The sequence below is a fragment of the Paraclostridium sp. genome, assembly GCF_051656405.1.
Lineage (GTDB): Bacteria > Bacillota > Clostridia > Peptostreptococcales > Peptostreptococcaceae > Paraclostridium.
Genome location: NZ_JBOGBV010000071.1, coordinates 1 through 45,767 on the forward strand (window position 1 = coordinate 1; position 45,767 = coordinate 45,767).

The following is a 45,767-nucleotide window of genomic DNA, read 5'->3' on the forward strand; positions in this document are numbered from 1 at the left end:
CGCGTAATCTTTTTTATTTTACGTGGATTTAAGTGGTGGTTGATATTTAGTTTGTGCTTGGGTCATAAAGCTGAGAAAATGCTTTGAATGACCGCTGCGCTACAAACTAAGTATCAACCACTTTTTGTTGTGCAAAATAAAAAAGGATTACGCTTGTGCGGTATGAGATAAAGAGATAAGGGAAGATGCTTTAAATGACCACTTCGCTGAAAACTAAATATCAACCACTTTTTGTTGTGTAAAATAAAAAGAATTACGCTTTTACAATATAAAATAAAAAAGAAGTGCTTTTGCACTTCTTTTTTATACTTCTCTTCTTGGAATTTCCATTTCGATAGCTTCTTCTATTTCTTTTAGTGTATTGTGATCTTTAGGATCAACGAACATACAAGTGTAACCTTCTTCACCAGCTCTTCCTGTTCTTCCTATTCTGTGAATGTAAGTTTCAGCATTTTCAGGAATATCATAGTTATATACATGAGATACACCACTTATGTCCAACCCTCTTGAAGCAACATCTGTCGCTATTAGATATTGTATGTCTGCATTTCTAAATGATTTCATTATTCGTTCTCTATGAGATTGTTTTATATCACTATGAAGTTTAGCACAGTTGTATTTTCTTCTGTGTAGCACTTCTTCAAGTTTATCAGCTCTAGCTTTAGTTCTACAGAAAATTATTCCCATGAATGGATTGTCTGAATCAAGCACAGAACATAGTGCATCTTGTTTTCCTCTATCTGTAGTTTCAACTACATTTTGCTTTATATTAGTTAGAGTTATTTCTTCCTTCTCAATACTAACTACAGAAGGATTATTCATATATTTATATGCTAATTTTTTTACTGCAGAATCCATTGTTGCAGAGAAACATAGCATTTGACGGTTTTTAGGAGTTTGTCTAAGTATTGTTTCAACTTCAATTCTAAATCCCATAAATAACATTTGATCTGCTTCATCTAAAACTATTACTTTTAATTTACTAAGGTCTATAGTTTCTCTCTCAATATGATCTAATAATCTGCCTGGAGTAGCTATAACTAGATGAATATTCTTTTTTAATTTTTTTAATTGTGCACCTATATCTTTTCCACCATACATTGCTAATAAATTTATATCAGTATTCTCACAAAGTTTTTCTGCTTCTTTTGTTATTTGTATAGCAAGTTCTCTAGTTGGAGAAACGATTAAAGCTTGTACATGTCCAAGTTCAGGTGAAATATTTTCTAGTATAGGAAGTAAAAATGCTAAAGTTTTACCAGTACCTGTTTGAGCTTCAGCGATTATATCATTACCAGATTTTATAAGTCCAACACTTTCCTCTTGGATAGGAGTAGGGCTAGTTATTCCCATTATTTTTAATTTTTCTATCGTATTATCATTAATTCCTAATTCTTTAAAATTCATATTATTTACCTCTCAAAATATTGCTAATTTAATTTAAGACAACCTATTAATAATATCATAATAAGGTTATTAATTCTAACTATATTATAAATTATGGTCATAATTTTATGAATATATATGCAAAAGTTTAATATTTGAGTAAAACTGTAATAAAAAAGTCCTAAAATAAGAACTTTTTTAATAAAATGTTTTTTATTTGAAAACTTTTTTCTAAACACTTAAAAAATATTTAAAAAAATTAAAAAAAATATTAATATTATTTTAATACAAAATTAATCAATATTGCTTATTATACACTCAAATAACAATAAAACTTCAGAGAAGAATGTATTAGGTGGATTTTTTAAATTTGGGAATTTTTCAAAACCTTTTAAAATTATAGGAAAATCAGAAAGTTTAGCAAGCGTAGAATTTTCATTACCAACAAAACTAATTATTTTAATATCATTATTTTTAGCTGTTTGAACTACGTCTAATATACTAGAGCTTTCACCTGAATTTGATATAGCTATTAGTAAAACATCTTTAGAGTTAGCTTTATCTAAAAGTTGTAGATGAGTATTAGCTATACATTTAAATCCATTTATGACAAAACGCTCGCTCATATAATTTGCAATCATTTGAGAATACCCGACTCCTAGTAACATTATTAATTTATTTTTAGATTCTTTTAGTATTTGAGATAAAGGAACTAAATTTAAGTTTAGTTGGTTATATGCATTTGAAAATATATCTACATTAGTATCTGTATCATTAGATTTGCTAGAGTAAGATATATTGTAAATCATATCTGAGTAACCTTCAAAACCTAGTTTTTTACAAAGTTTATATATAATAGTTGTTGAAGTAAAGTTGTCCTGAGCAACTTTTCGTATACCTATTTTTTTCAAGTTATCAATATTATCATATAGATATTTTAAAATATTTTGTTCTATTTTAGATAGTTGGTACTTATCACGAAGATATTCAAAATTCATATTTAACCACCTCAAAGGCTATTATATATGAATTTTAAAAAAATATAAATAAAAATATATGGAGGTAGACATCATGGCTGAAAAATTTATAAAAGATCCATGGGCAAGAATAAAAACTCGTAATGGATTAAATGGAGATGAGGTTATATCATCACTTCAAAAGTCAATAAGAAGAGGTTTAGAGGAGCAAGCTTGTGAGTTTGCATATGAAATGTACATAACATCACCTCAGATGGAAGAGAAACTGTGGAGAAGATTATTAACTATAACTGTAGAGGATATAGGTATGGGAGACCCTATGGCATGTACTATAGTAAATAATTTATATGAAATGAGAAAACAATTTTCTTATGCAGATGGGGATAGACCAATATACTTTATACATGCAATAAGATATTTATGTAAATGTCAAAAAGATCGTTCGAGTGATTTATTAAAAAATATAGTTATAAAGGGATTTGCAATGGGAAAAATACCTGAAATTCCAGATTATGCACTTGATAAGCATACTGTAAGAGGGGCAGAAATGGGAAGAGATTCATTCCACTTTTTAAATGAGGCTAGCAAAGTTATACCTCAAATGGAAGTAGATAATGACTACAAAGAGAGATATGGAAAGATATTAGAGATATATAAACCAGAAGATGCAGTAGAAAGTGCATTCCAATATAATCCTTGGCAAGAATAAAATCTAGAATTTATAAAAAGGGAGATTGTTTAAATGGGACAAAGTAAGCTTTTAGATAAATTAGATAAAGTATTATCTCCTATTGGAGCTAAAATTGGGAGTCAAAGACATTTAAATGCTATTTCAACAGGTATGATGATGACATTACCATTGATAGTAGTTGGATCGTTATTTTTAATAATAGCAAATCCACCTATAAATCCTGAGCTAGTTGATCCTAATAATAGTAATGTATTTATACAATTCTTACTATCGTGGAAAGAATTTGCAGTTGATAATTACTCGACTATAACAGCTCCATTTGATATGACTATGGGTCTTCTTGGATTAATGTCTGCATTTGCAATAGCTTATACATTAGCTAGTAACTACAAGATGAATGCAGCTATGTCTGCGCTCATATCAACATCACTATTTTTTATGATTTGTGCACCTAGCAATGATGGAAATATACCAATGTCATTTTTAGGGGCAGATGGACTGTTTGTAGCTATTATAATAGGAATTACATCAGTTGAAATAAGTAGGTTAGTAGATAAAATGAATTGGAAGTTTAACTTGCCTAGTTCGGTTCCTTCTGCTGTTTCATCTTTTATAAACACATTAATACCTCTTTTATTAAACATAGTTGTGTTATATGGGCTAAATGTAATTATAATAGCAAATACAGGGATGAGTTTACCTCAGTCTATAATGAGTATACTTACTCCAGCTCTTAGTGTAGCTGATAATATATGGGGATACTTGATGCTTATTACATTTGGAAATCTTTTATGGTTATTTGGAGTAAATGGTACATCTATAATATTTCCAATAGCATTTGCATTAGGGCTTAGTAATACAGGTCTAAATTCAGATTTAGTTGCAGCTGGACAAGATCCTAATATTTTAATGAATTTACAAATGTTTAGAATAGCAATTTTAGGTGGAGCAGGAAATACATTGGGACTATCTATTTTAATGGCTAAAAGTAAATCTACACACTTAAAATCATTAGGTAGATTATCTATTGTGCCTGGTATATGTGGAATAAATGAACCTATAATATTTGGAGGACCTATAGTTTTTAATCCTATACTTGCAATACCATTTATAATAACTCCGATTATATCACTATCACTTACATATTTTGCACAAAAGATAGGCTTTATAACTTGTGGTTATATAGTAGATCCATCATTTACACCATTCTTTGCACAAGCATACTTATCATCTATGGATATTAGAAATATTATATTTGTATGTGCATTAGTATTAATAAGTGTAGTTACATATTATCCGTTCTTTAAAGTATATGAAGGAAATATGATAAAGAAAGAATTAGAAGAAACTAATGAAGATGAAGATTTTAGTTTTGATGAAATAGATTTTGCATAAAAATAAAAAGAGAAGCACTATGCTTCTCTTTTTATATAAAACGAATGAATGCTAAAACAATAAGCATTAATCCAGAAAGCCAAGAAAGATTTAAATCTACTTTCTCTATAAATTTTTTACCTATACGAACGCCTATAAAAAGGCAGCAAGTTCCTATAACAAAAGATAGTATAACAACCTGTAAATGATTTATTGATACCAAACTACTACCAAATCCAACAGCTAAACTATCTAATGAAAGAGCAACTGCTAAATATACAGCTTCTTTAAGTGTAAGAGTTTTGGACTTGTCATAATCAGCCTTAGTTTCATTAGCATAAATCTCTAAAACAAATTTAAAGTCAAATACTTTAAAAGTCAAAGGTGCGCCTACACTAGAAAATTTTCTAACGTATGTTTTGAAAAAAGATTCAAATAATCTAAAAAAACCAAGCGATAACAATAATGCAAAACTTAAAACACTTGCAGTATTTGGAGATAAAAAATCTTTTAAAAATCCACCGAGAGCTAAAGATATGGCAAGAAATAAAGAACAAACAAAATTTATTACTAAATTAGAATAAAAAGGGATTTTTATTCTATCGGTCCCATAAGCTATACTAGCTACAAAAGTATCTATGCATAAAGAAGAAACTAAAATTAACGATTCTATCAACTGAATTCACCCCTAATATATAAAATGATTAATAATATATTATTAAATTAGGGACAAATTAGTGACTACACAAATATTAAAGGCACCTATGAGAGGTGCCCTTAATTAATATTCATAATTACTGTTAAAATATCTTTTTATAAATGTTTCACAAGTATTATTTAAAGAGTTGATTTGAACATCTGAAGATTTACAAGCACCATTAAAGTTGTATGTACAGTTAGAAGCACTGCAAATTATATTTTTAGAAGAAGTTTCACTTTCACATACAGAACTTGTCATTTTAGCAGAACTATCTGCTTCAACAAATGTTTTACAGTAAGTTTCAGGTGTAATGTCAGCATCGAATCCTTCTATATGAATTACAGACGCAGAGCATACTCCGCTATTATTAAAAGTACAGTTTGTAGATAAACACTTAATCAAAAAAACACCTCCCACTACAATATAAATATATTATTGAGTCAAGCTGGAAAAAATATACTGAAAATTTAAATAGAAATTAAAAAAATATATTGCAAATAGTTCTTAAATGATTTAGAATAGTAAGTCCTAAGATAAATAGATTAAACATTTAGTAGATATTTTGATTAAACTAGCTCATTTGGAGTTAGTTTTTTTTTATTGATTTTAGAAAATACACTAGAAAAATATAAAAATTTATGATATTATTTTACTTTAAATTGGGTTATAGTTATATATGATATGAAATGGATACGTGAAAACTTAAGACTATAATCTATTTATATTATTTTTTTATTTATTTAATTTAATTTTAATTTATTTTTTGAAAAATATCTACTAAATTTACAATTTATCTAGGAGGAATAACAATGAAAATAGGATTTGATCACAAAAAGTATTTAGAAGAGCAGTCTAAATATATCTTAGAGAGAGTTAATAACTATGATAAGTTATACTTAGAATTCGGTGGGAAGTTAATGTTTGACCTTCACGCTAAAAGAGTTTTACCAGGATTTGATGAAAATGCAAAAATAAAAGTATTACAAAACTTAAAAGATAAACTAGAAGTTGTAATATGTGTTTATGCAGGTGACATAGAAAGAAATAAAATAAGAGGAGACTTTGGTATCACTTATGATATGGAAGTTTTAAGATTAATAGATGATTTAAGAGTATATGAACTAGATGTTAACAGTGTTGTTATAACAAGATTTGAAGGACAACCTGCAACAACAGTTTTTATAAATAAATTAGAGCGTAGAGGTATAAAAGTATATAAACACGCTCCAACAAAAGGATACCCAAGTGATGTAGATACTATAGTTAGTGATGAAGGATATGGAGCAAATCCATATATAGAAACAACTAAACCTATAGTAGTAGTAACAGCACCAGGTCCAAATAGCGGAAAATTAGGAACTTGTTTAAGTCAGTTATACCATGAAAATAAAAGAGGAAATGAAGTTGGATACTCTAAATTTGAGACATTCCCAGTTTGGAATGTACCATTAAAACATCCTTTAAATATAGCATATGAAGCTGCAACAGTAGATTTAAAAGATGTTAACATGATAGATTCATTCCACCTTGAAAAATATGGGCAAATGTCAGTTAATTATAATAGAGATTTAGAATTATTCCCTGTTTTAAAGAAAATAATAGAAAAAATAACAGGAAAAGAATCTGTTTACCAATCTCCAACAGATATGGGTGTTAACAGAGTAGGATATGGAATAGTTGATGATGAAGTAGTTCAAGAAGCTTCAAGACAAGAGATAATAAGAAGATACTTCAAAACAGCTTGTGAATATAAAAAAGGACAAGTTGATAAAGGTGCTTACGATAGAATTAAACTTATAATGGAAGAATTAAATTTAAAGCCAGAAGATAGAAAAGTTGTAATACCAGCTAGAGAATATAGTGCTAAATTAAAGGAAGTTTCTAATACTCCTAACGATATATGTCCAGTAGTTGCATTAGAACTTAATGATGGAACTATACTTACAGGAAAAGCTTCAGAAACTATGAATGCAACAGCTGCAGCAGTTTTAAATGCTATAAAACACTTTGCAAATATAAATGATGATATGCACTTAATATCACCTGTAGTTTTAGAGCCAATCATAAACTTAAAAGCAAATACTTTAGGAAATAGAAATGTTGCTTTAAGTTGTGAAGAAATTTTAACAGCATTAAGTATATGTGCAGTTACAAACCCAACAGCTCAAGCAGCTATGGAAAAATTAAGTATGTTAAAAGGTGCTCAAGCACATTCAACTACTATGTTAAGTTTAAATGATGAACAAACATTTAGAAAATTAGGGGTAGACACAACTTCTGATCCAGAATATCCATCAGCTAACTTATATCAAAATTAATTACAGATATATAACCGTATTGTAAAATTACAATGCGGTTTTTTTATGAATATTTCATTAAGGAGGTGCTTTAATGGACAGTGAAAGAAAAATAATTCATATAGACATGGATGCATTTTATGCATCTGTAGAGCAAAGAGATAATCCTAAGTTAAAGGGAAGACCTGTTATAGTAGGAGGAAGTCCAGAAGGAAGAGGAGTAGTTGCTACATGCTCATATGAAGCAAGGATATTTGGAATACATTCAGCTATGCCATCTAGTGTAGCCTATATACGCTGTCCTCATGCAATTTTTGTACCTCCAAGATTTGAAGTATATCAAAAAATATCGTATCAAATAAGGGAAATATTTAAAAGATATACTGATATAATAGAGCCTTTATCTTTAGATGAGGCGTATTTAGATGTAACTACAAATAAAAAAGGAATAAAGTATGCTACAACAATTGCAAAACAAATAAAAGAAGATATAAAAAATGAAATAGGAATAACAGCATCTGCAGGTGTATCTTATAATAAATTTTTAGCTAAAATTGCATCAGATTATAAAAAACCTAATGGTCTCACAGTTATAACTCCAGATAAAGCTCAGAAATTTATAGATGATTTGCCTATTAATAAATTTTTTGGAATTGGGAAGGTAACTTCTAAGACTTTAAAAATGATGGGTATAAAAAAAGGATATGATTTAAGGAACATGAGTTTACTTCAATTAGAGCAGATATTTAAGAAAAAAGGATATGATATGTATAATTTTGCTAGAGCAATAGATAATAGACCAGTTCAAATTAGTAGAGAAAGAAAATCTGTAGGAGCAGAAAGTACTTTTATTTCCAATGTATACTTTGATTCCGATGAATTAAATGAACATATAAAAGATGTTGTAAAAGACGTCTGTAATAGACTAGATTATATTAATAAATGTGGAAAGACTATAACAGTTAAAATAAAATATGCAGATTTTAAACAAATTACAAAAAGAAAGACATTAGAATCTCCAATATATACATATGACGATATATTCAAAAATACAAATATTTTAATAGAGAAAGTAAAGAATAAAGAAAAGCAAATTAGATTAATTGGAGTAACTATCTCTAATTTATTAGAATGTGAAAAAGAAGAATATCATAATATATCATTGTTTGATAAACTATAAAATAGGTATATATATACTTGGAAAATATTAACATATAGTAAATATGTTAACAAACTTAAATATTTTAAAGTTAAATATTTAAGTTTGTTAATGAATATGATATTATATAAAATAATAAATTTAAAAATGGAGGTCGATTATGGGGAAACAAGCTACAGATTTAGGCAAAGGTAGTGTTGGAAAATTATTATTTCAATTAGCCTTACCCGCTATAATAGCTCAGCTAGTTAATGTTTTATACAATATAGTTGATAGAATTTTCATAGGAAGAATGCCCAATGGTGAGTTAGCAATGGCTGGTGTTGGAGTAGCATTTCCAATAATAATGATTGTTTCAGCCTTTAGTGCATTAGTAGGTATGGGGGGCGCTCCGCTAGCTGCTATAAAAATGGGGGAAAAAGATAATGATGGTGCAGAAAAAATAATGACTAATAGTTTTTCTATACTAGTAATAATAGCAATTATATTAACTGTATCTCTTTTAATTTTTAAAGAAAATATACTTTGGGCTTTTGGAGCAAGTAAAGATACAATAGGATATGCAAATGATTATATTGGTATATATCTTATAGGAACTTTATTTGTGCAAATTGGTTTAGGTCTTAATCCTTTTATAAATACTCAAGGTTTTGCTAAAACAGGTATGATAACAGTATTAATTGGAGCGATAATAAATATAGTACTAGATCCGATTTTAATATTTGGATTTAATATGGGAGTTAAAGGAGCAGCTTTAGCGACAATAAGTGCACAGTTTGTTTCTGCAGTATGGGTTTTATTATTCTTAGTTGGAAAGAAAAGTGTTCTTAAAATTAGAAAACAATATATTATTCCAAGTTTAAAAGTTATTGGACCTATTTTACTTTTAGGTGTATCACCATTTATAATGCAAGCAACTGAAAGTTTAGTAATTATATCTATGAATAACAATCTTGCTAAATATGGTGGAGATTTAGCTATAGGTGCAATGACTATAATGAGTAGTGTTATGCAAATAATATTACTACCTATGATGGGATTAACCCAAGGTGCACAACCTATAATAAGTTTTAACTATGGAGCGGATAAGTTAGATAGAGTTAGAAAAACATTTAAACTATTATTAGTAAGTTGTTTAGTTTACACAACTATAATGTGGGGAGCTATAATGATATTCCCACAAGTATTTGTATCTATATTTAATAGTAATCCTCAACTTGTAGAAATAACTGTATGGAGTATGAGAATTTATTTTGCGGGAATATTACTATTTGGAGCACAAATTGCTTGTCAGCAAACATTCCTTGCTTTAGGCCAAGCAAAAATATCTATGATATTAGCTTTACTTAGAAAGATAATATTATTGATACCATTAATATTTATATTACCAATGTTCTTTGAAAATAAATTACAAGGTGTATTAACAGCAGAGCCAGTTGCAGATATAACTGCAGCAATTGTAACGATAATATGCTTTAGTGTATTTTACAAAAAAACTTTATCTATAGGTCATGCGATACAACCAACAGTAGAAATTGCAAAAACTAAAGATGAGTAATTTAAAAAGCTATGGTAAATAAAATTTACCATAGCTTTTAATTTATATAAATTTATTATATACATATAAATAAAGGGTATATAATAAGAAGAGATAGTTAAAAGATAGGAGGATTAAATATGAATGCAATTATAGATTTACACTGCCATACTATTGCAAGCGGACATGCATATAGCACGATTAAAGAAAATATAGATGAAGCAAAATCAAAAGGATTAAAGTATGTAGGTGTATCAGACCATGCTCCTAATATGCCTGGAAGTACACATCCTTTTTATTTTGGGAATTTAGGCGTTATAAAAGAAGAAATAAATGGAGTTAAAGTATTAAAAGGAATAGAAGCTAATATAATGGATTTTGATGGTAATATAGATATTCCAAGTGACGTAGTTGGAAAATTAGATTATGTTATTGCTAGCTTCCATCCACCATGCATAACCCCTGGAAACATACATGAAAATACAAAAGCAATATTAAATGTAATGGAAAATGAAGAGGTGAAAATAATAGGACATTTAGATGATAGTAGATATCCTGTTGATTATGAAAAAGTTGTAGTGAAGGCCAAGGAAACTAATACTTTATTAGAGATAAATAACTCTTCATTAAGACCTAATAGTTTTAGAGTTGGAGCAATAGAAAATGCTAAAGTTTTATTAAACCTTTGTAAAAAACATGAAGTAAATGTGATTTTAGGTAGTGATGCACATATATACTATCAAGTTGGTAGTTTTGAAAATTGTACAAAAATACTAGAAGAAGTAAATTTCCCGGGAAATTTAGTGGTGAATTTTAACGAAGAATATATAAAAGAATATTTTTTTGGTAAGTAAAAACAATTAATAATATCAAATAATATATCGTTAGTGATATAATAGTATATGATTAAATACAAAAATTATATAAACGTTTACATAGGAAGGGATGAAGTTTAATGGAGAACAATCAAACTATGCAAGAACTTTTAGAGCAACAAGAAAAAGAAATGAGCAGTATAAAAATAGGTCAAACAGTAAGCGGAAAAATAACTAAAGTATTATATGATGAATTACATTTAGAATTAAATTATGGATTTGAAGGAATTATATCTATATCTGAACTTATATTAGCTAAAGATGAAACAATAGAAGAGAAGTATAGTGTTGGACAAGAAATAAGTGGAGAAATAACTAAGATAAATCGTAAAGATGGAACAATGTATTTATCAGCTAAAAAAGCTGTTATTGAAGCTACTAGAAAAGAGTTAAAAGAGGCTTTAGATAACCATACTATATTAACTGTCCATGTAGAAAGAAGCATTGAAAAAGGACTATTTGCAAGTTATAAAACAGAAACTATATTTATACCGTTATCTCAAATAGATGTTACATTTGTAAACAATACAGCTGCATATGTAGGGCGTGATTTAGAAGTTTACATGATAGAAATGGATTTAAGAAGAAATAGAATAGTTGCATCTCATAGAGAAGTTGCTCATGAAAGAGTAGAAGTTGAAAAGGCAGCTAAAAGAGCAAAAATGAAAGCTGATAGAGAAGCTGAGAGAGATAGAGTTAAGCAAGCTAAAGAGGATTTATTTAACTCTCTTGAAGTAGGACAAAAAAGAAGTGGTAAAGTAAGCAAAATAATGAACTATGGAGCATTCATAGATTTAGGTGGAATAGAAGGATTAGCACATATAAATGAATTAGCTTGGCATAGAGTAGAATCAGTTGAAGATGTAGTAAAAGAAGGACAAGAAGTAGATGTATATGTTATAAAAATAGACAAAGAAAATAAAAAAGTAGGACTAGCTATAAAAGATATAAACAATGATCCATGGAATTCTGTAAAAGAAGAAATGCAAGTTGGAGATATTGTTAATGTTAAAGTTTTAAAACTTATAGAAAGAGGAGCTTTTGTAGAGGTTAAACTTGGAGTGGAAGCATTCTTACCAATATCTCAATTAAGCGAAGATAGAGTTATGAAAGTATCTAATGTTGTTAATGTTGGAGATATAATAGACGTTATGATAATAGATATAAAAAATAAAGATAAAAGAATGGTTGTATCATTAAAAGAGGCTACAAAAGAACCTGAAGAAGACTATTCTGAATTTTTAGAGGTAGAAGAGTCATTAGGATCTTTAGGAGATTTATTTAAAGACAAATTCAAAGATTTAAAATAAAATAAATTATAAAAATAGTATCTAGTATTAACTAGATACTATTTTTTACGCCAAAAATAAAAGCATGCATAAAAATACATGTATTAACTTTTTATTGAATATAAAAAAATACTATGATATACTCAACTTGTAAAAATGAATAGAAGGCTAGGGGAGCTATAATTGGATAGTTGAGAAGTAAAGCCATAACTTTCATACCCTAAAAACCTGATCAAGGTAATTCTTGCGTAGGGAAGCTTAATATAGTAAATAAGCATTATTTTTGATGCAGATGAAAGCGTTCTCTAAAAAGAGGACGCTTTTTTGCGCTCAAGCAAAGCGAATTTTGAGCTTAAGGAGGAATATATGAAGGTAAATGGGAAAGAGATTTATTTAAAACAGGGTACTACGATTTTAAACTTACTAGAAGAATTAAAACTTAAAGTTGATAATGTTGTTGTAGAGGTTAATCTAGATATCATTGAAAATCATCAATATAGCTCATATATATTAAAGTCAGATGATATTGTGGAAGTTATAAGGTTTGTGGGAGGGGGTTAAAGTGAAACTATTTATAAATGAAACTTTAGAAATTTTAAATGAGAATAAAGTAAGTATTAATTTTATAAAAGATCGATTTAAAAAAAATGCAGATGTAGTTATTTTAAATGGATACCCTATTTCAGAAAATAAACTTTTAAAAGATGGAGATAGAGTTACATTAATAAAAAAAGGAGAAATTCCTACATTTGAGGAGTTAGAAAGTTTAATGGTAGCAAGGCATACTCCAAATATACATTCTAGTTTAAAAAATGGTAAAGTCATTGTTTTAGGACTTGGAGGTCTTGGTTCTAATATTGCTATATCACTTGCAAGAATAGGGGTTGGACATTTAATATTAGCAGATTTTGATGTAGTTGAACCATCTAATTTAAATAGACAACAATACTTTATAAGTGATATAGGTAAGTATAAAACCGATGCAATTAAAAGTCATATAAAAAATATAAATCCATTTATAAAAATAGATACTGTAAATAAAATTATAGATTCCTCAAATATAAATGAATTTGAGGATGTAGATATTATAATGGAGGCATTTGATAACCCTAGATACAAAGTTGAAATTGCAAGTTTTGTATTAAAGAATATGAAAAATAAATACCTTATTTCATCATCTGGAATGGCAGGTTTTTATGATTCTAACATAATAAAAACAAGAAGGATAAAAGATAAATTTTTTATATGTGGAGATGAAGTCAGTGAAGCAAAAGAAGGGGATGGGCTTATGGCACCTAGAGTATCTATTTGTGCAAACCATATGGCTAATCTAGCTACAAAGATATTGATAGAATACATAAAATAGAAGGGGGATAAAAATGGATAAATTAGTATTAGGGGGACATGAGTTTAATAGCAGACTGTTAATAGGAACGGGGAAGTATGGCTCAAATGAGATTTTGCCAAAAGTTATAGAATCAAGTGAAAGTGAGATTATAACTGTTGCATTAAGAAGAGTTGATTTAGATAATAAAGATGAAAATATTATAAGTCATATTCCAAAAAAAATGACTATACTACCAAATACTTCAGGTGCAACAAATCATGTTGAAGCAGTTAGAATTGCTAGGATAGCTAGAAAAATGGGGTGTGGAAATTTCATAAAAATAGAAGTAATAAGTGATTCTAAGTATTTATTACCAGACAACGAAGAAACTATAAAAGCTACTAAAATTTTGGCAGATGAAGGATTTATAGTATTGCCGTATATTACACCAGATTTATATGCAGGAAAAAAACTTGTAGAAGCTGGAGCAGTAGCAGTTATGCCATTAGGAGCACCAATTGGATCTAATAGAGGACTTAAGATGAAAGAAATGATAAAAATTATGATTGATGAAATAGATATACCAATAATAGTTGATGCAGGAATAGGAAAGCCTTCACAAGCTATGGAAGCTATGGAAATGGGAGCAGCAGCAGTATTAGTAAATACTGCAATATCTAGTGCTCAAGATTCAGTGAAAATGGCAAATGCATTTAAATTAGCTGTCGAAGGTGGAAGAGAAGCATATCTAGCTAAGGCTGGTAGAGTTACAAATTATGCAAATGCATCGTCACCTTTAACAGGATTTTTAAGCGAGGTAGGTGTTTAGGATTGAGTTTTTATAAAGTTATAGATTCATATAAAGATTTTAATATAAATTGTTATTTGGAAAATGTAAGAGATGAAGATGTTTTAAGAAGTCTACAAAAGGATAGTTTAGATGAATATGACTTATTAAACTTACTATCAAAAACAGCAACTAAGTACCTTGAACTAATGGCCCAAAAGGCAAATGAAATAACAAATAGATATTTTGGAAAAACTATACTTTTATATACACCTATGTATATTTCAAATTTTTGTGTAAACAAATGTGTATACTGTGGTTACAATATAGATTCTGATATAAAGAGAAAAAAACTAAATGCAGATGAGATATACAATGAAGGGCTAGCTATATCTAAAGATGGATTTAAACATTTATTACTTTTAACAGGAGAAAGCAAAATTCATTCAGATGTAAAATATATAGGAGATGCTGTTTCTGTTTTAAATGATATATTCCCATCTATAACAATAGAAGTTTATCTAATGGATGAGGATGAATATAGATATTTGTATGAAAAAGGAGTTGAAGGTATCACTATATATCAAGAAACATACAATGAAAAAATATATAAAAATGTTCACTTAAAAGGACCTAAATCTAATTATAAATATAGATTAGATGCTCCAGAGAGAGCTGCAAAATCTGGAATGAGAAGTATATCTATAGGTGCTTTATTAGGTCTTAATGATTTTAGAGAAGAAACATTTTTTACCTTGATGCATGGAAGGTATATAAGAAGCAAATACCCTCAAGTTGATGTATCATACTCAGTACCGAGAATAAGACCTTTTAAAGGGTGTTATGAAAATCTGATAGAAGTTAGTGATAAGGATTTGGTACAAGTTATGATAGTCATGAGGTTGTTTGATAATCAAGGTGGAATAAATTTATCTACCAGAGAAAGATTGGCTCTAAGAAAAAATTTAATTCCTCTTGGAGTTACAAAATTAAGTGCGGGAGTATCTACTAATGTAGGAGGACATTCATCAGATGGAGAAGGAACAGAACAATTCAAAATAAGTGATGAAAGTAGCGTATTACAAATAAAAAAAATGCTTAATGATATAGGGTACCAACAAATATTTAAAGATTGGGAAAGATTTCAATGTACCTTATAACTAACAGACATTTATGCAGTTATAAAAGATATTTAGAAGTATTAGAGGAAGCATCATTTAGTGGTGTTGAAAATATTATATTAAGAGAAAAAGATTTAAAAAATGATGAGTTAAAAAACTTGTATTTTAAAATTAGAGAACGTGTAAATAAAGAAACGAAAATTATAATAAATAGTAATTATGAAGTTTTCAACTTAGTAGATGCTGATGGAATACATATGCCGTTTGATATGTTTAAAAATTTAAAAGATAAACTTGAATATAAAGAAAAAATTATTGGAGTATCTACGCATAATATAGAAGAGATTATTGAGGTGAAAAAATATTCAGTTTCGTATTTAATATTTTCTCATATATATGAAACTAAGTGTAAATTTAATTTAAAGCCAAAAGGAATAAGGTTACTAAAAAAAGTTCAAAGTGAATTAAATGGATGTGATATAAAGTTAATAGCACTAGGAGGAATTCTACCAAATAATGCGAAAGAAACTTTAAATTACTGTGATGATATCGCAGTTATGTCTAGTATTATGGAATCAGATAATGTAAAAGATACAATTAAAAGTTTTTTATAAATAGAGGCTATCCTAAAACCATTGAATAAATGGGTATAGGATAGTCTTTTTACGTTTGAAATTTACATGTAAATAGATAGAATAAAAGCACATTATGAACTAATTTTGAATACTATTAATGAAGAGTTAATATAAATATTTTTAAATTTGTTTTTTAGGGGGAAAATAAATGTATAGAAAAGAAGTCAATTATAGACCTATGTTTGATGGAGTGGATTTAACCATAAAACTAGGAGATGGAGCATATGCAACACCTATATGCTTTGACAATGGAGCGACAACACCTCCTTTTAAATGTGTAGACAGAGAAATTTTTAAACATATGCAAATGTATGGATCTATAGGTAGAGGTAAGGGGCCAAAATCAGAGTATTCAAATAGAGTTTATGAAAAATGTAGAGATTATGTTAAGGAATATTTTAACTTAAAAGATGATGATCGATATACTGTAATATTTACTAAAAATACAACTGAAGGAATAAATTTATTAGCAAATGCATTGATAAACAGCAAGTATGATAAAGTTATTACTACAAGAATGGAGCATCACGCTAATGATCTCCCATGGAGATACTATGCAAATGTTATTTATATAGATGTAGATAATCAAGGAAAATTAAAAGTAGATGATATAGAAGAACAATTAATTAAAAATAGAGGCGAAGTTAAGTTTGTAAGTGTAACTGGAGCATCTAATGTAACAGGATATGTAAATCCAATACATCATATAGCTAAGTTAGCGCATAAGTATGGTGCTAAAATTATTGTAGATGCAGCTCAATTAGCTCCTCATAGAGAAATTAATATGAAAGGAACTGGAAATGATGACGCTATAGATTTTTTAGCATTATCTGCTCATAAAATGTATGCACCATATGGAACTGGAGTAGTTGTTGGACTTAAAGAGGATTTAGAAGATAAAGAACCATTTTTAAAAGGTGGTGGAGCTGTAGATTTAGTTTTTGACTATGATATTTACTGGAGCGAATTACCGTCAAGATTTGAAGCTGGAACTCCTAACTATTTAGGCGTTGTAGCTATGTATACAGCTATGAATAAACTAAAAGAAATCGGATTTGATAAAATTCAAGAACATGAAGAATTACTTAAAAATAGACTTATAAAAGGTCTTGAAGATATTGATAGGGTAGTACTTTATGGAGACTCAAATGACAAAGATAGATTAGGCGTTATTACTTTTAATGTAGACGGTATAAATTTTGATTCAGTAGCTGATAGATTATCATATATTAGAGGGATTGCAGTAAGACAAGGAGCGTTTTGTGCACACACTTATGTAAGAAGATTACTTGGAATAGATGACGCAGAAGCTCAAAAACTATTAAATAGAGATTGTAAAGTAGCTGGTATGGTTAGAGCTAGTTTAGGACTTTACAACACAACCGAAGAAGTAGATGAATTTTTAAATACTATGGAATTTATGATAAATAGATGCAGACACTTTGAAAATAATATATTTTAATTTATGTGAATAATATAAATCTTTGGTAGAAAACTAAGGATGAGGTGATAATTATGGATAAACATGATGAACTTATAAAAGAGCTAAATAAGTTTTTAAGAGGCGTTCATATGGGAGCAGACACATTTAGAGTTTATCAAGATAAAGCTGAAAATAAAGAATTAAGAAGTGAACTTACAAAAAGTATGGTAATATTTAGAGAACAAGACGAAAAAGTAAGTTCATATATAAAACAACTTGGTGGAGAACCAACTACTTCATTAGGTGTAGCTGGAGAAATGGCAAGTATGTTTGAAAAATTAAAGGATATGTTTATAGATGATGACAAAGAATTAATTAAACATACTATAAATGCTATTGATATGGGAATAGAAGGTGGAAACAATTTATTACATTCATATAAAGATGAACACCTAGATAAAAGTATATTCCAGCATTTAAATGAAATGGTTAGTCAATATAAGGTTATGAAAAATAAATTTGAAATAATGTACAAATCACTTTAATAAAAAGCTTGATTATATTTTATATAATCAAGCTTTTGTTATTTAAAATAAAAAATAATATAGCAAAAAAATTGATTAATAGATATTATTATTAGGTATAGCTAAATGTCAGAAAATTATTTAAGAAAAGAGGTGTACAGATGAAAGAAAGGATAGATTTAACAGAGGGGAAAATTACAGAAAAGCTAATAAAGTTAGCACTTCCTATAATGGGTACTTCTTTTATACAAATGGCGTACAATATGATAGATATGATCTGGGTAGGAAAGGCTGGAAGCAGTGCTGTTGCAGCAGTAGGTACGGCAGGATTTTTTCCATGGTTAGGAATGGCACTTATAGCTATATCTAGAGTTGGAGGCGAAGTTCAAGTAGCTCAAAGTATGGGAAAAAATGATATTGAAAGCACTAAATTGTATATAAAAGCAGCTATAGAAGTTAATATAATATTGGCTATTTTATATACTTTAATATTGCTTGTATTTAAGGATGGTCTAATCGGATTTTTTAATCTTGGAGATTCAGACGTTATAAGGATGTCTAAAGAGTATCTTGTTATAGTAGCTATAGGAATGATATTTTATTTTATAAACCCAATATTTACAGCTATATTTAATGGAATGGGTAATAGTAAAACTCCATTTAGAATAAATACCATAGGACTTATAACGAATATTATATTAGACCCACTACTTATAATAGGTTTTGGACCAATACCTAAATTAGGAGTAGCAGGAGCTGCTATAGCTACAGTTTTCGCTCAAATTGTAGTTACAGTATGTTTTATAGCAATGATTATAAAGCGAAACGACCAGTATTTTAAAATTATGTTTTTTAAGAATATAAACTTTGAATATTATAAGGCGTTGGTTAAATTAGGTATGCCAGTAGCAATACAAAGTGGTATGTTTACCATATTTTCAATGCTACTTGGAGTAATTGTAGCATCGTGGGGACCAGTAGCTATTGCAGCTCAAAAGGTTGGGGCTCAGATAGAAGCTATTTCTTGGATGACTGCAGATGGGATAGCTGTGGCGTTTAGTAGCTTTTCGGGTCAAAACTATGGAGCCAACAAAAATGACAGAATAAATAAAGGGTTCAAGATAACTCTCATAATTGCTAGTTTACTAGGTATATTAAATACATTAATTTTAATATTTGGAGGGAAATCTATATTTACTATATTTATAAATGAAACTGAAACTATAACTGAAGGAACCAAATATTTAAAAATATTAGGTTATTCTCAGTTATTTATGTGTGTAGAGATAATAACATCAGGAGCATTTAAGGGTATAGGAAGAACGTATATACCATCTATTGTAGTAACTGTATTAACGGGGGCAAGGGTTCCTATAGCATATTTTTTATCAAGTCCAGAAATTTTAGGTTTGAGTGGAGTTTGGTGGAGCATAACCATAACTAGCATAATAAAAGGAATACTTATGATAAGTGTATACTTATATTTATTGAAATCTAATAAACTGTACAGAGACAATAAACATGATATAAAAACTAAAACAATATTAAGATGATAAAGTTAAAAGTGCTAGTTAATATAATTAGCACTTTTTGTATACCTTATTAACTTGTAGAAAACTAAGTTAATATAATTTTTGATGGAAATAAAAAATCATATAAATACTAGCTAAGTTAATGGTATAATAGAAACTTAGGAAGAAAAATTGATTTGAGTTAATAAAAGTAGTTAATAATAAATATAAATGACATATAAGTAGGTGATTAAATGACAAATAAGTTTTTACCAATATGCAAACAAGATATGGTAGATAGAGGATGGGAACAGGTAGACTTCGTATTAGTAACAGGAGATGCTTACGTAGACCATCATAGTTTTGGTACAGCTATAATATCTAGAGTTTTAGAAAACGCAGGATTTAAAGTTGGAATAATAGCACAACCAGATTGGAAAACAACAGAAGACTTTATGAAATTAGGAGAGCCTAGACTAGGATTTTTAGTTAACTCTGGAAATATGGACTCTATGGTAAATCATTACTCAGTAAGTAAAAAACATAGAGATAAAGATATGTATTCTCCAGGGGCTAAAATGGGGCTTAGACCGGATAGAGCTGTTATAGTTTACTGTAATAAAATAAGAGAAGCATATAAAGATGCGAAAATAATAATAGGTGGAATTGAAGCTAGTTTAAGAAGATTTGCGCATTATGATTATTGGAGTGATAGAGTAAGAAAATCTATGCTTATAGATAGTCAAGCTGACTTGTTAGTTTACGGTATGAGTGAAAAACAAATCGTAGAGGTAGCAAATGCATTAAATGATGGTTTTGAACCAAAGTATATAAGACATGTAAATGGGACTTGTTATATAGCAGATAGCAAAGATGAAATATATGATGATTATGTAGAGATCCCATCATTTAAAGATGTTTCTTCAAGTAAAGAAGAATATGCTAAAGCATTTAAAGTTCAGTATGATGAACAAGATCCATATAGAGGTAAGGTTATAATACAAAGACATGGGGATAAATATTTAGTTCAAAACAAACCTGAAAAACCATTAAATAGAGAAGAACTAGATGAGGTTTATGCACTTCCTTATGCTAAGGATTATCATCCTGTATATAAAGCTATGGGCGGAATACCAGCAATAGAAGAAGTTAAATTTGGAATCGTAAGTTCTAGAGGATGCTTTGGGAGTTGTTCTTTCTGTGCTATAACATTCCATCAAGGAAGAGCTGTACAAAGTAGAAGTCATGAATCTATATTAGATGAAGCTAAATATATAACTGAACTAGATGATTTTAAAGGATATATACACGATGTTGGTGGACCAACAGCAAACTTTAGAGATGCAGCTTGTAAAAAGCAAATAACTAAAGGTGCTTGTAAAAATAAACAATGTCTACACCCAGAACCATGCAAAAACTTAAAGGTTGATCACACAGATTTCTTAGAACTTTTAAGAAAAGTAAGAAGTTTACCTAAAGTTAAAAAGGTGTTTGTACGTTCAGGAATAAGATATGATTATGTGATGGCAGATAAAAATGATAAGTTCTTTAAAGAACTTGTTGAACATCATGTAAGTGGACAATTAAAAGTTGCACCAGAACATATAGCTGAAGAAGTTTTAGATCATATGCAAAAGCCAGCAGGTAACACTTATGATAAATTTAGAGATAAATTCTTTAGGTTAAGTGAAAGAGTTGGAAAAAAACAATATATTATACCTTATTTAATGTCTTCGCATCCAGGTTCTACTCTAAATTCAGCGATAGAATTAGCTGAATATTTAAGAGACACTAAATATCAACCAGAACAAGTTCAAGATTTTTATCCAACACCAGGAACTTTATCAACTACAATGTTCTACACAGGGATAGATCCATTAACTATGAAACCTGTATATGTTCCAAAGTCTAAGCATGAAAAAGCTATGCAAAGAGCATTACTTCAATACAGAGCTCCAAGAAACTATGAATTAGTTCATGCAGCATTAGTTGAAGCTGGAAGAGAAGATTTAATAGGATTTGGGCAAAGATGTTTAATAAAACCTAGAGGTGAACACCCTAGAAATTATAACAATAACAACAAAAGCAAAAACAAAAACTCTTCATCTAAATCTTCAGGAAGAGGAAATAAAAAAGACGATAGCCGAGGAAAACGCGGTAATAAAGAGTCTAGAGATAATAACTCTAGAAACAATAAAAATGATAGAGATAGTAGAACTAATAAAGTAAAAAGAAAGAAAAGATAAACATAAAAAAGCCCATTTTTTAAATGGGCTTTTTATTATAATTTAAATTGATGCAAATTGACATTTTTCGATAAAATATTTATAATAAAAGTTATGACAAAATTTAAAATATAAAGGTTTAGCAAGTCTTGTGCTTATTAAAATTTAGAATAATACTTGCTTTAAATATTTATAAATTATCCAAAATAAAGTAGAAAAGGAGGAGAGATGTATGGGAAATAAGCTTACTATAAAAACTATAGTTGCTATAGGGATAGGGTCTGCAGTATTTATGATATTAGGACGTTTTGGATCTATACCAACAGGAATCCCAAATACTAATATAGAAACGGCATATGCATTTTTAGCATTAATGGCTCTTATGTATGGTCCTCTTGCAGGATTTTTAATAGGTTTTATAGGGCACTGTTTAAAGGATTCTATATTTTATGGTTCACCGTGGTTTAGTTGGGTTATAGCATCAGCTGTAGTTGGTTTAGTAATCGGTCTTATATCTAAAAAAATTAATATAAGTAGCGGAGAGTTTAATAAGAAAGAAATAATAATTTTTAATATTACTCAGATAATAGCAAATGCCCTTGCATGGTTTGTAGTTGCTCCAACTCTAGATATATTTATTTATGCAGAACCTGCATCTAAAGTATATTTACAAGGTATTTTAGGCGGAATAGGAAATATAATTACAGTAGCTATTTTAGGAACTGCTATAATAAAAAGTTATGCTAAGACTAAGATACCAACGGGAAGTTTAGATAAAGAACTATAAAAGGAGATTCGTATGAAAAAGAAAATAATAGAATTTAAAGATTTTACTTTTAAATATAGAGTTCAAGCTAAACCTACTTTAAAAAATATCAATCTTACAATTTATGAAGGAGAGAAGGTATTAGTAGTAGGTCCGTCGGGTTCTGGAAAAAGTACTTTAGCTCATTGTATAAATGGTCTTACACCTTTTTATTATCAAGGAAATAGTACGGGTAGCTTGAAAATAATGGGGAAAGAAACTAAAGATATGGGGATATTTGAAATATCTAAAACAGTAGGAACTGTACTTCAAGATCCCGATAGCCAATTTATAGGATTAACAGTTGCTGAGGATATAGCATTTAAGTTAGAAAATGACTGTACTTCTCAAAGTAAAATGAAATCTATGGTGCAAAAAGTTTCGAAATTAGTAGGAATAGATAAACAACTTGATTCAGCTCCTTATAGTTTATCAGGAGGACAAAAGCAGAGAGTTACATTAGCAGGAGTTACTGTTGATGATGTAGATATATTGTTATTTGATGAACCTTTAGCTAGTTTAGACCCAGCTACAGGGAAAAGTGCAATAGAACTTATAGATAGAATAAAAAGTGAAACAAATAAAACAATTCTTATAATAGAGCACAGATTAGAAGATGTTCTTCATTGTGATGTTGATAGAATTATAGTTATGAGTGAAGGTGAAATAGTTGCAGATATGAATGCTGATGAGCTGATATCTTCAGATATTTTAATTAAAAGCGGAATAAGAGAACCATTATATGTTACAGCTCTTAAATATGCAGGGGTAGATATAAATCCTGATATGAAACCTGGACATATAAATACTATAGATATAAACAAATGTAGTGATTGTTTAAAGAAATGGGATAGTAATAGTAATATACATGAAGAACAAATCAATGATGATGTATTACTTGAATTAAAAAATGTATCATTTAAATATGAAAAAAATAAGCCTATATTAAAAGATGTATCATTTAAAATAAATAAAGGTGAAATGGTTAGTATAGTAGGAAAAAATGGGGCAGGAAAATCTACTATATCTAAGTTAGTATGTGGATTTTATAAACCAACAAGTGGACAAATACTTTTAAATAATAGAGATATAATAGATGATTCTATAAAAGAGCGTGCGGAAAAAATAGGAATTGTAATGCAAAATCCTAATCAAATGATTTCTAAGACTATGATCTTTGATGAAGTTGCATTAGGGCTTAGATTTAGAGGTATTGATGAAGAAACAATAAAGGAAAAAGTATATGAAACATTAAAAATTTGTGGATTATATGAGTATAGAAATTGGCCTATATCAGCACTTAGTTATGGACAGAAAAAACGTGTAACTATAGCTTCTATATTAGTTTTAAATCCAGAAATAATAATTTTAGATGAGCCTACAGCAGGACAAGATTTTAAACATTATAATGAGATAATGGAATTTTTAGCAGATTTAAATAGAAAAGGTGTAACTATAATAATGATAACTCATGATATGCATTTAATGCTTGAATATACAAATAGAGCGATAGTTATAGCAGATGGTATTAAACTAGATGACGATACAGCGGCTAATGTTTTAACTAATAGTGAAGTTATAAATCATGCGAACCTAAAAGAAACATCTGTTTATGAGTTAGCTATAAAATGTGGGGTAAGTGACCCAAGAAAATTTGTTAATAAATTCATTGATTATGATAGGAGGATTAGAAGAGTATGAAAACAACAATGCTATCATATATAAAAGAAGATTCGCCTATCCATAATTTAACAGGTGCTACAAAATTAATATTTTTCATGGCTTGGTCAATAGCTTCTATGATAACTTATGATACTAGAGTTCTTGTAGGAATGTTAGTACTAAGTTTAATAATATTTAAAATATCAAAAGTCAAATTTAAAGATGTAGCTTTTGTTATATATTTTATTTTATTCTTTATGGTGTTAAATAATATTGCCATATTTATATTAGGACCATATCAAGGTGTTGAAATATATGGAACTAGAACGGATTTAATTAAACTAATAGGACCATATACAGTAACAGCTGAGCAGTTATTTTATCAGTTAAACTTTAATTTGAAAATATTTGCAACTATACCTATGGCATTACTATTTATAGTTACGACTGACCCAAGTGAATTTGCAGCATCATTAAATAAGCTTGGTATAAATTATAAAATTGCATATTCTGTTGCTATAGCTTTAAGATATATACCAGATATACAAAGAGATTATCATGATATATCATATGCACAACAAGCTAGAGGAATAGATATGTCTAAAAAAGAAAAGCTAGGAAAGCGTATAAAAAATATTTCATCTATACTAATGCCATTAATATTTTCAAGTTTAGAGAGAATAGAAGTTATAAGTTGCGCTATGGAACTTAGAGGATTCGGAAATAAAAGAAAACGTACTTGGTATAATGCACGAAAGTTTAGAGTTAGTGATTATATAGCAATATTATTAGCTATAGTAATATTATTTGGATCTTTATATATTACGTTTAAAAATGGAAATAGATTCTATAATCCATTTGTGTAATAAGATAAGTTAATAAAATTACAATAAAATGTAAATACCCATAATAATTCTATATAGAATTATTATGGGTATTTTTAATAGAATAATAATATATGCTTATAAAGCTAGATTATATATAGCTAGAACATCTTCCCAGTTAAGTTTTTTTAGTCCACCAATAAGAATTTCTTTTCCATCATTAAAATTAGTAGATTTTTTTGCCATTAAATCCAAATTAGAGTCATCAATATTAAGCTCTTTTAAACTAGTAGGTAATTCTAGTTTTTTATAGAATGATTTTAATTTTTCAATTCCCTCATTTATAATTTCTTCTTGAGACTTGCATTCTTTTTCAACACCCATAACATTTACAGCAAATTGTTCAAACATAGGCATATTTTCTTTATATACATACTTCATCCATGCAGGAGTTACAACAGAAAGTCCTGCTCCATGTGCAACATCATATATAGCGCTAAGCTCATGTTCTATTTTATGAGAAGCCCAATCTTGTTCTCTTCCTAAACCAAGTAATCCGTTATGAGCAATATTTCCAGATAAAGCTATTTCAGCCCAAGCATCATAGTTTTTATTATCATTTGTAATGATTGAACCATTTCTCATTATAGTTTTTAATGTGCTTTCACATAAACCATCAATTAAATCTGTATTAGGCGTATTAGTAAAGTAACGTTCCATTATATGACTCATCATATCACTAATTCCATTAGCAATTTGATTTTTTGGTAATGTGAAATAAAGTTCTGGATTAATGATGCTAAATAACGGTCTAAGCAATTCGCAGCCACAAGATAATTTTAGTTGTTTTTCTTCATTTGTAATAACTGTTCCAGTACTAGATTCACTACCAGCTGCAGGTATAGTTAGAATGGTTGAAACTGGAATAGCTTCTTTAATTTCTATATCTTTGCAGTAGAAATCCCAAACATCTCCGTTGTAAGGGACTCCGATTGCTATAGCTTTAGCAGAATCTATTACACTTCCTCCACCTACAGCTAAAATAAAATCTACTTTTTCTTTTTTGCATAATTCAATTCCCTCGTTAACAAGAGATAAACGAGGATTTGGTTTTACTCCTCCGAGTTCAACAAAATCTATTTGGTTTTCTAAAAGTGAATTTATTATATCTTCATATACTCCACTTTTTTTTATGCTTTGGCCACCAAAGTGGAATAAAACTTTATTTGCATAAGGTTTTATTAACTTTCCTATATTTCTATGTTCATTTTTCCCAAAAATTATTCTAGTCTTATTTTGATAATCAAAGTTTAACAAACTCAATTCCTCCTAATTTTTTATACTTATTTAAATCGTGTAGTTATTTAAATAGAATTTTCTTAAGCTAATATTAATACTTAGAGTTAACTCTAAGTCAATAGCTTTTATTTTAAATATTGACAATTGTTTTTATAAGAAGTAATGTATAGCTAAATAAATCATAGGAGGATGAAGAATGAATTATACAATTTCAGAGGTAGCTAAAAAATTTAATTTAACTCAGCATACAATTCGCTACTATGAAAAAGAAAATATAATTTCACCTCATAGAAATAAAAATGGTATACGTTATTTTACAGATGAAGATTTAGACCAAATTGAAATGGTGTGTTGCCTTAAAGCTACGGGAATGTCCATAAAAGATATAAAATCTTATTTTAAACTTTGTTCACAAGGAGATGAGACTTTAGAAGAGAGGTTGGAAATTTTTAATTCGCATAGGGAACACATATTAAAAGAGTTTGAGCTATTACAAAAACATCTAGATAAAATTGATGATAAGATAAGTTGGTATAAAGGTTTTATGAAATCTAAGAGGTATGATTGATAAGAAAAATATGTTAAATTTAATATATAAGTTATTTTAGGGAGTGTGATTTTTTATGGCTAAAACAAAAGTAAAAACTAATGCAATGAGAATTTTAGATTCTAAAAAAGTAAAATATAATATGCTTTCATATGATGTTTCAGATGATCATGTGGATGGAGTATCTGTAGCAAATAAGATTGGAAGAGATGTAAGTGAAGTATATAAAACTTTGGTTACACAAGGAACTAGTAAAGAGTTATATGTATATGTGATACCTGTTAATGAAAATTTAGACTTGAAAAAGGCTGCAAAAGTAGCAGGAGAAAAAAAGGTAGAGATGATACATGTAAGTGACATAAACAAACTTACTGGATATATAAGAGGGGGATGTTCTCCTGTAGGAATGAAAAAACTATATAAAACTTTTATAAATGAAACAGGAAAAGATTTAGAAAATATTATAGTGAGTGCTGGGAAAATAGGTTATCAAATAGAACTAAACCCCTCTGACTTACAAAAAGTTATAAATAGTAAATTTGAAGATATAATATAAGTAAGTTGAAAAAGAAAGTTGGGATTAAATGAATGTAGATTTTTTTAGAAAAGATGCAATTACTTTATCAAAAAACTTAATTGGAAAGTATTTAGTGAGAAAATATGATGATAAAGAAATTATAGTTAAAATAGTTGAAACTGAGGCTTATATGGGGATAACCGACAAGGCTGCTCATGTATATGGGGATAGAAGGACAGATAGAACAGCTCCATTATATGAAAACGGAGGAACAATATATGTTTACCTAATATACGGAATGTATTACTGTTTAAACATTTCTGCAAATATTAAAGATACACCTCAGTGTGTACTTATAAGAGCAGTAGAGCCTATTAAAGGAATTGATGATATATCAATAAATAGATATGATAAAGTATATGAAGAATTAACTACATATCAAAAGAAAAATATTACTAATGGGCCAGGAAAATTATGCAAAGCTCTTAAAATTGAAAAAGACTTGAATTTTAAAAACGTATTAGGGAATGAGCTGTTTGTAAAAGATTCTATTGAGAATGGCAACGAAGAAAATTTTGAAATTGTTGAAAGTAAACGTGTAAATATCGATTATGCTCAAGAAGCTAAAGATTATTTATGGAGATATTATATAAAAGATAATAAATATATATCTAAAAAATAGTTGTCTAAAACAGTAGACAACTATTTTTTTGCTTAAGTAAATTGAGCTTAATAACTAAAGCGAAGGAAATTTTTTAACTAAGTAAAACTATGCTTATAATAGGAATTGTAACTATTGATATTAGCGTAGTTAAAAATACAGCTTGAGATGCAAGTTGATCATTTGCATCATAGCTTTTTGCCATGATTGCTGTATTTGATGCTGCCGGCATTGCAGATATAACTACAGGTACACCTAATAATAACGGATTTTTAATATATAAGCTTAATAGAAAATAAACAACAGATGGAACAACTAAAAGCCTTATAAAGGATACTATATATAATTTTTTATTTATAAAAGTTTCTTTAATAGGAGAATTAGCTAATAAGCTTCCTATAACAATCATTGATAAAGGGGTTGTTATACTTCCAAGCATATCTAAAGTATTAAATATTGGAAGTGGAAGTTTAATTCTTAAAAGGAATAATGAAAGTCCAGTTAAGACCCCTATAATTGGAGGACTTATAATAGATTTAATTGAAAATTTATATTCACTATTATGTTTGTTTAACAAATAAGTTCCAACTGTAAATACGAAAAAATTAAAAGGAAGATTAAAAATTGCTGTAAAAAATATAGCTTCTTTACCTAAAACAGCTTCGATAACTGGATACCCCATGAACCCAACGTTAGAGAAAATAATTATATATTGATAAAGACCGCAATCTTTATCGCCTTTTATAAAAAATTTAAATAAAAAAGCTATCAATATAGTTGTAGAGTACATTAGTATTGAAATTATTATTAAAGATACAATATCGCCTAATAAACTAGGGTTAAATTCCATTTGCATAGCGCTAATTATCATAGATGGTAAAAACAACCCCATTATCAGTTTTGTAAGTCCAGATGTGGTATGTTTATCTATTAACCCTTTAAAGCTAGATATGTATCCAACTAAAATAAGCAAAAATAAAACGGTTATTTGAATAAATATATTATTAAAGTTCAATATATCACCCCCTATAATTATTATATAGAGGATAATGAGAGAATGAATAAAGTTATTAAAAATAAATTGAAAATATTTAAATAAAATGTATATAATTCAAAAAATGGTAAATAATTAAAATATAAGAGATAATTAATCTCCCCCCAAACTTTAAGATATCTCTTACAACCATAAAACTCATATATCCCCCATTAAAGCATATACTTTCGGACAGTATGTGCTTTTGTTTTTTTGAGTGAAATATAATGCAAAGAAAGAATTAAACGAATTTTGTTATTGTTAAAATAATTAAAAAATGATAAAGTTTTATATATAGTCGAATATTAAACTTGAAAATGGGGGATAAGTTCGTGAGAATTATAAAATCATCACAAATTACAGAAATTGTAAGAGATATGTGTATAAAAGCAAATATATACCTAGGGGAAGATGTTGTAGAATCTTTAAAAGAAAATAAAGAAAAAGAAAATAGCGAACTAGGAAAAAATATATTAAATATATTAATAAAAAATTGTGAAATTGCAAAAGAAAAACAAATGCCTATATGCCAAGATACTGGAATGGCTGTATTTTTTGTAAGTATCGGTCAAGATGTACACATAGAAGGTAAAAATATAAGCGATGCAATAAATGAAGGTGTAAAGCAAGGTTACGAAGATGGCTTCTTAAGAAAATCAGTTGTAACTCCAATAGATAGAAAAAACACACAAGATAATACACCTGCAATAATTCATTACGATATAGTTGAGGGAGATAAAATAACTATAGAGTTTGCGCCAAAGGGATTTGGTAGTGAAAATATGAGCAAGATGAAAATGTTAAAGCCATCAGACGGCATAAAAGGAATACAAAAATTTATTATAGATACAGTTAAAGAAGCTGGTCCAAATCCATGTCCACCTATAGTTGTTGGTGTTGGAATCGGAGGAACTATTGAAAAGTGTGCGCAGATAGCAAAAAAATCTTTATTAAGGGATATAGGTGATCACAATAAAGATGAGAATATAAAAAATTTAGAAATACAAATATTAAAAGAAATAAATAACTTAGGAATAGGGCCTCAAGGATTAGGTGGAAACACAACTGCGCTTGCGGTTAATATAGAGACATTTCCAACTCATATAGCTGGGCTTCCGGTAGTTGTAAATATAAATTGTCATGCGGCAAGACATAAAAAGGCTATAATATAAAGGGGGGATAAATATGAAAAAGATAACTCTTCCAATAGATAATGAAACAATAAAAGAACTAAAGTGTGGAGAAATGGTAAGCATAAGTGGTGTAATTTATACAGCTAGAGACGCAGCTCATCAAAGAATGGTTAATGCTATAAAAGAAGGTAAAAAATTACCTTTTAAAGTAGAAGGGCAAGCTATATATTATGTAGGTCCAACACCTCATAAAGATGGAGAAGTAATAGGAGCTGCTGGACCTACTACAAGTTATAGAATGGATGATTTAACAGCACCTTTATTAGATAGAGGATTAAAGCTGATGATAGGCAAAGGAAAGAGAAATGAGCTAGTTATCGACTCGATGAAAAAAAATGTATGCGCATATTTAGCTGCAATAGGAGGCGCAGGTGCTTATATATCAAATTCTATTAAAAAGGCTGAAGTTATAGCTTATGATGATTTAGGAGCAGAAGCTGTAAGAAAATTAGAGGTTGAGGATTTATTTGCGGTAGTTGCGATTGACTGTTATGGTAATAACATTTATGAAATGGACAAATAACTATAAATCAAAATATGAAAGAGGTTAGGTTATGACTAAAAATTACTCAGAGTTAGCATTAGAAATGCATGAAAAGAATAAAGGGAAAATAACTGTTTGTAGTAAAGTTAAAGTTGAAGATAAAGATGATTTATCTATTGCATATACGCCAGGAGTTGCAGCTCCATGTATGGAAATATCTAAAGATGAAGATTTAGCATATAAATATACATCAAAAGGAAATATGGTAGGTGTAGTTAGTGATGGAAGTGCTGTATTAGGTTTAGGTGATATAGGAGCTAGTGCATCAATACCAGTAATGGAAGGAAAAGCAATACTATTTAAGGAATTTGCAAATGTAGATGCATTTCCAATATGTTTAAAAACGAACGATGTAGATGAAATAGTAAATACTGTAAAATTAATGGAACCTGTCTTTGGAGGAATAAACTTAGAAGATATAAGTGCTCCAAGATGTTTTGAAATAGAAGAAAAGTTAAAAAAAGAGTTAAATATACCAGTTTTTCATGATGATCAACATGGAACAGCTATAGTTTTATCTGCAGCTATAATAAACTCATTAAAATTAATAAATAAAAAAATAGAAGATTTAGAAATAGTTATAAATGGACCTGGAGCAGCTGGATTAGCAATAGCTAAAATGTTAATTAGTATGGGTGTTAAAAATATTGTATTATGTGGATTAAATGGAGCTTTAGAAGAAGGTATGGAAGATTTAAACTGGGCTCAAGCAGAAATGTTAAAGGTTACTAATATTCACAATGAAAAAGGATTATTAGCTAATGTAATAAAAAACAAAGACGTATTTATAGGAGTTTCAGGACCTAACTGTTTAACAAAAGAAATGGTAGCTACTATGAATGAGAAGTCTATAATATTAGCAATGGCAAATCCAACTCCAGAGATAATGCCAGACCAAGCAAAAGAAGGTGGAGCTTACATAGTTGGAACAGGAAGAAGTGATTTTCCAAATCAAGTAAATAATGTGCTTGCATTCCCAGGTATATTCAGAGGTGCATTAGATGTAAGGGCTACTGAAATCAATGAAGAAATGAAAATAGCAGCAGCTAACGCAATTGCAAATTCTATAAAAATAGAAGACTTAAATCCTGATAATATATTACCTAAATCTTTTGATAGAGATGTAGCTAAAAATGTAGCAGAAGCTATAAAAGAAGCGGCGATAAAAACTGGTGTAGCTAGAATATAAAACTATTATATCGAAATAGATGAGACAAAAGGATGAATGTATAAGTTAAAGCTTACATATTCATCCTTTTATAATTAAATAGAGGCATAGATGGAAAAAAAAATTAATATAGTCTATAATTGAATGTATAAATATTAAAAATAAATATATATACAATTTAACTTCAAAGGGGAAAGAAATATGAATGAACCTATTTATAAACAAATAGAAAGTCACATTAAAAATTTAATACAATCAAAGACTTTAAAGCAAGGAGAATTAATACCTTCTGAAAAACAATTAAGTGAAGAGTTTAAGGTAACTAGAATGACTGTAAGGTCAGCATTAAATAATTTAGTTAAAGATGGATATATAACTAGGCAAAGAGGTGTAGGGAGTATTGTTTTAGCAAACAAAGTATATGATAATATTTCTGCGGTAAGCGGTTTCACGAAAGAAATGGAAAATAAGGGGTACAAAGTTTCTAATATATTAGAGGAACTTAATGTTATTGAGGCTGATGAAGAGCTTATGAATAAATTAAATCTTACTGAAAAAGAAAATGTATGGGAAATTAAAAGAATACGTTTAGCTAACGATAAGAAAATATCATATATGGAAACTTATATGCCGGTAAAATTATTTCCAAACTTAAAAAAATCTCATTGTGAAGGATCTTTATATAACTATGTTGAAGAAATTTGTGGATATAAGATAGCTATATCTGAACGAGAAGTAAGTTCAGTTTTAGCAAATGATGAGTTAGCTAATTTATTAGACTTAACAAAACCAGAAGCTTTATTATATATAAGTCAGGTTTGTAAATTACACAATAGTGATGTTTTTGAATACTCACATACATACCATTATGGGTATACACTAACTTTAAGCGCTGTATCTGAATAATCAGATACAGTTTTTTTGTGCTTAATGAAAATCAGTTATTTACTCAAGTAAAGTGAATTTTAAAAAAAAAGGAAAATGTTTTTTCATGAAATACTTGAAATGTATATACATTTAAAATATAATATATATAACAATGAAAAGAATATATAAACTTTATAAATCATAAGTTTATATAAACTATGTATTTATAAACATTTTTATTTAGCTAATAAGGGTTAATTTAAGTTTTGAGAAAACGATTTCTAAAAATTAAGGGAGGATTATTATGGGAGCGATAATGAAGTTTATGGATAAGTATATTATCCCAGTAGCTGGAAAGCTAGGAGCACAAAGGCATTTAGTAGCTGTAAGAGATGGATTCGTAGCAATGATACCGATAACTATGATAGGAGCATTAGCAACACTAGTAAATAACTTACCTATACCAGCTTATCAAAATTTTATGAAAAATACTTTTGGGGAGACTTGGACTACATTAGGTGGAGATTTATGGTGGGGATCAATTGCAACTATGGCTTTATTCTTAGTTGTAGGAGTAGCTTATAATCTCGCAAAATCATATGATGAAGATGGTTTACAAGCAGGACTTATAGCTCTTAGTATATTCTTTGTAATGTCACCTCAAGTAGCTAACATAGTTACTGAAGCAGGAGATAAAGTTAGTGGATGGGGATTTGTTCCAAGTGGATATATTTCAAACTCTGCATTATTTACAGCGATAGTAATAGGGTTACTAGCAACTGAAGTATTTGTTAAGTTATCTAGGATTAAGAAAATAAATATAAAAATGCCAGATGGAGTACCACCTGCAGTAGCAAGATCTTTTGCTAAATTAATACCAGGTATGTTAACTATAGCTATATTTGGAGCAATTGGATTATTAATTAAAACATTATCAGGTGGATTATTCTTGAATGATTTATTAAATACTTATCTAGCAGCACCGTTAAAAGGAGCAGCAGACTCATTAGGTTCAACTATGTTAATTACTTTCTTTATACATGCATTATGGACTATAGGACTTCACGGAGCAAATATAGCAATGCCTATAACAGAAACATTATTAATGGATTTAGGAGCAGAAAATGCAGCATTAGCTCAAGCAGGAGCTACTGAAGGATTCCATACTTTAGCAGGAGCATTCCTTGATGCATTTGTATACTTAGGTGGATCAGGTATGATTCTTGGATTGATAATAGCTTTAATAATAGCTGGAAGAAGACGTAAGGATATGATAGCTTTAGGATTAGCGCCTTCAATATTTAATATAAGTGAACCAGTAATATTTGGGCTACCGATAGTATTAAACCCAATATATATGATACCTTTCGTTTTAGCTCCTGTTGTATGTTCAGCAGTTGCATATTTGGCAATAGATATGGGATTGGTAATGCCTGTAATTGCAGCTAAAATACCTTGGGTAACACCACCTATACTAGGCGGATTTTTAGCAACTGGGCATTGGACTGGAGCAGCTTTAGCAGCAGTTAATCTATTGATATCAATAGTTATATATATACCGTTTGTAGTAGCAGCAGAGAAAATAGATAAAAGAAAAACTACTTTAGCAACAGATCAAGGAAATGATGACGATTTCAGTTTTGACGATTTAGAATTTTAGCAATAACGATAGGAGATATTACTATGAAAAAAGGACTAAAGATAGTAACTATAGGTGGAGGATCAAGTTATACTCCGGAACTTGTAGAAGGGTTTATAAAAAGATACAAAGAATTGCCAGTAAAAGAATTATGGCTGGTTGATATAGAAGAAGGTAAGCATAAGTTAGAAATAGTTGGAAATCTAGCGAAAAGAATGGTAAAAAAAGCTGGAATAGACATGGAAATACATCTAACTTTAGATAGAAGAGAGGCATTAAAGGGTGCAGATTTTGTTACTACACAATTAAGGGTAGGATTATTAGAGGCTAGAATAAAAGATGAAAGTATACCTTTATCACATGGAGTAATAGGTCAAGAGACTAATGGAGCAGGAGGACTTTTTAAAGCACTAAGAACTGTACCTGTTGTTCTTGATATAATAAAAGATGTTGAAGAATTATGTCCTAACGCATGGATAATAAACTTTACAAATCCTACAGGTGTAATAACAGAAGCTGTATTTAGATATACTGATTTTAAAAACTATATAGGGTTATGTAATGTTCCTATAGGAATGAGAAATGGAATAGCTAAATTATTTGAAGTTGAAAACGAAAGAATTCAAATGGATTTTGCGGGGCTTAACCATATGGTTTATGGACTTAATGTAGCTTTAGATGGAGAGGATGTTACAGATGAAGCAATAGATAAATTTGTACACTCAAAGTTAACAATGCAAAATATAAAAGCTATAGAGTTTAATGCGGATTTTGTTAAAAATTTAGGATTAGTTCCTTGTCCATATCATAGATACTATTACAAAACTAAAGAAATGTTAGAAGAAGAATTAAATGAGTTTGAAAAAGGTAAATCTAGAGGTCAAGTAGTTAAAGAGCTAGAAGATCAATTGTTTGAATTATATAAAGATGAAAATCTAGATATAAAACCACCTCAATTAGAAAAAAGAGGAGGAGCTTACTATAGTGATGCAGCGTGCAACTTAATAAGTTCTATATATAATGATAAAAGAGATGTTCAGGTCGTTAATACAATTAATAATGGAGCTATAAGAAACTTTAAAGATAATCAAGCTGTTGAAGTAAGTAGTGTTATAACAAAAAATGGGCCTAAACCATTATCTATAGGATATTTACCAGATGCTGTAGATGGATTAGTAAGCCAGATAAAATCATTTGAAATGTTGGCAGCAAAAGCTGCTGTATATGGAGATTACAATGCAGCATATTTAGCACTATGTATAAATCCATTAATACCTTCTGATGATTTAGCTAAAACTATATTAGATGAAATGATGGAAGCTCACAAAGATTATTTACCACAATTTAATAAGTAGAACTGTTTCGGGGGGAATAGGATATAAAAGGGCGCTAAATAGTGCCCTTTTTATATATTTAAAATATATGGTATACTATATTTTAAATATATAAAAATAACGTATGGAGAATTTATATGAGTAAAAAAAATATTACGATAGGAATAATCAGCGTATTTATAGTTGTTGTAGTAATTTCAGCTGTTTTGACAAATAGAAAAACTTCTTCAACTTCAAATGAAAATCAAATTGAAGTATCTGAAAATAAAGATAAAAATAAGATAGAACCAATATCAAAAGAAAATGCACTAAAAGTATTAAAGGCTAAATATGGAGATGCTGTGTCTAATACGGAAGAAGATATAAAGCAAGTGGGTAATAACTATGAAGTTAAAGTTAAAGTATGTATAGAAGAAAAAGAAGATGGAGGAGATGTTCATTATCACGAACAAGATATGGGAACTCACAAAATCGATATATATACTGGTGAAATTAAAGATACAAAGGAAAAATAATAAAAAAATAGTATGGATATCCATACTATTTTTTATATTAGACGAGTTCCTTCTTCATCTTGAGATATTAGACCTTTTTTCATAAGAACTCCAAGTGTACGTTTGAAGTTTTTCTTACTACAACCAAATACTGATGCAATATCAGCTGGATCAGATTTATCATTTAAAGGCATGAACCCTCTAGAAGCATTATTTAGATGGTTTATGATTTTACTTTCTAAATCATTTAACTCTTGCTCTCTACCTTGTCTTGGAGTAAGACCTAGCTTGCCGTCCTCGTATACTTTTATAACATTTAAATTTAATTCATCTCCAATGTTAAGTTTTGTAAAGTATTCGTTGTGAAGTATAACTCCTTCAAATTTATTGTCAACACAAACCATTGCACTATCGTTAGTTTGGAATCCATAAACAACACCTGTAACATTATCTCCTACTTTATACTCAGAGTCAGTAGATAAGTACCCCTCTATTCTAGTAGTAGCAGCTATTCTTTCAGTTTTATCTAAATATATATAAAATAAATATTTATCGCCTTTTTTTAGATCGTAATGCTTTGAACTAAAAGGAACTAAAATGTCTTTTTCAAGTCCAATATTAATAAAGTAACCTATTTTAGTAGCATCTACAACTTCAAAGTAACCTATTTCGCCAACTTTCGCTAATGGCGGGTTTAAAGTAGCAGCTAATTTATCTTTAGAATCTCTGTATACGAATACATTTACTTCATCACCAGGAATTAAAGCCTCATAATTTGTGAATTTTCTATGCATGAAAATATCATCTGAAGTATTTCCTGTTTGCGCGTCTAGGAAAAAACCGAAATCAGCTTTTCTAGCTATTTTAAATTTGTTGAAATCACCTATTTTTATCAAGTACGTTCACCTCTTTAATTTTATATTAAAAATTACATATTCTATTATAATACCATATTTATGGGTATCTTATAAATAAAATATAAAATAACTAAATTAAAAAAAGAAAATGTATATTCTATTGAAGTTCTATAATAAAAATAGTATAATTGGTATATACCAAAATTGGTATATACCATATAAAAAGAGTGGTGGTTTATATGAAGTTAGTAAATAAGAATATTGAGATACCTTTACATATACAACTTATGAAAATAATAAGGGAAATGATTGATTTAGGTGATCTTAAACCAGGGGATTCTATAATTCCAGAAAGAGAACTTTGTAATATTCAAAATGTAAGTAGAATGACAGTAAACAAAGCTATAGTTAATTTGGTAAATGAAGGATTCTTATATAGGGTTCAAGGAAAAGGAACTTTTGTTTCTGCCCAAAAAGAAAGAAATAGATTTTCTAGTATGCAAGGATTTACCGAGGTTATGAAGAATAAGGGGATGGATATAAAAACTGATATTTTATCATTTGAGGAAAATGAAAAGGATGAGTATATAAGACAAGTTTTAAAGATAAATAATGAAGATGAAAAGGTATATAGAGTTGAAAGGTTAAGGTATATTGAAAACGAACCTTTTGGAATTGAAATAAGTTATATACCAAAAAGTATTTGTAATAACTTGGAAAACGATTTGAAAGAAGGCAACTCTTTATATCATATAATAAATGAAGTTTATGGATACAAGATGAAAAAAGCTGAACAGATAATAGAGCCAATGATTTTATCTGAAGAAGAGTCAAAACTTTTAAAACAAAGCAAAAATACTTTAGCGCTTAAACTTAAAAGAACTTCGTACACAGATGGAGATTTACCTGTAGAGTACACTATATCAATATTTAGAAGTGATAAGTACCAATATGAAATAACATTAAATGCATAGGAGGTATAATTATGAAGGCTATAATAAATGGAAAGATTTTATTAAGAAATGAAGTATTAGAAAATAAGGTTTTAGTATTTGATAAAAAGATTATAGATATAACAGATGAAGTTCCAAGTGGATGTGAAGTTATAGATGTTAAAGGGAAATTAGTATCTCCAGGATTAATAGATATACATATACATGGGAATATGGGAAAAGATACGATGGAAGGTACAGATGAAGCTATAGATATTATATCTAAATCAGTAGCAAGACATGGTGTTACGTCATATCTACCTACTACTATGACAATGGACGAAGAATCAATTTTAAAAGCATTAGAATCTATAAAACGAGGTATGAATAGAAATACTGAGGGAGCTAGGGTTATAGGTGCTCATTTAGAAGGGCCGTTTATAAATAAAATATACAAAGGCGCGCAAAATGGAAACTATATAACTAATCCTAATTATGAATTAGTGAAAAAATATGAAGATGTAATAAAAGTTATAACTTATGCACCAGAAGAAGATGTAGATTTTACATTTACAAAATCTATAAAAAGTAATACTAATATAGTTTTATCTATAGGTCATAGTGCGGCTACATTTATAGAGGCTAGAGAAGCTATACGATTAGGTGCTAGCAATATAACTCATACATTCAATGGAATGACAGGTTTAAATCATAGGGACCCAGGGGTTGTTGGAGCTGCATTGACAACAGATGCATATTGTGAATTTATATGTGATACTATACACATAACTAAAGATCTATTCCAATTTATATTAGATAGTAAAGGCAAAGAAAGAGTGGTATTAATAACTGACTCTATGGAAGCAGGAGGATTAGAAAACGGAACATATAGTTTAGGTGGACAGGCTGTAATAGTTAAGGATGGAGCAGCTAGATTAGAAAATGGATCTCTTGCAGGAAGTGTTTCAAGCTTAAATAACATGGTGAAGAATTTTTATGAAAATACAAATTTAAATATAAATGAAGCAATACATTTGGCTTCTTTAAATCCAGCTAGTTCACTAGGAATAAGTAATGATAAGGGAAGTTTAGATATAGGAAAAGATGCAGATATAGCTATATTTGATAATGAATTAAATTGTTACATGACTATTATAGATGGAAATATAGTGTTTAAAAGAAATTAATTATAGGTGGAGGGTTAATATGAGAATACTAGTTTGTAAAAATTATGATGAAATGAGCAAAAAAGCTGCTCAAATAATAGCAAGTCAAGTTACTTTAAAATCAGATTCTATACTAGGGTTAGCAACAGGGAGTACGCCTATAGGGATGTATAAGAATTTAGTGGAAATGTATAAGGAAGGTACATTAGATTTTTCTGAAGTAAAATCGTTCAATTTAGATGAGTATTATCAGTTACCGAGAGAGAATGATCAAAGTTACTATCATTTTATGCATGAAAAATTATTCAATCATATAAATATAAAGGAAGAAAATATAAATATACCAAATGGTATGACTAAGGATATAAGACTTGAATGTAAACAATATGATGATTCTATCAAAAATATTGGAGGAATAGATATACAGGTCTTAGGTATAGGACTTAACGCTCACATAGGATTTAATGAACCATCAAATGTATTTGTCAAAGGAACCAACTTAGTTGATTTAAAAGAATCTACTATAGAGGCAAATGCAAGATTCTTTGAATCTATAGATGAAGTTCCTAAAAAAGCAGTAACTATGGGAATTGGTTCTATATTTAAATCTAAAAAGATAATTTTGTTGGCATCAGGAGAAGGTAAAGCTGATGCTATACACAATACTGTATATGGAGACATAACTCCTCAAGTTCCATCATCTATACTTCAGCTTCATAGAGATGCAATATTAATTTTAGATGAAGCTGCGGCAAGTAAGTTAAAAGAGGAAGATTATAAATTAATATAAATTGTATAAATAGCCTGCTAAATAGCAGGTTATTTGCATTTTATAAACTAAAATTAGGAATAAAATAGCAAAATATAATAAAAAAAATATAATTAGGCATACTAAACTTTGTGAATATTAATATAAACTAAAAAAAATGCTAAATCTACAAATCATTAAAAACACTGGGTTTTAAAGTGGAAATTAATATAAAAAATATTTAAAAAAGTATTGAAATTTGTAGCTTAATTTTATATAATATGTCTTGTTGTTTAGAAATTTTAAACAAAAGGTTTAGTAAAAATGATTTAAAATAGGAGGTGGACCATGGATATAGGTGAAAAAATTAAACGATTAAGAATAGAAAAACAGTTAACACAAGAAGAGTTAGCAAATAGATGTGAACTTTCTAAGGGATTTATATCTCAATTAGAAAACAATTTAACATCACCATCCATAGCTACACTTATAGATATATTAGAAATTTTGGGAACGAACTTAAAAGAATTTTTTAATGAAATGGATAATGAAAAAATTTGTTTTTCAAAAGAAGATATGTTTGAAACTGAGGATGAAGAATTAAAATATACATTTAAGTGGTTGGTTCCAAATTCTCAGAAAAATGAAATGGAGCCAATATTAATATCTTTATCTCCAGGAGGTCAATATAAAGAAGAAAAGCCTCATGAAGGAGAAGAATTTGGTTATGTATTAGCCGGTTCAATTTACTTACACATAGGAGATAAGAAGAATAAAGTTAGAAAAGGCGAGAGTTTTTACTTTAAGCCTAGAGCAAATCATTATATATCAAATGCTGGGAAAACAGAAGCTAAGGTTATATGGGTGAGTACACCACCATCATTTTAAGAGAAAGAGGTGATATATTTGTTAGAAAACATAATAGAATTAAAAAATCTATCTAAAAGATATGATGACAATCAAGTTTTAGATAACTTGAGTTTAGACATTAAGAAAAATGAATTTTTAACATTATTAGGACCAAGTGGATGTGGAAAAACTACAACGCTTAAGATAATAGCTGGATTTGAGTACGCTGATGAAGGTAAGGTATTATTTGAAGAACGTGATATCACAGATATACCACCTCACGAGAGACAAATAAATACAGTATTCCAAAAATACGCTTTATTTCCTCACATGAATATATATGAAAATATAGCTTTTGGTCTTAAAATAAAAAAACTACCTAAAGACGAAATAGATAAAAAAGTAAAAGAAATGCTTAAATTAGTTGCACTTGAGGGGTTTGAAAGAAGACAAGTAGAATCGCTAAGTGGAGGACAACAGCAAAGGGTAGCTATAGCTAGAGCATTAGTAAACGAGCCTAAAGTTTTATTACTAGATGAACCTTTAGGAGCATTAGATTTAAAACTAAGAAAAGAAATGCAAATGGAATTAAAAAAAATACAAAAAAAATTAGGAATAACATTTATTTTTGTAACTCATGACCAAGAAGAGGCTTTAACTATGTCGGATAAAATAATTGTTATGAATAAAGGTAAAATTCAACAAATGGGAACTCCACAAGATATATACAATGAGCCAGAAAATTCATTTGTTGCTAGATTTATAGGTGAAAGTAATATATTTGATGGAATTATGTTAGAAGACTATTTAGTAGAATTCTGTGGGAAGAAATTCAAGTGTGTAGATAAAGACTTTGAAAAAAATGAAAATATTGAAGTTGTAATAAGACCGGAAGATGTAAAAATGGTTGAACCAGAAAAAGGAATGTTAAAAGGAAAAGTTACATCAGTATTATTTAAAGGTGTTCACTATGAAATTGAAGTTAATGAAAACGGAAGAATGTGGATACTACATAATACACAAAGTGCACAAGTTGGAAGTGAATTAGGGTTAGATATATATCCAGAAGATATCCATATAATGAGAAAAGTGAGCGAATAGATTATGAAGAAAAATAAATCAATTCTTGCTTACCCTTATATAATCTGGAGTGCACTATTTATAGTAGTACCTTTAATTCTTGTGCTGGTTTTCAGTTTTACAGTTGAAAATGGAGATAAGCTAATATTTTCTTTAGAAAATTATAAAAGATTAATTAACCCTATATACTTAAAAGTATTTTTAAGATCTATAGTTTTAGCTGGATCATCAACAATAATATGTTTATTAGTTGGATATCCAGTTGCATATATAATTTCTAAGGCACATATAAGCAAAAGAAATACTTTAATATTATTATTCATACTTCCAATGTGGATGAACTTCCTTTTAAGAACATATGCATGGGTTGCTATTTTAGGTAAAAATGGAATATTAAATTCATTCTTAGGATTATTTGGAATAGAGCCTGTTACATTACTTTATACTAACTTTGCAATATTACTTGGAATGGTATATAACTTTTTACCATTTATGGTACTACCAATATACACATCATTATCAAAAATGGATAATGATTTAATTAATGCAGCTAGAGACTTAGGAGCTAATAGCTTCCAAGTTTTCACTAAAGTTATATTCCCACTTAGTGTACCTGGAGTTATTTCAGGAATAACTATGGTATTTATGCCAGCTGTAACTACATTTGCTATCTCAAGATTATTAGGTGGAGGTAAATTTATGTTACTAGGAGACTTAATAGAGCAGCAATTTACAGTAGTTGGAGATTGGAACTTTGGATCTGCGATATCGATATTCATGATGATTGTAATATTAATATCTATGGCAGTTATGTCAAGATTTGAAGATGACAGTGATAAGGAAGGCGGTGGGTTATTATTTTAAAGAAATTAGCATCGAATATTTACTTAACATTAGTGTTTTTATTTCTATATGCACCAATAATGGCGCTAGCAGTATTTTCATTTAATGATTCTAAATCTATGGCCCACTGGAATGGATTTACATTTAAGTGGTATAAGCAACTTATTCATAATGATAGTATAATGAATGCATTATATTATACTTTGTTAGTAGCTATAATTTCATCTATAATAGCTACAATAGTAGGAACTATAAGTGCTATAGGAATACATAAAATGAGAGGTAAAAGAAGAAAGTTAATACTTAATATAAACTATCTTCCAGTATTAAATCCAGATATAGTTACAGCAGTAGCATTAATGAGTTTGTATGTATTTTTAAAATTAGAATTTGGATTTACGACTATGCTACTATCTCACATAATGTTTAGTATTCCTTATGTAATACTATCAGTGCTTCCTAAAATAAAGCAACTTCCTCAAAATATAGAAGAGGCTGCTATGGATTTAGGAGCAACACCTATGTATGCTTTAAGAAAAGTTGTTTTACCTCAGATAAAACCAGGTATAATATCTGGATTTTTAATTGCGTTTACAATGTCTATAGATGACTTTATAATAAGTTTCTTTAATACTGGAAATGGAGTTAGTAACTTATCTATAGAAATATATGGTATGGCAAGAAGAGGAATAAAACCTGAAATTAATGCACTATCTACAATAATGTTTACAGTTGTATTAATTTTACTTTTAATATCAAATAAGAAACAATCTATAGTAAGGAGTGATAAATAATTATGAAATTAAGAAAAATATCAATTTTAATTACTATAGGTTTAATGGTTTCAACTATGCTTACTGGATGTGGAGGTACAGATTCAAAAAAAGTTTTGAATGTATATAATGTCGGAGATTATATAGATGAAAATATAATAACTTTATTTGAAGAAAAAACTGGAATTGATGTACAGTATGAAACTTATGATACTAATGAAATGATGTATCAAAAAGTTAAAAGTGGAAGTACTAATTATGATTTAATATTCCCATCTGACTATATGGTTGAAAAAATGAAAAGTGAAGGACTTCTTCAAAAAATAGATTTTAAAAATATACCAAATATGAAGTATATAGATAAAAGCTTTTTAAATCCTATATATGATGAAACTAATGAATATAGCGTTCCATATATGTGGGGAACTTTTGGTATATTATATAATAAAAAAATGGTTAAAGAACCAGTTGATAGTTGGAACATACTTTGGAACCCTAAGTATAAAAGTAATATAATGATGTTTGACTCAGTTAGAGATACTATGGGAATATCATTAAAAAGATTAGGGTACAGCATGAATACAACTAATCCTAAAGAAATAAATGAAGCAATGAAAGAGTTAATGAAACAAAAAGATTTAGTATTAGCGTATGTAAATGATGAAGGTAAAGATAGACTTCTAGGAGAAGAAGTGGCTATGGGTATTGCTTACTCAGGAGATGCAGTGACTTTAATGGAAGAAAATCCTAATTTAGCTTATGCAATACCTAAAGAAGGTACAAATAAATGGGTAGATGCAATGGCAATACCTAAAAGCGCACAAAATAAAAAGGAAGCTGAAATGTTTATAAACTTTTTGTTAGATCCTGAAATTGCGAAGATGAATGCTGAATATATAGGATATTCAACTCCTAATGAAGGGGCTTTAAAGTTATTAGATAAAGATGTAACTTCAAATCCTGTTGCATATCCACCTAAATCTGTTATGGATAAGACTGAAACATTTATTGATTTAGGGAACAAATTAAGATTATACGACGAAGCTTGGATAAAGCTGAAGTCTAAATAAAAAAAGCTCATTTGAATGAGCTTTTTTATTTTTTTGCGTAAATTAGCATATAAAAGTTTACAAGATGATATTATAATATAAATTAGAAAGTGGAGGGTAGTATGGGGATAAGAAAAAAGAGATACTTTAGAAAAAAATTTAAGATTAATAATAAAAAAAATAAAGAGTTGCTTCAAAGTCTTAGTTTGATTTTAGTTTTATCATTTGTTGTTGGAGGAATATACACTGTATATGAAAATGAAAATTACGAAAAAAAAATAGCTAAAACAGAGTCGTTAAAGATAGAAGAGGAAAAAATAAAATTTATTAAAGATATTGAAAAAGAAGCTGAAAGCAGTTATAAGGAATATGGGGTATTGCCATCTATAACTATATCTCAGGCTATACTTGAATCTGGTTGGGGGCAATCAGAATTAACAAAAATCAGTAATAATTTATTTGGAATAAAAGCGGATGAAAGATGGAAAGGGGAGAATGTAGAAGTAGCAACATCAGAAAATTATAGCGATGAAGTAATGGCTAAATTTAGAAAATACAACTCATTAAATGATTCAATAAGAGATCATGCAAAGTTTCTAAAAGAAAATCCAAGATATGCAGAGCATGGTTTGTTTAAAGGGAAAGACTATAAATCACAAGCTCAAGCACTAGAAGATGCAGGTTACAGCACTAAAAAAAATGAACAAGGAGAAGCTATATATGCAGATATGCTAATAGATTTAATAGAAAGATATAACTTAAATTTAATAGATTAATAAAAAAATATAAAAAAGTGTTGACTTCAAAAAAAAAGGATGATATTATTATACATGTGCTCAAGAGAGCATGAGTTAAGAACTTTGAAAATTAAACAGTAGGTTAATTATAAAAATTCTTTTTTTAAGAATTAAACACAAACAACCAAGCCAGATATTCAGATAATGATTAGCTGAGCGATGGACAACTTTTTAAATTATATTTGAGAGTTTGATCCTGGCTCAGGATGAACGCTGGCGGCGTGCCTAACACATGCAAGTCGAGCGAT

The 45,767-nt window shown here is 28.7% G+C and carries 44 protein-coding genes, 1 rRNA gene, 1 pseudogene and 1 riboswitch; of the genes and pseudogenes, 39 read left to right on the plus strand and 7 right to left on the minus strand.

The window, feature by feature from the left end; genetic code table 11:
* Positions 1-303: 303 nt before the first annotated feature.
* Together ACRDDE_RS11395 and ACRDDE_RS11400 are read right to left on the minus strand one after the other, a co-directional pair.
* A complete protein-coding gene (locus ACRDDE_RS11395) occupies positions 304-1,407 on the minus strand; it encodes a DEAD/DEAH box helicase (protein ID WP_438627410.1) in 1,104 nt (367 codons plus the stop codon).
* 272 nt (positions 1,408-1,679) lie between these two features.
* Positions 1,680-2,384 carry a MurR/RpiR family transcriptional regulator gene (locus ACRDDE_RS11400; RefSeq protein WP_438627412.1) on the minus strand — a complete coding sequence of 235 codons (705 nt, stop codon included), beginning with the start codon at positions 2,382-2,384 and terminating at the stop codon, positions 1,680-1,682.
* A 73-nt stretch (positions 2,385-2,457) separates the two neighbouring features.
* Between ACRDDE_RS11400 and ACRDDE_RS11405 the strand changes: the two genes are divergently transcribed.
* Positions 2,458-3,072 (plus strand): hypothetical protein, encoded by a 615-nt coding sequence (locus ACRDDE_RS11405; RefSeq protein ID WP_024620020.1) that lies wholly within the window; start codon positions 2,458-2,460, stop codon positions 3,070-3,072.
* Between the two features lie 33 nt (positions 3,073-3,105).
* A complete protein-coding gene (locus ACRDDE_RS11410) occupies positions 3,106-4,449 on the plus strand; it encodes a PTS sugar transporter subunit IIC (protein WP_438627414.1) in 1,344 nt (447 codons plus the stop codon).
* Positions 4,450-4,480: 31 nt separating this feature from the next.
* Here ACRDDE_RS11410 and ytaF read toward each other — a convergent pair whose 3' ends face one another.
* A complete protein-coding gene (gene ytaF, locus ACRDDE_RS11415; protein ID WP_438627416.1) occupies positions 4,481-5,104 on the minus strand; it encodes a sporulation membrane protein YtaF in 624 nt (207 codons plus the stop codon).
* Between the two features lie 105 nt (positions 5,105-5,209).
* Positions 5,210-5,530, minus strand: a complete 321-nt coding sequence (locus ACRDDE_RS11420; RefSeq protein WP_419742521.1) for a DUF1540 domain-containing protein — start codon at positions 5,528-5,530, stop codon at positions 5,210-5,212.
* 407 nt (positions 5,531-5,937) lie between these two features.
* On the opposite strand from ACRDDE_RS11420, the gene ACRDDE_RS11425 reads away from it, so the two are divergent.
* The 17 genes and pseudogenes from ACRDDE_RS11425 to ACRDDE_RS11505 all read left to right on the plus strand — a co-directional run bounded on the left by ACRDDE_RS11425 (position 5,938) and on the right by ACRDDE_RS11505 (position 25,171).
* Positions 5,938-7,446: a DUF1846 domain-containing protein gene (locus tag ACRDDE_RS11425; RefSeq protein ID WP_438627418.1), complete on the plus strand. Its 1,509-nt coding sequence runs from the start codon at positions 5,938-5,940 to the stop codon at positions 7,444-7,446.
* Between the two features lie 73 nt (positions 7,447-7,519).
* The gene (dinB, locus tag ACRDDE_RS11430; RefSeq protein ID WP_438627420.1) at positions 7,520-8,605 is read left to right on the plus strand and encodes a DNA polymerase IV; all 1,086 of its coding nucleotides are present in this window, start codon (positions 7,520-7,522) and stop codon (positions 8,603-8,605) included.
* Positions 8,606-8,744: 139 nt separating this feature from the next.
* On the plus strand, positions 8,745-10,142 hold the full coding sequence (locus ACRDDE_RS11435) for an MATE family efflux transporter (protein WP_438627422.1): 1,398 nt from the start codon (positions 8,745-8,747) through the stop codon (positions 10,140-10,142).
* Positions 10,143-10,261: 119 nt separating this feature from the next.
* Complete coding sequence (locus ACRDDE_RS11440; protein ID WP_438627424.1) at positions 10,262-10,975, plus strand: phosphatase; 714 nt, start codon at positions 10,262-10,264, stop codon at positions 10,973-10,975.
* 101 nt (positions 10,976-11,076) lie between these two features.
* A complete protein-coding gene (locus tag ACRDDE_RS11445) occupies positions 11,077-12,306 on the plus strand; it encodes a 30S ribosomal protein S1 (protein ID WP_438627426.1) in 1,230 nt (409 codons plus the stop codon).
* A 139-nt stretch (positions 12,307-12,445) separates the two neighbouring features.
* Positions 12,446-12,557, plus strand: a riboswitch (TPP riboswitch).
* 94 nt (positions 12,558-12,651) lie between these two features.
* Positions 12,652-12,846, plus strand: coding sequence for a sulfur carrier protein ThiS (gene thiS / locus ACRDDE_RS11450; RefSeq protein WP_438627428.1), 195 nt, complete (start codon positions 12,652-12,654; stop codon positions 12,844-12,846).
* A gap of 1 nt (position 12,847) precedes the next feature.
* A complete protein-coding gene (gene thiF, locus ACRDDE_RS11455; RefSeq protein WP_438627430.1) occupies positions 12,848-13,651 on the plus strand; it encodes a sulfur carrier protein ThiS adenylyltransferase ThiF in 804 nt (267 codons plus the stop codon).
* A gap of 13 nt (positions 13,652-13,664) precedes the next feature.
* Positions 13,665-14,441: a thiazole synthase gene (locus tag ACRDDE_RS11460; protein ID WP_438627432.1), complete on the plus strand. Its 777-nt coding sequence runs from the start codon at positions 13,665-13,667 to the stop codon at positions 14,439-14,441.
* Positions 14,442-14,443: 2 nt separating this feature from the next.
* A complete protein-coding gene (gene thiH, locus ACRDDE_RS11465) occupies positions 14,444-15,559 on the plus strand; it encodes a 2-iminoacetate synthase ThiH (RefSeq protein WP_438627434.1) in 1,116 nt (371 codons plus the stop codon).
* A complete protein-coding gene (locus tag ACRDDE_RS11470) occupies positions 15,547-16,134 on the plus strand; it encodes a thiamine phosphate synthase (RefSeq protein ID WP_438627436.1) in 588 nt (195 codons plus the stop codon). Before thiH ends, ACRDDE_RS11470 begins: the two co-directional genes overlap by 13 nt.
* A gap of 169 nt (positions 16,135-16,303) precedes the next feature.
* Positions 16,304-17,617, plus strand: coding sequence for an aminotransferase class V-fold PLP-dependent enzyme (locus tag ACRDDE_RS11475; RefSeq protein WP_438627438.1), 1,314 nt, complete (start codon positions 16,304-16,306; stop codon positions 17,615-17,617).
* Between the two features lie 53 nt (positions 17,618-17,670).
* Positions 17,671-18,123 (plus strand): DUF2383 domain-containing protein, encoded by a 453-nt coding sequence (locus ACRDDE_RS11480; protein ID WP_438627440.1) that lies wholly within the window; start codon positions 17,671-17,673, stop codon positions 18,121-18,123.
* Positions 18,124-18,254: 131 nt separating this feature from the next.
* Positions 18,255-19,655 (plus strand): annotated as a pseudogene (locus ACRDDE_RS11485) (MATE family efflux transporter); the annotation flags it as partial.
* 212 nt (positions 19,656-19,867) lie between these two features.
* Complete coding sequence (locus ACRDDE_RS11490) at positions 19,868-21,859, plus strand: YgiQ family radical SAM protein (RefSeq protein WP_438627442.1); 1,992 nt, start codon at positions 19,868-19,870, stop codon at positions 21,857-21,859.
* Positions 21,860-22,070: 211 nt separating this feature from the next.
* Positions 22,071-22,625 (plus strand): ECF-type riboflavin transporter substrate-binding protein, encoded by a 555-nt coding sequence (locus tag ACRDDE_RS11495; protein WP_438627444.1) that lies wholly within the window; start codon positions 22,071-22,073, stop codon positions 22,623-22,625.
* A 12-nt stretch (positions 22,626-22,637) separates the two neighbouring features.
* On the plus strand, positions 22,638-24,344 hold the full coding sequence (locus ACRDDE_RS11500) for an ABC transporter ATP-binding protein (protein ID WP_438627446.1): 1,707 nt from the start codon (positions 22,638-22,640) through the stop codon (positions 24,342-24,344).
* A complete protein-coding gene (locus ACRDDE_RS11505) occupies positions 24,341-25,171 on the plus strand; it encodes an energy-coupling factor transporter transmembrane component T family protein (RefSeq protein WP_438627448.1) in 831 nt (276 codons plus the stop codon). Before ACRDDE_RS11500 ends, ACRDDE_RS11505 begins: the two co-directional genes overlap by 4 nt.
* Before the next feature lie 96 nt (positions 25,172-25,267).
* Here the strand turns inward: ACRDDE_RS11505 and ACRDDE_RS11510 are convergent, their stop codons facing one another.
* On the minus strand, positions 25,268-26,446 hold the full coding sequence (locus ACRDDE_RS11510) for an iron-containing alcohol dehydrogenase (protein ID WP_438627450.1): 1,179 nt from the start codon (positions 26,444-26,446) through the stop codon (positions 25,268-25,270).
* 178 nt (positions 26,447-26,624) lie between these two features.
* Here ACRDDE_RS11510 and ACRDDE_RS11515 point away from each other — a divergent pair, with 178 nt between their 5' ends.
* From ACRDDE_RS11515 to ACRDDE_RS11525, 3 genes are read left to right on the plus strand one after another with little or no spacing between them, the layout of a single operon-like run.
* Positions 26,625-26,996: a MerR family transcriptional regulator gene (locus ACRDDE_RS11515; protein WP_438627452.1), complete on the plus strand. Its 372-nt coding sequence runs from the start codon at positions 26,625-26,627 to the stop codon at positions 26,994-26,996.
* Between the two features lie 55 nt (positions 26,997-27,051).
* Positions 27,052-27,531, plus strand: coding sequence for a Cys-tRNA(Pro) deacylase (gene ybaK / locus ACRDDE_RS11520; RefSeq protein WP_438627454.1), 480 nt, complete (start codon positions 27,052-27,054; stop codon positions 27,529-27,531).
* Positions 27,532-27,559: 28 nt separating this feature from the next.
* Positions 27,560-28,174, plus strand: coding sequence for a DNA-3-methyladenine glycosylase (locus ACRDDE_RS11525; protein ID WP_438627456.1), 615 nt, complete (start codon positions 27,560-27,562; stop codon positions 28,172-28,174).
* A gap of 73 nt (positions 28,175-28,247) precedes the next feature.
* On the opposite strand, the gene ACRDDE_RS11530 is transcribed toward ACRDDE_RS11525, so the two are convergent.
* The gene (locus ACRDDE_RS11530) at positions 28,248-29,168 is read right to left on the minus strand and encodes an AEC family transporter (protein ID WP_438627458.1); all 921 of its coding nucleotides are present in this window, start codon (positions 29,166-29,168) and stop codon (positions 28,248-28,250) included.
* Positions 29,169-29,518: 350 nt separating this feature from the next.
* Between ACRDDE_RS11530 and ACRDDE_RS11535 the strand changes: the two genes are divergently transcribed.
* The 7 genes from ACRDDE_RS11535 to ACRDDE_RS11565 all read left to right on the plus strand — a co-directional run bounded on the left by ACRDDE_RS11535 (position 29,519) and on the right by ACRDDE_RS11565 (position 36,446).
* Entirely contained in the window at positions 29,519-30,358 is an 840-nt protein-coding gene (locus ACRDDE_RS11535; protein ID WP_438627460.1) for a fumarate hydratase, read from the plus strand.
* Positions 30,359-30,371: 13 nt separating this feature from the next.
* Positions 30,372-30,902: a Fe-S-containing hydro-lyase gene (locus ACRDDE_RS11540; protein WP_438627462.1), complete on the plus strand. Its 531-nt coding sequence runs from the start codon at positions 30,372-30,374 to the stop codon at positions 30,900-30,902.
* Between the two features lie 31 nt (positions 30,903-30,933).
* The gene (locus ACRDDE_RS11545; protein WP_438627464.1) at positions 30,934-32,112 is read left to right on the plus strand and encodes an NAD(P)-dependent malic enzyme; all 1,179 of its coding nucleotides are present in this window, start codon (positions 30,934-30,936) and stop codon (positions 32,110-32,112) included.
* A 180-nt stretch (positions 32,113-32,292) separates the two neighbouring features.
* Positions 32,293-32,997 (plus strand): GntR family transcriptional regulator, encoded by a 705-nt coding sequence (locus ACRDDE_RS11550; protein WP_438627466.1) that lies wholly within the window; start codon positions 32,293-32,295, stop codon positions 32,995-32,997.
* A 265-nt stretch (positions 32,998-33,262) separates the two neighbouring features.
* Positions 33,263-34,618: a PTS sugar transporter subunit IIC gene (locus ACRDDE_RS11555; RefSeq protein WP_438627468.1), complete on the plus strand. Its 1,356-nt coding sequence runs from the start codon at positions 33,263-33,265 to the stop codon at positions 34,616-34,618.
* A 23-nt stretch (positions 34,619-34,641) separates the two neighbouring features.
* The gene (locus ACRDDE_RS11560; protein ID WP_438627470.1) at positions 34,642-35,952 is read left to right on the plus strand and encodes a 6-phospho-beta-glucosidase; all 1,311 of its coding nucleotides are present in this window, start codon (positions 34,642-34,644) and stop codon (positions 35,950-35,952) included.
* Positions 35,953-36,068: 116 nt separating this feature from the next.
* A complete protein-coding gene (locus ACRDDE_RS11565; RefSeq protein WP_438627472.1) occupies positions 36,069-36,446 on the plus strand; it encodes a hypothetical protein in 378 nt (125 codons plus the stop codon).
* Positions 36,447-36,478: 32 nt separating this feature from the next.
* Here ACRDDE_RS11565 and ACRDDE_RS11570 read toward each other — a convergent pair whose 3' ends face one another.
* A complete protein-coding gene (locus ACRDDE_RS11570; protein WP_438627474.1) occupies positions 36,479-37,321 on the minus strand; it encodes a CvfB family protein in 843 nt (280 codons plus the stop codon).
* 200 nt (positions 37,322-37,521) lie between these two features.
* Between ACRDDE_RS11570 and ACRDDE_RS11575 the strand changes: the two genes are divergently transcribed.
* From ACRDDE_RS11575 to ACRDDE_RS11620, 10 genes are all read left to right on the plus strand, one after another.
* Positions 37,522-38,256: a GntR family transcriptional regulator gene (locus ACRDDE_RS11575; RefSeq protein WP_438627476.1), complete on the plus strand. Its 735-nt coding sequence runs from the start codon at positions 37,522-37,524 to the stop codon at positions 38,254-38,256.
* Between the two features lie 11 nt (positions 38,257-38,267).
* On the plus strand, positions 38,268-39,401 hold the full coding sequence (gene nagA / locus ACRDDE_RS11580) for an N-acetylglucosamine-6-phosphate deacetylase (protein ID WP_438627478.1): 1,134 nt from the start codon (positions 38,268-38,270) through the stop codon (positions 39,399-39,401).
* 19 nt (positions 39,402-39,420) lie between these two features.
* The gene (gene nagB, locus ACRDDE_RS11585) at positions 39,421-40,170 is read left to right on the plus strand and encodes a glucosamine-6-phosphate deaminase (protein WP_438627480.1); all 750 of its coding nucleotides are present in this window, start codon (positions 39,421-39,423) and stop codon (positions 40,168-40,170) included.
* Positions 40,171-40,476: 306 nt separating this feature from the next.
* Entirely contained in the window at positions 40,477-41,016 is a 540-nt protein-coding gene (locus ACRDDE_RS11590; RefSeq protein WP_021428548.1) for a helix-turn-helix domain-containing protein, read from the plus strand.
* 18 nt (positions 41,017-41,034) lie between these two features.
* Entirely contained in the window at positions 41,035-42,078 is a 1,044-nt protein-coding gene (gene potA / locus ACRDDE_RS11595; RefSeq protein WP_021431829.1) for a spermidine/putrescine ABC transporter ATP-binding protein, read from the plus strand.
* A 3-nt stretch (positions 42,079-42,081) separates the two neighbouring features.
* Entirely contained in the window at positions 42,082-42,921 is an 840-nt protein-coding gene (locus ACRDDE_RS11600) for an ABC transporter permease (RefSeq protein WP_021431830.1), read from the plus strand.
* Between the two features lie 98 nt (positions 42,922-43,019).
* On the plus strand, positions 43,020-43,694 hold the full coding sequence (locus ACRDDE_RS11605) for an ABC transporter permease (RefSeq protein ID WP_334292041.1): 675 nt from the start codon (positions 43,020-43,022) through the stop codon (positions 43,692-43,694).
* A gap of 2 nt (positions 43,695-43,696) precedes the next feature.
* Complete coding sequence (locus ACRDDE_RS11610) at positions 43,697-44,743, plus strand: ABC transporter substrate-binding protein (RefSeq protein WP_187359483.1); 1,047 nt, start codon at positions 43,697-43,699, stop codon at positions 44,741-44,743.
* Between the two features lie 101 nt (positions 44,744-44,844).
* Positions 44,845-45,498 (plus strand): glycoside hydrolase family 73 protein, encoded by a 654-nt coding sequence (locus ACRDDE_RS11615; RefSeq protein WP_438627484.1) that lies wholly within the window; start codon positions 44,845-44,847, stop codon positions 45,496-45,498.
* 199 nt (positions 45,499-45,697) lie between these two features.
* A 16S ribosomal RNA gene (locus ACRDDE_RS11620) occupies positions 45,698-45,767 on the plus strand; the annotation flags it as partial.

What these genes read in the sequence shown, in the direction of transcription:
- ACRDDE_RS11480 (WP_438627440.1), top strand. Translation starts at nt 17,671, where the DNA reads ATGGATAAACATGATGAACTTATAAAAGAGCTAAATAAGTTTTTAAGA.
- ACRDDE_RS11405 (WP_024620020.1), top strand. Translation starts at nt 2,458, where the DNA reads ATGGCTGAAAAATTTATAAAAGATCCATGGGCAAGAATAAAAACTCGT.
- ACRDDE_RS11490 (WP_438627442.1), top strand. Translation starts at nt 19,868, where the DNA reads ATGACAAATAAGTTTTTACCAATATGCAAACAAGATATGGTAGATAGA.
- ACRDDE_RS11605 (WP_334292041.1), top strand. Translation starts at nt 43,020, where the DNA reads ATGGCCCACTGGAATGGATTTACATTTAAGTGGTATAAGCAACTTATT.
- ACRDDE_RS11515 (WP_438627452.1), top strand. Translation starts at nt 26,625, where the DNA reads ATGAATTATACAATTTCAGAGGTAGCTAAAAAATTTAATTTAACTCAG.
- ACRDDE_RS11410 (WP_438627414.1), top strand. Translation starts at nt 3,106, where the DNA reads ATGGGACAAAGTAAGCTTTTAGATAAATTAGATAAAGTATTATCTCCT.
- ACRDDE_RS11400 (WP_438627412.1), bottom strand. Translation starts at nt 2,384, where the DNA reads ATGAATTTTGAATATCTTCGTGATAAGTACCAACTATCTAAAATAGAA.
- ACRDDE_RS11540 (WP_438627462.1), top strand. Translation starts at nt 30,372, where the DNA reads ATGAAAAAGATAACTCTTCCAATAGATAATGAAACAATAAAAGAACTA.
- nagA (WP_438627478.1), top strand. Translation starts at nt 38,268, where the DNA reads ATGAAGGCTATAATAAATGGAAAGATTTTATTAAGAAATGAAGTATTA.
- ACRDDE_RS11440 (WP_438627424.1), top strand. Translation starts at nt 10,262, where the DNA reads ATGAATGCAATTATAGATTTACACTGCCATACTATTGCAAGCGGACAT.
- ACRDDE_RS11590 (WP_021428548.1), top strand. Translation starts at nt 40,477, where the DNA reads ATGGATATAGGTGAAAAAATTAAACGATTAAGAATAGAAAAACAGTTA.
- ACRDDE_RS11525 (WP_438627456.1), top strand. Translation starts at nt 27,560, where the DNA reads ATGAATGTAGATTTTTTTAGAAAAGATGCAATTACTTTATCAAAAAAC.
- ACRDDE_RS11505 (WP_438627448.1), top strand. Translation starts at nt 24,341, where the DNA reads ATGAAAACAACAATGCTATCATATATAAAAGAAGATTCGCCTATCCAT.
- ACRDDE_RS11460 (WP_438627432.1), top strand. Translation starts at nt 13,665, where the DNA reads ATGGATAAATTAGTATTAGGGGGACATGAGTTTAATAGCAGACTGTTA.
- ACRDDE_RS11445 (WP_438627426.1), top strand. Translation starts at nt 11,077, where the DNA reads ATGGAGAACAATCAAACTATGCAAGAACTTTTAGAGCAACAAGAAAAA.
- ACRDDE_RS11495 (WP_438627444.1), top strand. Translation starts at nt 22,071, where the DNA reads ATGGGAAATAAGCTTACTATAAAAACTATAGTTGCTATAGGGATAGGG.
- ybaK (WP_438627454.1), top strand. Translation starts at nt 27,052, where the DNA reads ATGGCTAAAACAAAAGTAAAAACTAATGCAATGAGAATTTTAGATTCT.
- ACRDDE_RS11395 (WP_438627410.1), bottom strand. Translation starts at nt 1,407, where the DNA reads ATGAATTTTAAAGAATTAGGAATTAATGATAATACGATAGAAAAATTA.
- ACRDDE_RS11435 (WP_438627422.1), top strand. Translation starts at nt 8,745, where the DNA reads ATGGGGAAACAAGCTACAGATTTAGGCAAAGGTAGTGTTGGAAAATTA.
- ACRDDE_RS11575 (WP_438627476.1), top strand. Translation starts at nt 37,522, where the DNA reads ATGAAGTTAGTAAATAAGAATATTGAGATACCTTTACATATACAACTT.
- ACRDDE_RS11610 (WP_187359483.1), top strand. Translation starts at nt 43,697, where the DNA reads ATGAAATTAAGAAAAATATCAATTTTAATTACTATAGGTTTAATGGTT.
- thiS (WP_438627428.1), top strand. Translation starts at nt 12,652, where the DNA reads ATGAAGGTAAATGGGAAAGAGATTTATTTAAAACAGGGTACTACGATT.
- ACRDDE_RS11565 (WP_438627472.1), top strand. Translation starts at nt 36,069, where the DNA reads ATGAGTAAAAAAAATATTACGATAGGAATAATCAGCGTATTTATAGTT.
- ACRDDE_RS11560 (WP_438627470.1), top strand. Translation starts at nt 34,642, where the DNA reads ATGAAAAAAGGACTAAAGATAGTAACTATAGGTGGAGGATCAAGTTAT.
- ACRDDE_RS11545 (WP_438627464.1), top strand. Translation starts at nt 30,934, where the DNA reads ATGACTAAAAATTACTCAGAGTTAGCATTAGAAATGCATGAAAAGAAT.
- ACRDDE_RS11475 (WP_438627438.1), top strand. Translation starts at nt 16,304, where the DNA reads ATGTATAGAAAAGAAGTCAATTATAGACCTATGTTTGATGGAGTGGAT.
- ACRDDE_RS11425 (WP_438627418.1), top strand. Translation starts at nt 5,938, where the DNA reads ATGAAAATAGGATTTGATCACAAAAAGTATTTAGAAGAGCAGTCTAAA.
- ACRDDE_RS11470 (WP_438627436.1), top strand. Translation starts at nt 15,547, where the DNA reads ATGTACCTTATAACTAACAGACATTTATGCAGTTATAAAAGATATTTA.
- dinB (WP_438627420.1), top strand. Translation starts at nt 7,520, where the DNA reads ATGGACAGTGAAAGAAAAATAATTCATATAGACATGGATGCATTTTAT.
- ACRDDE_RS11615 (WP_438627484.1), top strand. Translation starts at nt 44,845, where the DNA reads ATGGGGATAAGAAAAAAGAGATACTTTAGAAAAAAATTTAAGATTAAT.
- ACRDDE_RS11500 (WP_438627446.1), top strand. Translation starts at nt 22,638, where the DNA reads ATGAAAAAGAAAATAATAGAATTTAAAGATTTTACTTTTAAATATAGA.
- ACRDDE_RS11555 (WP_438627468.1), top strand. Translation starts at nt 33,263, where the DNA reads ATGGGAGCGATAATGAAGTTTATGGATAAGTATATTATCCCAGTAGCT.
- ACRDDE_RS11600 (WP_021431830.1), top strand. Translation starts at nt 42,082, where the DNA reads ATGAAGAAAAATAAATCAATTCTTGCTTACCCTTATATAATCTGGAGT.
- nagB (WP_438627480.1), top strand. Translation starts at nt 39,421, where the DNA reads ATGAGAATACTAGTTTGTAAAAATTATGATGAAATGAGCAAAAAAGCT.
- ACRDDE_RS11550 (WP_438627466.1), top strand. Translation starts at nt 32,293, where the DNA reads ATGAATGAACCTATTTATAAACAAATAGAAAGTCACATTAAAAATTTA.